The following is a 57,671-nucleotide window of genomic DNA, read 5'->3' as shown; positions in this document are numbered from 1 at the left end:
CAAGACCCCGGTCGGCGGCGTGGTCGGCACCCTGACCAGCCTGTCCCCGACCGGCGGCGGCGCCCCCGGCCTGCCCGGCCTGCCGGGCCTGGGCGGCTGACACCCGCCGCACGCACGAACGGAGGGGCCGCCCCGCTGGGGGCGGTCCCTCCGTTCGCGCGTGCCGGGCGCGGGCTCCCCGCGCCGCGGGCGGCTCACGGCTCCTGGGGGAGCAGCAGCCACAGCGCCAGGTAGACCAGGAACTGCGGGCCGGGCAGCAGGCAGGACACCAGGAAGATGATCCGGACCGTCCACGGGGTCAGCCCGAAGCGCTGGGCCAGCCCGGCGCAGACGCCGGCGATGACGCGGTGGTGACGGGGACGGGCGAGGCTGCTCATCGTCTCCTCCGAGGAGTGGGCCCGACCGGTCCGTCCGGCCGGGGCGATGACTCCATCCTGCCGCCGTGACCTGCGCTTTCGCGTCCACCGGGAAGCCGATCCGGACCCTGGTGCGGCCCCCGTCCGGGAGGAGGCCGGTCTCGGGGTCGGCTCCGGGTCCTCCCTGAGTTTGTCCGCCGGATTTTTTCCGGGGAAATGATCAGTAAAGGAGGGGTAAAGGCGGTGGAGGTGGTGTCGGAAGCGTCCCGGGCCGCTGGAAGACTCGCGCCTCCGATCGTCGTAGGAAACCAGGAAACAGGAAAAAAGCTCTGATGCGTGCGAACCGGCTGCTGGCCGTCACCGTCCTCTCCGCCCTCGGTGTCACCGGCCTGACGGCCTGCGGTTCCGACGGGACCAAGAAGGGCGACGCCGCGCCCACCGCCGCCACCACTGCGGCCGCCTCCGCCGCAGCCTCGAAGTCGGCGGCGGGCGGCGGGCTGGAGGCGCTGTCGGTGGAGCAGATCCTGGACCGGATGCGGGCCGCGAACGCGAAGCTCAAGAGCGTCAAGGCCGACTTCCAGGTGCAGGACTCGGACGGCGACATCAGCGGTGACGTCGCCTCCGACTCCGAGGGGAACTGCGCCGGCACCATCGCCATCAAGGACAAGGGCAAGGCGGAGATCCTGCGCACCGGCGGGAAGGTGTGGCTCAAGCCGGACGCCGACTTCATCAAGGTGGTCGTCCCCGGTGCCAACACCTCGGTCGCCAACCTGATCGCCGGCAAGTGGCTGACCTCCAGCAAGACCGGCGACCTGGCCGACGGCTTCGGCGAGTTCTGCGACATGTCCCTGCAACTGCTCAAGAAGGCCGGCCTGAACGACGACGGCACGCCGGAGAACGACGGCACCAAGGGCGGCACCAAGCAGGTCGGCGGCGTCGAGGCGGTCGTCCTCCGGGTGAAGAGCAAGGAGAGCGGCGACCCGCTGGAGGTCGCCATCGCCAACGAGGGCGAGGCCCACCTGCTGTCCATGGTCAGCGGCGAGACCGGCAGCATGCAGTTCAGCGACTTCGACGCGCCGGTGCGGGCGGCCGTCCCGGCGGCCGACCAGATCGTCGACCTGGACGCGCTCAAGACCGCGGCGGGCTGACCCGGCCGACGGCTCAGCCCCGCGGCGCGGCCGGGGAGCGGAGCACCGGCAGCCCGGGGGCCGGGGCGGGGCGCGGACGCGTCCGGTCCCGGCCCGCCGCGCGTTCGGTCGTCGGAACCGTCGGAACCGTCGGAACCGTCGGAACCGTCGGAACCGTCGGAACCGCCGGAGCGGTCGCCGCCGGGTGCGGGGCGTCCCCGTCCGCCGGGGCCTCGATCCACGTCCCGGCGGAGCGGCGGCGGTCCAGGGCGCGCAGCGGCGGCATCAGCAGCAGGTGGGCCAGCGCCGCGCCCGCGGTCCCGAGCAGCACGTCGTCCACGTCCAGGACGCGGCCGGGCGCCCAGCCCCCCAGGATCTCCAGGGCGGTGCCGAGCAGCGCGGCGGCGCCCGCGGTGCGCAGGAAGGACAGCAGCCGGGAGCGCAGCGGCGAGCCCACCGCCAGCGGCAGCAGCACCCCGACCGGGGCCAGCGGCAGCACCCCGGAGCCGATCCGGCGGGCGGCGGCGGGCGCGCCGAGGGAGAGCGCCTGGTGCACCGAGGCGAACGGGCTGAGGTTGGGCGGGCTGGTCCAGTCGCCCGGGACCGGCCGCAGGCAGAGCCAGCCGAGCAGCAGCAGGTGCAGGCCCAGCAGCAGCCGGGCCGCCGTCCGCGACCGGTACGGCGCCGCCGGTCCGGTACCGGCCCGGCCGCTCGTCGGTCGGCGGGTCGGGCGGTCGTCGGCGGTCACGCGGTCGCTCGGTGCGGTGGTGGGCACACTACCGGGGACGCAGCTTCCGTCCGGCCCGGTTCCCCGCGGCCCGGCCGTCCCCCGTCCGGCCGCGCCCCCGCGCGTCGCTCCCGCCGCCCCCGCCGGGCCCCCGGCGCCGCCGCGGTCAGGGGCAGTGGCTCGGCGACGGGGCGACGAACGCGCTGCTGGGGGTGGCCGTGGCGGCAGGGGCCGGGGAGGCGCTCCGGGTGGGCCCGGAGGCGGCGGGCTTGGCGGTGCCGGGCCCGGAGGCGGCGGGCGCGGGGGACGGGACGGCGCTGTCCGGGGCGAGGGGGACGGTGACCTCGTTCGGGCAGGCGGTGCGGCTGGCCGGGGCGCCGGCGTCGACCGGGACGGCGGTGGGGCGGATGCCGCAGCCGGTCAGCAGGGCGGTGGCGAGCAGGGCGCCGAGCGCCAGGAGCGGGAGTCGGCGGGCGGTCATCGCAGGTCCTCCGGCCCGGGGGCGGGCGGCTGGGTGAGCGGCAGGGTGAGGGTGAAGACCGCGCCGGGGCCGTCCGGGTTGTTGGCGGCGGTGATGTCGCCGCCGTGGATCCGGGCGTTGGCCTCGGCGATGGACAGGCCCAGGCCGCTGCCCTCGGAGCGGGCCCGGCCCTTGTCGGCCTTGTAGAAGCGGTCGAAGACGTGCGGCAGCACGTCCTCCGGGATGCCGGGGCCGCCGTCGGAGACCGACACCACCACGGTGTGCGCCTCGTCGTCCTGGCGGACCCTCACCTTCACCGGGGAGCCGCCGTGCTTGAGCGCGTTGCCGATCAGGTTGGCGAACACCACGTCCAGGCGGCGCGGGTCGACCACGGCCAGGATGCCGCGCGGCGCGTCCAGTTCGACCGCGTCGTACCAGGCCCGGCCGTCGATGCAGGACATGATCAGGTCGGCCATGTCGACCTCGTCGGCGACCAGCTTGGCGGTGCCCGCGTCGAACCGGGTCACCTCCATCAGGTTCTCCACCAGGCCGGAGAGCCGGCGGGTCTCGGAGACCACGATCCGCACGGCCGGCTCGATCATCGGGTCGAGGACGTCGGCCTCGTCCTCCAGGATGTCGGTGACGGCGGTCATCGCGGTCAGCGGGGTGCGCAGCTCGTGCGACATGTCGGCGACGAACCGGCGGGACTGCGCCTCGCGCGCGCTCAGCTCCGCGACCTGCTCCGACAGCGATTCCGCGGTGCGGTTGAACGTCCGTGCCAGGTCGGCGAGTTCGTCGTTGCCCTCGACGTCGAGCCGGGTGTCCAGCTCGCCCTCGCCGAGCCGCCGGGCGGCGTCCCCGAGCCGGCGCACCGGCCGCAGCACGGTCGCCGAGGCGGCCTGGGCGAGCAGCGCCGAGCCGACCAGGGCCAGCAGGGTGGCGATCGCCAGCGAGACGCCCAGGGTGTTCAGGTCGGCCCGCTCGTTCTGCAGCGACTTGAACATGTAGGCGGTCGGCCCGCCCGGCACCACCTTCGTCCCGCCGACCACGTACGGCCCGGCCAGGTTCACCCGCTGCCAGTACAGGTGGTACGGGTACGGGTTGCCGGGGCCGGTCTCGCGCGGCTTGTTCACCGCGGTGAGCAGCGCGGCCGGCACCTGGCGGACGCCGAACGCGATCGGGTCGGAGGACGCGGTGCAGTCCGGCACCGAGTCGTCCACCACCACCACGTCGTACGCCAGCCCGGAGCTGGCCACCTGCACCGCCAGCGCCCGCAGGTCCGCGCAGGACGGGTGCAGCGGCAGCTGGGAGACGTTCCGGGTCAGCGAACCGCGGAAGTCGTTCAGCGCGGTGTCCTGGGCGCGCTTGAGCACCGCGTCGCGGTTCAGCCAGTAGGCGATGCCGGACGCGGAGACGGCGGTGACCAGCGCGACCGCGGCGAACACCGCGATCAGCCGGACCCGCAGCGAACTGAGCCGCCGCCAGGACGCCGAACGGGCCCGGCGCGGCGCGGTCTGATGGTCGGTCAAGAAGGGCTCACCAGTCGGAGGGGAAGTGTCACGCGGGCGGGTCGAGACGGTAGCCGACGCCGCGGACGGTCCGGATCAGGGTCGGCGCGGACGGCACGTCCTCGACCTTCGCCCGCAGCCGCTGCACGCAGGCGTCCACCAGCCGGGAGTCGCCCAGGTAGTCGTGCTCCCACACCAGCCGCAGCAGCTGCTGGCGGGAGAGCGCCTGCCCGGGGCGGCGGCTCAGCTCCAGCAGCAGCCGCAGCTCGGTCGGGGTCAGCTGGAGGTCCTGGCCGTCCTTGGTGACGGTCATCGCGGAACGGTCGATCACCAGGCCGCCGTACGCCGCCGAGTCCGAGTTCTCCCGCTCGCCGCGGCGCAGCACCGCGCGGATCCGGGCGTCCAGCACCCGGGGCTGCACCGGCTTCACCACGTAGTCGTCGGCGCCGGACTCCAGGCCGACCACCACGTCGATGTCGTCAGAGCGCGCGGTCAGCAGGATGATCGGCAGCTGGTCGGTGCGGCGGATGCGCCGGCACACCTCGAAGCCGTCGATGCCGGGCAGCATCACGTCGAGCACGATCAGGTCCGGGCGCTGCTCCTTGAACAGGCGCAGGCCGTCCTCGCCGGACGCGGCGGCGGCCACCCGGTGACCCTGGCGGGTGAGGGCGAGTTCGAGGCCGGTGCGAATGGCGTCGTCGTCCTCGATCAGAAGCAGGAAAGACACGGGGGTCATTGTGTCCCACCCCGCCTCCGGAAGCACCCACCCGGGTGACCCCCGGCGCACCGGGAACCGGACCGCGCGGCTCCGGCGTCCGGATCGGCGGGGCACCCGACCGTCACGGACCGCCCTCCTTGTGACAGCCCTGTGACAGTCGGCGGACACCGCCATGACGCGCGGACGGCAGGATTTTCCTCGTCGCCGCAGAACGGCGCCGGGCCGACGCCCGGAGCCGCGGCGGCGCAGATCCGCTCGTACCGACCATGGGGGTGCCCGATGACCGCAACGCTGACGACCCGAAACGCCGGGCCGCGTTCCGCCGTCCTCGGCGCCAACCGGCCTCGGCACGAGGAGGAGAACGCCGGCACCGTGCTCGTCCGGGGGTGCGCGCACAACGCCGGGACCCGTCGCCCGGTCGTGGGGACCAGGAGCGGGGACACCGTCCACCACCGGACCGGGAACCCGGTGGCGGGCCGGACGCTGCGGCTCGCGCCGCAGACCTTCCGGGGTGAGCAGGCCGACCAGGGGGGCGCGCAGGGGGAGCACCCGGCCGCCGCGGCGGACGAGGCGCGCGACATCGCCGAGTTCACCGCGTACGTCCGCGAGCGCCGCGCCTCCCTGTACGCCACCGCCTACCACCTCACCGGCGACCGCCACGAGGCCGAGGACCTGCTGCAGAGCGCGCTCTTCTCCACCTACCGCGCCTGGGGCCGGATCACCGACAAGGCCGCCGTCGGCGGGTACCTCCGCCGCACCATGACCAACCTGCACATCTCCGCCTGGCGCCGCCGCAAGATCAACGAGTACCCGACCGAGGAGCTCCCCGAGCACGCCGGCGACACCGACGCGATGGGCGGCACCGAGCTGCGCGCCGTGCTCTGGCAGGCGCTCGCCAAGCTGCCCGAGAACCAGCGCACCATGCTCGTGCTGCGCTACTACGAGGGCCGCACCGACCCGGAGATCGCCGACATCCTCGGCATCAGCGTCGGCACCGTGAAGAGCTCCATCTGGCGCGCGCTGCGCCGGATGCGCGAGGACGAGCAGCTCAACCGCTCCGGCGACACCGTGCACGCCTTCGGCGAGCTGGTCGCCTGAGCCGCGCCGGTAGCTGAGCCGCGCACGGCGCACAGGACTCCCGTCGGGGGACGGGCAGCGGGGGGGAAAGAGGGGGAACAGGGGGGAAGGGCACGGGACGCGGCGGCCGACTCGGGGGAGACGGCCGCGGGGGGAGGTCCCGGACCCGGACGGAACGGGCGGGGCCCCGGTGCGGGGGAAACGGCACCGGGGCCCCGCCCGCTCCCGTCGTCCTCGCCGCTCCCATCCGTCCCCGTCGTCCTCGCCGCTCAGACCAGTTCGGCGGGCAGCTGCCGGGCCACCGCGGCGATCCGCCGGCCCGCCTCCACGCCCGAGCAGGCGTACGAGCCCAGCTCCACCTGCCGGGCCACGATGCCGCGCTCGGCCCGCATCAGCCGCAGGCCGCGGCGGACCAGGTACGGCACCGACTTGCGGCCCTCCCGGACGTCCCGCCGGAACCGCCGCCAGGCCGTTGTGGCCGGCTTGTTGCGCAGGCACAGCGCGTCGCCCAGCAGGCCCTCGGCCGCGCACCGGCGCACCAGCTCGGCGGCGAAGATCCCCTCCGCCACGAAGCCCGCCGCGCCGTCCAGCTCCAGCAGGCGGCTGCCCGCCCGGCCGTTGTCCGGGATCGAGTACACCGGCACCTCGGCCCGGCCCTCGAAGACCAGCGCCCGGATCGCCGCCAGCGCCTGCTCCTCGTGCCAGGACAGCGGGGAGTCCCAGTCCGTCCCGCCGCCGTCCGGCAGCTGCGGCAGCGTCGGGTCGTCGCCGTCCTTGTAGAAGTCGTCCAGTTGCAGGACCGGGAGCCCGCTGCGCTCGGCCAGCGAGGACTTCCCCGACCCCGAGGGGCCCGACAGCAGGATGACGCGGGATATCGGGCGGCGGTTCAGCGGGGTGTCACTCACGGGAAACCAGTCTGAGGCATCGGAGGGGCAGCTCGGAACCCGCCGGTCGGCCCCGTCACGCAGCGTGCGGGCATGGGGACGGGCCCGCACCAGGGGGGGAGAAGTGCGGGCCCGTCACGGCCGCCCGGGCCCCGGGGGGGGGTAGGGCACTGAGGACGGCCGGTCTGTGTGGAGTTGGCCGGTCGGCCGGGGGCTAGATGCCCATCGGGTGCCAGACCGTCTTCGTCTCCAGGAAGGAGAGCAGCCGCCCGGTGCCGGGCTCGGCCGTCCAGTCCTCGGCGGACGGGTCGGCGGCCGGTCGGACCACTCGCTTCAATGTATCCGCCGCCGACTCCTCCAGCGCCGCCGCCGCGCCGGGCCCGTCCGGGGCGATCGCCCCGGCCAGGTCGAGCGCGTTGACGTCCTGGTGGGAGGCCAGCGTCGGGGCGAGGTCCGCGGTGCGGCCGGAGAGCAGGTTGACCACGCCGCCCGGCACGTCCGAGGTGGCCAGCACCTCGCCCAGCGACAGCGCCGGCAGCGGGGCCCGCTCGGCCGCCGCGACCACCACGGTGTTGCCGGTGGCGATCGCCGGGGCGATCACCGAGACCAGGCCCAGCAGCGAGAAGCCGGTGCCGGCCTGCGGCGCCAGGACGCCGACCACGCCGGTCGGCTCCGGGGTGGACAGGTTGAAGAACGGCCCGGCCACCGGGTTGGCGCCGCCCGCGATCTGCGCGACCTTGTCGGTCCAGCCCGCGTACCAGACCCAGCGGTCGACCGCCGCGCCCACCAGCGCCGCCGCCCGCCCGGCGCTCACGCCCTCGGCCGCCGCCACCTCGGCGGCGAACTGCTCCCGGCGGCCCTCCAGCATCTCGGCCACCCGGTACAGCACCTGCCCGCGGTTGTACGCCGTGGTGCCCGACCAGCCCTTCACCGCCGCGCGGGCCGCCAGCACGGCGTCCCGGGCGTCCTTGCGGGTGCCCAGCGGCGCGTTCGCCAGCCAGGTGCCCTCCGTGTCCGTCACCTCGTACACCCGCCCGCTCTCCGAGCGCGGGAACTTCCCGCCGACGTACAGCTTGTAGGTCTTGAAGATGTCCAGTCGGACAGTCTGCTCAGACATCGAGGTACGCCTCCAGACCGTGGCGGCCGCCCTCGCGGCCGTAACCGGACTCCTTGTACCCGCCGAACGGCGAGGTCGGGTCGAACTTGTTGAAGGTGTTCGCCCACACCACGCCCGCCCGGAGCCGGTTCGCCATCCACAGGATGCGCGAGCCCTTCTCCGTCCAGATGCCGGCGGACAGGCCGTACGGGGTGTTGTTGGCCTTCTCCACCGCCTCCGCGGGGGTGCGGAAGGTCAGCACCGACAGCACCGGGCCGAAGACCTCCTCGCGGGCGATCCGGTGGGCCTGCGAGACGCCGGTGAACAGGGTCGGGCGGAACCAGTAGCCCGCGCCCGGGAGTTCGCACTCCGGGGCCCAGCGCTCGGCGCCCTCCTGCTCGCCCGCCGCGGCCAGCTCGGTGATCCGGGCCAGCTGCTCGGCCGAGTTGATCGCGCCGACGTCGGTGTTCTTGTCCAGCGGGTCGCCGACCCGCAGGGTGCCCATCCGGCGCTTGAGCGCGTCCAGCAGCTCGTCCTGCACCGACTCCTGCACCAGCAGGCGGCTGCCCGCGCAGCACACGTGGCCCTGATTGAAGAAGATGCCGTCGACGATGCCCTCGACCGCCTGGTCCAGCGGCGCGTCGTCGAACACGATGTTGGCGGCCTTGCCGCCGAGCTCCAGCGAGAGCTTCTTGCGGGTGCCCGCGACCTGCTTGGCGATCGCCCGGCCCACCGGGGTGGAACCGGTGAAGGCGACCTTGTCGACGCCCTCGTGCGCGGTCAGCGCGGCGCCGGTGCGGCCGTCGCCGGTGACGATGTTCACCACGCCCTTCGGCAGGCCCGCCTGGCGGCAGATCTCGGCGAAGCGCAGCGCGGTCAGCGGGGTGGTCTCGGCCGGCTTCAGCACCACCGTGTTGCCGGTGGCCAGCGCCGGGGCGACCTTCCAGGCCAGCATCAGCAGCGGGAAGTTCCACGGGATGACCTGCGCGGCCACGCCCAGCGGGCGCGGGTTGCGGCCCCAGCCCGCGTGGTCGAGCTTGTCGGCCCAGCCCGCGTAGTAGAAGAAGTGCGCGGCGACCAGCGGCAGGTCGACGTCGCGGGTCTCGCGGATCGGCTTGCCGTTGTCGATCGTCTCCAGCACCGCCAGTTCGCGGCTGCGCTCCTGGATGATCCGGGCGATCCGGAACAGGTACTTGGCGCGCTCGCTGCCCGGCAGCGCCGACCAGTCGGCGAACGCCTTGCGGGCGGCCGCGACCGCGCGGTCCACGTCCTCCGGGGTGCCCTGGGCGAACTCGGCCAGCACCTGCTCGGTCGCCGGGTTGACGGTCTTCAGCGCCTCCGAGCCGGAGGAGTCGACGAACTCGCCGCCGATGAAGTGGCCGTAGCCGGTGGCGATCTCACCCGCGGCGGCCGGGGACTCGGGGGCCGGGGCGTACGCGAACAGGCCGGAGCGGCGGGCGGGCGGCCGCTCGGTCCCGGTCGCGGCTGCGGTCGCCGGGTTCGCGGTCGCCGGGTTCGCGGTTCCGGGCGTGGCCCCGGGCTTCTCGGTCTTCTTGGTCTTCGACATCGTCCTCAGTCCACCGTCACGTAGTCGGGACCGGAGTACCGGCCGGTGCTCAGCTTCTGGCGCTGCATCAGCAGGTCGTTCAGCAGGCTGGAGGCGCCGAACCGGAACCAGTGCGGGCTCAGCCAGTCGTCGCCGAGCGTCTCGTTCACCATCACCAGGTACTTCATCGCGTCCTTGGTGGTGCGGATGCCGCCGGCCGGCTTCACGCCGATCTGCACGCCGGTCGCCGCGCGGAAGTCCCGCACCGCCTCCAGCATCAGCAGCGTCACCGGCGGGGTCGCGTTCACCGCGACCTTGCCGGTGGAGGTCTTGATGAAGTCCGCGCCGGCGATCATCGCCAGCCAGGACGCCCGGCGGACGTTGTCGTACGTCTGCAGCTCGCCGGTCTCGAAGATCACCTTGAGGTGGGCCGCGCTGCCGTCCGGGCGCGCGCAGGCCGCCTTGACCGCGCGGATCGTCTCGAAGACCTCCAGGTAGCGGCCGGAGAGGAAGGCGCCCCGGTCGATCACCATGTCGATCTCGTCCGCGCCGGCGGCGACCGCCTCCGCGGTGTCCGCCAGCTTCACCGGCAGGCCGGCCCGGCCGGACGGGAAGGCGGTGGCCACCGAGGCGACCTGGACGCCGCTGCCGCGCAGCGCCTCCTTCGCGGTGGCCACCATGTCCGGGTACACGCAGATCGCCGCGACCCGCGGGGCGGAGCGGTCGGACGGGTCCGGGCTGAGGCCCTTCGCGCACAGCGAGCGGACCTTGCCGACGGTGTCCGCGCCCTCCAGGGTGGTCAGGTCGATCATCGAGATGGCGAGGTCGATGGCGAGCGCCTTGGCGGTGGTCTTGATCGACCGCGTGCCGAGGCTCGCCGCCCGCGACTCCAGGCCGACCTGATCGACCCCGGGCAGGCCGTGCAGGAAACGGCGCAGGGTGGCCTCGGACGCCGCGACGTCCGCGAGACCGCCGCCCGCGGCGCCGGGGGCGTTGGCTGCAAGAGTGGACATAGTCACCAGAGCAGCATATCTACGCGCGTAGGCAGGCGGTAGGGCGGGTCGGTTTCGAGTCCTGACCGAAATCTGCCCGCTCCCGGCGCGGGCGGCGTCCCCGGCCCCGCGCCGTCCCGGGGACAATGGCGGGATGGACGGCGGCACGAAGGCGCGGGGGCGGCGGCCCGGGGGCGAGGACACCCGGGGGGCGGTGCTGGCGGCGGCCCGGACGGAGTTCGCGGCGCGCGGCTACCAGAAGGCCAGCATGCGGGCGATCGCCCGGGCCGCGGGGGTGGACCCGGCGCTGCTGCACCACTACTTCGGCAGCAAGGACCGGCTGTTCGCGGCGGCGCTGGAGTTCCCGTTCGACCCGCGCACGGTGGTGGAGCAGGTGTTCGCGGGCGACCCGGCGACGGTCGGCGAGCGGGTGGCGGGCTTCGTGCTGGCGCTCTGGGAGCAGCCGGCCGTGCGGGAGCGGCTGCTGGCGCTGGTGCGGACGGCCGCCGCCAGCGAGGAGGTCGCGGCGCTGATGCGCGGCTTCATGGTGACCGAGCTGGTCGCCCGGGTCGCGGACCGGCTCGACGTGCCGGAGCCGGAGCTGCGGGTCGAACTGGTGATGGCGCAGGTCGTCGGCCTGGCGGTGGCCCGGTACGTGATCGCGGTCGAGCCGCTCGCCTCGGCACCCCCGGAGGTGCTGGCCCCGCTGCTGGGCCGCACCGTCCAGGGGTACCTGACGGGCTGAGGGAGGCTACGCCTGGCCGCCGCCGAAGCGCTCGGTCCAGGCGGCCAGGTCCTCGTCGGTGATCTTGGCGAACAGCACCGGCGGGACGGTGAAGCCCGTCCCGGCCGGGACGAGCGACAGCGCGCGGGCCTCGTCCGCGGACACCCAGGTGCGGGTGTCGCCGTCCAGCGCGAAGGACTCCCGGACCGCCTTGGCCGCGGCCGGGATGAACGGCTCGGAGACCACCGCGTACAGGTGGATCAGGTTGATCGCGGTGCGCAGGGTGCGGGCGGCCGCCTCCGGGTCGGTCTTGATCTCCGTCCAGGGCGCGGTGACGTCCAGGTACGCGTTGCCCGCCGACCAGAGCGCGCGCAGCGCCTGCGCGGCCTTGCGGAAGTTCAGCGCGTCGAGCTGGGCCTCGTACTCGGCCAGCAGCTCGGCGATCTGCCCGCCCAGCTGCTCCTCCGCCGCGCCGTTCGCCGCGCCGGCCGGGACCTCGTCGCCGAAGCGCTTGCGGCTGAAGGAGAGCACCCGGTTGACGAAGTTGCCCAGGGTGTCGGCGAGGTCCTTGTTGACGGTGGCCGCGAACAGGTCCCAGGTGAAGCTGGAGTCGTCGGACTCCGGGGCGTTCGCCATCAGGTAGTAGCGCCAGTAGTCGGCCGGCAGCAGTTCGAGCGCGACGTCGGTGAAGATGCCGAGCTTCTGGCTGGTGGAGAACTTCCCGCCGTAGTACGTCAGCCAGTTGAACGCCTTGACGTAGTCGACCTTCTTCCACGGCTTGCGCGAGCCGAGGATGGTGGCCGGGAACATCACGGTGTGGAACGGGACGTTGTCCTTGGCCATGAACTCGGTGTACCGGACGGTGTCGTCCGCCTCGTACCACCAGGAGCGCCAGTCGCCGCCGGTGGCGTCCGCCCACTCCTTGGTGGCGCCGATGTACTCGATCGGGGCGTCGAACCAGACGTAGAACACCTTGCCCTCGGCGGCCAGTTCGGGCCACACGTCGGCCGGGACGGGGACGCCCCACTCCAGGTCGCGGGTGATCGCGCGGTCCTGGAGGCCCTCGGTCAGCCACTTGCGGGCGATCGAGGAGGCCAGCACCGGCCAGTTGTCGCCGTTGGCGGCGATCCAGGACTCCACCTCGTCGGTCAGCTTCGACTGGAGCAGGAACAGGTGCTTGGTCTCGCGCACCTCCAGCTCGGAGCTGCCGCTGATCGCCGAGCGCGGCTCCAGCAGGTCGGTCGGGTCCAGCACGCGGGTGCAGTTCTCGCACTGGTCGCCGCGGGCCTTGTCGTAGCCGCAGTGCGGGCAGGTGCCGACGATGTAGCGGTCCGGCAGGAAGCGGCCGTCGGCCACCGAGTACACCTGGCGGATCGCCCGCTCCTCGATGAAGCCGTTGGCGTGCAGCTCGCGGGCGATCTCCTGGGTGATCTCGCGGTTCTGCGGCGAGGAGGAGCGGCCGAAGTAGTCGAAGGACAGCTGGAAGCCGTCGTAGATCGCCTTCTGCTGGTCGTGCGCCCGGGCGCAGAACTCGGCCACCGGCAGCCCGGCCTCCTGGGCGGCCAGCTCGGCGGGGGTGCCGTGCTCGTCGGTCGCGCAGATGTACAGCACCTCGTGGCCGCGCTGGCGCAGGTACCGGGAGTAGACGTCCGCCGGGAGCATCGACCCGACCATGTTGCCCAGGTGCTTGATCCCGTTGATGTAGGGAAGCGCGCTGGTGATCAACTGCCGAGTCATCCTGGGGGACTCCCATGCTCTCCGGCGGGCGCGCCGGGAGCGCGGCCGCGGACGGGTTCAGAGGGGCCGGTGCGGGGCGTTTCGGCTGCCGTCCGGCCGACGCAATCGTACCGAACCGGGGTGTCCCGGCCGTACCGCTTATCGGCGGGCTGTCAAGGGGGGGAGCGCGCGGTCCGTTCCGGGCGCCGTCGCGGCGGGCGGGGGCGGGGAGCGGCCGTTCCCCGGGTGCCGGGCGGGGGCCGGTGGGCGGGGCCTCCGCGGGGCCTCCGCGAGGGCTTGACGGGGCTTGACGGGGGCTTGACGGGGATGGTGCGCGACAGGAAACTCATCACATGATGAATTCTCCGGCGGGGCCAGTCGACGGCCCCGCGATCAGGGTCGAGGGGCTGGTGGTGCGCCGCGGCGCGGCCACCGTGCTGCCGGGACTGGACCTGGAGGTCGCCCGCGGCAGCGTCACCGGGCTGCTCGGGCCCAGCGGCTGCGGGAAGACCACCCTGCTGCGCAGCGTCGTCGGCGTGCAGCGCACCGCGGCCGGGACGGTCACGGTGCTCGGCCGCCCGGCCGGGTCCGCCGCGCTGCGGGACCGGGTCGGGTACGTCACCCAGGCCCCGTCCGTGTACGGCGACCTGACGGTCGGGGAGAACCTCGACTACTTCGCCGCCGTCCTCGGCGCCCCGCCCGGCGACCCGGCCCGGGTGATCGCCCGGGTCGGCCTGGACGCCCACCGCCGCACCCCCGCCGCCCGGCTCTCCGGCGGCCAGCGCGCCCGGGTCTCGCTCGCCGCCGCGCTGCTCGGCCGCCCCGAACTGCTGGTCCTGGACGAGCCCACCGTCGGCCTCGACCCCGTCCTGCGGCAGGAGCTGTGGGAGCTGTTCCGGGGCCTCGTCGCGGACGGCGCCACCCTGCTGGTCTCCAGCCACGTCATGGACGAGGCCACCCGCTGCGACCGCCTGCTGCTGATGCGCGAGGGCCGCCTGCTCGCCCACGACACCCCCGCCGCGCTGCTCGCCGCCACCGGCACGGCCGACGTCGAGAACGCCTTCCTCACCCTCGTCCGGACCGGACCGGAGGACCCCCGGTGAACCCCGCCGCCCGCCGCACCCTCGCCACCGCCGGCCGCGTGCTGGCCCAGCTGCGGCACGACCCGCGCACCGCGGCCATGCTGCTGCTGGTGCCCTGCCTGCTGCTCGTCCTGCTCAGGTACATGTACGACGGGCAGCCCGGCACCTTCGACCGGATCGGCCCCGAGCTGCTCGGCGTCTTCCCGCTGCTGGTGATGTTCCTGGTCACCTCGGTCGCGATGCTCCGCGAACGCACCGGCGGCACCCTGGAGCGCCTGCTCACCATGCCGCTCGGCAAGCCCGACCTGCTGCTCGGCTACGCGCTCGCCTTCGGCGCCGTCGCCCTGGTCCAGGCCGCGCTCGCCTCCGCCCTCACCCTCGGCGTGCTCGGCCTCGACGTCGCCGGGCCGACCTGGATGCTGTTCGCCGTCGCGGTCGCCGACGGGCTGCTCGGCACGGCGCTCGGCCTGCTGGTCTCCGCGTTCGCCGCCACCGAGTTCCAGGCCGTCCAGTTCCTGCCCGCGGTCCTGCTGCCCCAGCTCCTGCTCTGCGGGCTGTTCGTGCCCCGCGCCGGGATGGCGCCCGTGCTGCGCTGGGTCTCCGACGTGCTGCCGCTCTCCTACGCCGTCGACGCGATGGGCCGCACCGCGGCGCACGGCGGCGTGAGCGGGCGCGTCCTGGCCGACCTCGCCGTGGTGGCCGGGAGCGCGCTGCTGGCGCTCGGCCTCGCCGCCGCCACCCTGCGGCGGCGCACCGGCTGACGCGGGCGGCGGCGGGTCCGGCGGGGGCGTCGCGGGGCTTTCGCGGGGTCGTCGTGGGGCTTTCGTGGGACTTTCGCGGGGCGGTCATTCGTGACCGTCCCGTGCCCGGGTCGCCATTGGGGACGGCCGCGGGCCTGGGGCAGAATCGACGGCATGACCGAATCCGACCGGACACCCCACCAGGGTTCCGCCGCCGACGAGCCCGTGTACGCCGACCGCGTGTACCGCTCCGTCCCCAGCGTCATCGCGGGCGTCATGATGCTCGCCGTCGCCGCCTGGCTGATCATCGACGCCGTGGTGTCCGGCACCGGCTCGACCCCGTGGGTCGCCCTCGCCGCCGCGCCCGTCTTCGCCTTCCCGGTGATCGCCTACACCCTGCGGCCGGTGGTGCGCGCCAACGACCGTCGGCTGCTCGTCCGCAACCCGCTGCGCACGATCGTCGCGCCCTGGGCCACGGTCGAGGGGCTCAAGGCCGGCTACTCGGTCGAACTCTTCGCCGCCGGACGCAAGTTCCAGGTCTGGGCGATCCCGGTCTCGATCCGCCAGCGCAAGAAGGCCACCCGCCGGGCCGGCCGCGCCGCCGCCGCGGGCGACCCGCACCTCCCGGCCCGGCCCGCCGGCAAGACCGCCCGCCCGGACCGGCTCGACCCCACCCGCGCCTGGTCCGACGCCGTGGTCACCACCCTCCAGGAGCAGGCCGAGCGCAACGCCCACAAGCCCTCGGCGGCCGGCGAACTGCGGACCACCTGGTGCTGGTGGGTCATCGCCCCGACCCTGGCGGGCCTGGTCGCGCTGGTCACGGTGATCGCGGCGACCTGAGCGCGGAGGCCCGGGCTTCCCGGGGCTCTCCGGTCAGGGATTCAGCGCGACGACGTACTTGCCCTCACCGCGCCCGGCGGCCAGCAGGTCGTGGGCGGCGGGGACGTCGACGAGGTCCGGGAGGACCGTCACCGGGGTGGCGAGCGCCCCGGTGGCCAGCAGGTCGAGGGCGCGGCGGACGGCGCCGGCGACCTTCGCGGGGGCCTGGACGAGCAGCCCGCCGTGGCTGAACCCGGTGAGCGTGGCGTTGGCCCCCAGCAGCCGGGTGAGCGGCGGCAGCGGCGCGGGGCCCGCCCCGCTCGCGTTGCCGAACAGGACGATCCGGCCGCCCGGTGCGAGCAGGTCGAGGTCGAGGTCGAGCGCGGTGGCCCCCAGCGGATCGAGGACGAGGTCGACGCCGCGCCCGCCGTTCGCCGCCCGCACCTCCTCGGCGAGGCCCGCGCCCCGGACGTGCACCGCCTCGTAGCCGTGCCGGCGGGCGCCCGCGGCCTTCTCCGGGCGGCCGACGGTGCCCAGCAGGCGCCCGCCGCCGAGCAGCGGCAGCAGGCGGGCGACGGCGGTGCCGATGCCGCCGCCCGCCGAGTGGACCAGGACGCTCTCGCCGGGGGCGAAGCGTCCGGCGTCGGTGAGCAGCAGCAGCGCGGTGGCCAGGCCGAGAGGCGCGGTGGCGGCGACGTCCAGCGGCACGCCGTCCGGGACGGGGACGGTGAGCTCCGCGTCGGCGACCACGACCTCGGCGAGGCCGCCGCCGCGGGTGGCGGCCACCACGGGGGTGCCGACGGCGGGCCCGGTGACGCCCTCGCCGAGGGCCAGCACGGTGCCGGCCACCTCCCGGCCGGGGTGGTGGGGCCAGGCGGCGGTGTAGCCGGCGTCGCCGCGACGGGCCATCACGTCCACGAAGTTGAGCCCGGCGTAGGCGACCCCGATCGCGACCTGCCCCGGGCCGGGCCGCGGCGCTTCGAGCTCGCGGACGTGGCTGTGCTCGGCGCCGCCGGCTTCGGTCATGACGAGTGCGCGCATGGTGGTCCCCCTGGAGCGGTCGCAGTTACGATGTTCTACGAACGTCGAATTACTACCACTGGTACCACGAAACTTCGACACCTGTCGAACATCGCCGGAGGAGACCCCGTGCCCCGTGCCGCCCGCCGCCGCGAGGCGCCCCACTACCCCGCCACCGACGACATCGACCTGCTGGACGTCCTGCACGCCCTCTCCGACCCGACCCGGATGACCATCGTGGAGACCCTCAGCGACGAACCCGAACGCGCCTGCGGCACCTTCCCGGTCGACGTCGCCCCCTCCACCCTCAGCCACCACTTCAAGGTCCTCCGCGAAGCGGGCGTGATCCGACACCGCGAGGAGGCCAACCGCCGCCTCACCACCCTCCGCGCGGCCGACCTGGAACAGCGCTTCCCGGGCCTCCTGCCCACCGTGGTGGCGGCGTACCGGACGGACCGGTAGCGCGGGCGCGCCCGGGGACGGCATCTCCTGCCTCCTTGTCCCGGGCTCTCCCGAATCCTCCCTGTTTCGCCCACGAACTCGGTGGACTTCCGGATTCTCGGATCGCCGACTTTGCGGGCGTGCGAGTGGAAAGCCCTTGACTCATGGAGTCTTGACGAACAGTCAGGACAATTCCGGGCATCTCGCTAAATGCCTTGACCTTTTCTTCACAGAGGATGCATTGTTCCCGACCGAATGCCTGTCCGTGGGGGGCGGGCTGCTGGGAGGGAGACCACGTACGCCATGTCCGACACGACCTCATGGAGACATCGCAGACGGGGGACCCGCTCCGACGGAGGAAGCGTGCTCGGCCGGGTGGTGGTGGCCGCGGCCACGGCGCTCGTGCTCACCGCGCTCTCCTCCCCGGCTGCCTGGGCCGGGGACCCGGCGCCGGCGCCGACGTCCACAGCCGACAGCACCCAGCCGCCGGCCGAGTCCGCCCAGACCAAGGAGATCCGGGCGGCCCTCCAGCGGGCCGGGACCACCGGGAAGCCGGTCCGGATCGACTCGATGACGGACGAGACCACTGAGGTCTTCGCCGACACCGACGGGCGGACGCTGTACTCGGACGCCAACACCCAGGATGTCCGGACCAAGCGCAACGGCACCTGGCAGACCCTCGACCCGACCCTGCACGGCAACGCGGACGGCACCGTCACCCCGGCCCTGACCGGCTCCGAACTGGTGCTCTCCGGCGGTGGCGACGGCCCGCTCGCGAAGATCGCCACGGCTGACGGCGCCTCGATGTCGATCGGCGCGCCGTTCCCGCTGCCGGCGCCGACCCTGGACGGCGCGACCGCGACCTACTCCTCCGTACTGCCGGACGTGGACCTCCAGGTGACGGCCCGTCCGGACGGCGGCTGGCGCGACGTGATCGTGGTGAAGACCGCGCAGGCCGCCGCCGATCCGCGGCTGAAGAGCCTGCGCTTCCCGCTGACGACCACCGGGCTGACGACGAGTTCGGACCGGGCGGGCAACGTCTCGCTCACCGACGCCCAGGGCCGGGTGCGCTTCCACGCGCCGACCCCGTTCCAGTGGGACTCCAGCACCGCACCCGCTCCGGCCCCGCTGGTGAAGCCGGGCGCGGCCCGGGCGGAGTCGCTGTTCGCGGCCCCCGGCGCCGACGACGCGCAGGCCGTGGCGGACACCTCGACCGCCGAGCGGCCCGGCGCGAGCGCCGTGGTCTCCGCCATGGGAGTCTCCGCCAACGACACCGAACTGGTGCTCACCCCGGACCCGGCCACCTTCGGCCAAGGCACCGGCCCCTGGTACCTCGACCCCGAGACCAGCGTCGACAGGGGCGCCACGATCAACGCCCAGGTCCAGGAGAACCACCCCGACACCGCCAACGTCAACACCCTCAGCGCGCTGGGCGTCGGCTACTGCGGCTACTCGAACTGCACCGGCTACGGCCGCTACCGCGCCTACTACCAGATCCCCAGCCCCGACGGCCTGTTCGAGGGCGGCGGCCACGGCACCGCGACCGTCAACCGGGCCACCCTGTTCGCCGACGTGGTCGACGCCTCGTCCCCGAGCACCAAGTCGACCCTGAACGTCTACAGCGCGCCGGCCTTCCAGGGCACCACCACCTGGAACAACCAGCCCTGCGGCCCCAACGGCAAGATGGCCGGCTGCACCTGGGCCGCCAACGCCGACATCACCGGTACCGGCCAGATCGCCTGGGACGTCACCTGGTGGATGCAGAAGATCGTCAACGAGAAGATCCCCAACTGGACGATCGGCATCTCCGCCGAGAACGAGACCGACAAGCTGCTGCGCCACCACCTGGGCCCCAACCCGCACATCGTCACGTACTACGACATCGCGCCGACGATCTGGTCCCCGCGGACCACACCGACGCCCGGTTTCATCAGTGACCCCACGTTCAAGACCCGGCCCAGCGAATGCCAGACCCCCGGCGGGAATCCCTGGGACAACCCCGGCTGGGTCGGGGCCAACCAGTACATCTACCTGAACGCCTACGCCTGGTCGCCGATCGGTGCCTCCGTCACGGCCAACTTCCACGTCTGGGACGACAACGACAGCAACTGGAGCCTCTGGCCCACCAGCGCGGGAGCCGGCAGCTACGGCACCGCCACGGCCTCCGTCGACCGCCTGACGGACGGCCACCGGTACGGCTGGACTGCGCACGCCACCGACGGCTCGCTCTCCTCGGGGGACACCCCCTGGTGCTACTTCCGCGTCGACAAGACCCCGCCGCAGGTGAGCATCGCCTCCGGCGACTTCCCGGCCAGCGGCACCATCGGCGCCGCCCCGACGAAGAAGGTGAGGGAAACCGGCACCTTCACCCTCACGACGCAGGACCCGGCACCCGCCGCGGGCCTGGCCGCCTCGGGCGTGGCCTGCGCGCGCTGGACCACCGACCCGACCCCCGCCACCGGCTGGTCCTGCGACGCCGCGGGCACACCCGACAAGGACGGCGTGATCAAGGGCGCCTCCGGCACCTTCTCGTTCACCCCGAGCAAGTGGGGCACCAACACCCTGTTCGTGCAGGCGATGGACGTGGCCGGCAACTACAGCCAGCCGATGCCGTACACCTTCTACGTGGCCTGGGACCTGAGCATCGGCACCGGCACCCCCGGCGACCTCGACAACGACGGCCGCGGTGACATCCTGCTTCCCGACGACCTCGGCAACCTGCGGATCGTGGACCTGGACAGCGACGCGACCAGCTTCCAGGCGGCCCCGCTCGGCCTCGCGCCCGGCGGTACCACTTGGAAGAGCGACCCGGCCGCGGGTGTGACCGTCCGGACCACCCACCTCGGCGCCCTGCGCGAGATGACGGTCGACGACGCGATCGTATGGACCAACGCGACTTCGGGCGGAACATCGCTGGCCAGGAACCTCTACCTGTACCAGAACAACGGCGACGGCACCTTCAAGGCGCCCGTGCTGCTGGCCAAACCGACGTTGTGGGTCGACAGCGGCGGTAAAGCGCTCACCACGGCGCCCAGCGGCTGGAGCGGCAACTGGACCGGTCTGACCCAGGTGGCTTCCCTCGGCTCGCTGAACGCCGGCCTCAACGACGACGACACCCTGACCACCGTCAACCAGACCTCGATCCTCACGGTCGAGGGCGGCAGCCTGTGGCTCTACCGCACCGACCCCACCAACAAGATCGACGCGCCCGCGCTCAAGGTCTCCGGAGCCAACTGGGACAACTACGAGCTGATCAACCCGGGCAACGCCTCCGGCACCTCCCAGCCCACACTGTGGACCAGGGACCGGACCGACGGCACCATCCGGGCCTACGACATCGGGCTCAACGCCGGCGGCTACCTGGACTTCGGCAACCTGGCCGACCCGACCAGCAGGGCCCGGGTGGTCGGCGCCCAGAAGTTCACCGTCGCGGCCTACCCGAAGATCGGCTCCAGCGGCGACGCCACCAAGGACGGCCTGCCCGACCTCTGGGCCCTCGACTCCGCCAACCACCTCAAGGTCTGGCCCGGCACCGCGGTCACCGGCTCCCCCACGGTCACCGGCTTCGCCGCCACCCCGGGCGACCAGGGCGACACCCGGCGCGCGCTCGGCCGGATCAAGCTCGACGGCTCCGCCGTCACCGACGTGTACGGCAAGTACCCGATGACGGCCAGCCCCGCGGTCGGCTTCCCGGCCGACACGGTGAACGGCAAGGAGACCCGCGTCGCCCACTTCGCCGGCAAGGGCGACAACGGGATCGACTCGGGCTCGGTGATCGACTACGCGGCGTCCCAGACCAGCAGGCTCACGGTCGACACCTCGAAGTCCTTCACCGTCAGCGTCTGGGCCAAGCCCGGCACCGCGGACGGCACCCGGCAGGGGCCGGTGCTGTCCACCAAGGGCACGCTCTCCAGCGGCTTCACCCTCGAGCCTGGCCAGGACGCCAACTGGCACTTCTCGATGGCCACCGCCGACAGCGTGAACAAGAGCTACGACACCACCTCGTCCAGCGGGACCGCCGCCGCCCGCTACCAGCAGGGCCGCTGGGACCGCCTGACCGCCAGCTACAACGCCGGCACCGGGGTCATGACGCTGTACGTCAACGGCATGCTCGCCGGAAGTGCCGTGCACACCGGAAAGTTCGGCTACGCCGCACCGCTGGTGATCGGCAACTACCAGAACGCGGGCGCGTACGCGGCCTCGTTCAACGGCAGCGTCAGCGACGTCGTGCTGTACGGTTCCGCGACCGATCCGGGCAGCGTCACCAACCGGCTCGCGATCGACCTGCCGGCCGCGATCGGCTCCAACAAGTGCCTGGACGCCAACAACGGCACGGATGTCGACGGCGCCGCGATCCAGATCTGGGACTGCGGTGACAGCGCCGCGCAGAAGGCCACCGCGCAGCCGAACGGCACCGTCAAGATCCTCAGCCGCTGCCTCGACGTCACCGGCGGCGCCACCGGCAACGGCACCAGGATCCAGTTGTGGACCTGCGACGGAAACCCCGCCCAGCAGTGGGTCTTCCGGGCCGACGGGTCCCTCTACAACCCGATGTCCGGCCGCTGCCTGGACCTCCCGAACGGCACCGTCACCAACGGGACGCGGCTGCAGATCTGGGACTGCAACCAGACCTACCCGCAGCGTTGGAGCCTGGGGACGGCCGCCTGACGGACAGTCCGACCGGACCGACCGAGGGCGCTCCCGCGCCCTCGGTCGGTCCCACCGCCTCGGAAATCCCTCCGGGAATTCCCCGGAGTAATTCCGCCGAGGCGGTTTCAAGCGCACTTCGAAAGGCTTGTGCCCGCTATTTCTTGAGCTGCTCCGATTCGGCGGAGGGCTGTATAACGGGATGGTGAATTTGGCCGTTCGGGCCTGGTGTCGACCGGTCTTCGATCCCTAGATTCTCATGTCGACCACTGCACTTGCTCCATGACGCCCCGTTTCGTGACTGGGCGTCATTTGTGCGTGTTCTTCACTGGATTGGGGAGATCGAGATGGAGGCACAGCGTGCACGCACCCCGCTCCGGCACCGGCTGAGAGGCCGGTACCGGGCGGTGGGGATGCTGACGCTCATGGCCGTGACGGGGTCATTGCTCGGCGCGCCACCGGCGTTCGCCGAGAAGGCGCCGAAGGTGTGGGTTCCGCCCACCACGCCGCTGCAGCAGACGGATTCGGTGTCCGGCCGGTCCGAGGGCAAGAGCGGCGGCACCAGCGGCGGCGGAGTGCCGCGGGAGTGGAAGCAGTCCACCGCGGCCCCGGCGAAGGCCGGATCGGCGACCGTCCCGGTCACCGACGTGTCGCAGGAGCAGGAGGCCGCCCGTCGGCTCAGCGGCGGAGCCGCCCCGTCGTCCGGGGGCAAGGCCAAGGTCCGGGCCGGCGACCTGCCGGTGTTCCTGTCCGACCTCGGCACGGCGAAGGAGGAGGCCGCCGGCCCGCCGACGGTCAAGGTCGACCTGCTGGACGAGGACAGGGCCAGGGCGGCCGGCTCGGCCGGCCCGGTGGTCGAGCTGGAGGGGGCCGGCGGCTCGGCCGGGGGTGGCCACCGGCTCCAGGTCTCGCTGGACGTCAAGGCGCTGACCGGCAACGCGATGTGGTCCGACCGGGCCCGGCTGGTGCGGTTGCCCGAGTGCGCGCTCACCACACCGGACAAGCCGGAGTGCCGGACCAGCACCCCGGTGCCGTTCACCCTCGAATCGCCGGCCGGCCTACTGACCGCCGACGTGCAACTGCCCGAGGCACCGGCCGCGGGCACCACCCGCACGGCGCTCGACGGCGGCGCCACCGGCGCGGCCGTGCAGGCCGGGTTCGTCGAGCAGGCCCCCACCGCCTCCTCCGGCGCGATGCTGCTGTCCCTGCAGACCCAATCCTCCGGTCCCTCCGGCTCCTTCGCGGCGACGCCGATCAGCCCGTCCGCGGCCTGGAGCGCCGGCTCCAACTCCGGCAACTTCACCTACTCGTACACCTTCGACATGCCGACCGCGCTCGGCGGGGCCGCCCCCAGCGTGATGCTGGGCTACGACTCCTCGTCGGTGGACGGGCGCACCGCTGCCGACAACTCGCAGTCGGGCTGGATCGGCGACGGCTGGGACTACTCGGCCGGCTCGATCTCCCGCTCGTACAAGCCGTGCGCCAAGTCCGGCATCGACACGTCCGGCGACGAGTGCTGGGCCGGGCAGTCGCTCCAGCTCAACCTGGCCGGTCACGCCGGACTGGTGGTCAAGGACGACACCACCGGTGTACTGCGGCTGCAGGGCGACGACGGCACCCTGATCACCCCGCTGACCGGCCTGAACAACGGGGCCTGGAACGGCGAGGGCTTCAAGGTCACCACCACCGACGGCACCCAGTACTACTTCGGCGCCAACCACCTGCCCGGTGGCGACGGCACCGACTCCGCCAGCAACTCGGTCAACACCGTGCCGGTGTACCATCCGCACACCGGGGACCCCTGCTACAAGTCCTCGACGGGTGCGGCCTCCTGGTGCCAGATGGGCTGGCAGTGGAACCTCGACTACATCGTCGACCTCCACGGCAACCTGATCAAGTACCAGTACGCCAAGGAGTCCAACTACTACGCGCGCGGCGGCGGCCAGAACAACGGCACCGGCACCCGCACCGCGTACGACCGGTACTCCAACGTCTCGCAGATCCAGTACGGTCTGCGGCTCTCCGACCAGATCGCGTCCAAGGGGGCCGGCAACCCCGCGGCGAAGATCACCTTCGGCACCGAGGAACGCTGCTTCCCCACCGAGACGTTCGCCTGCAGCGAGGCCCAGCGCGTGGCGGCCAACCAGTCCTCCTGGCCGGACACCCCGCTCGACCAGGCCTGCACCTCGTCCGGAGCCTGCACCAACTACGGCCCGTCGTTCTGGACCTCCAAGCGGCTCACCAAGGTCGAGACCGCCGTGTACGTCAGCGGCGCCGCCCGGGTGGTGGACTCCTGGGAACTCCACCAGATCTTCTCCGACCCCGGTGACGGCACCGCGCCGACCCTGTGGCTGAACTCGATCGAGCGCACCGGCAAGAACGGACAGGCCGACCTGCCGGTGCCCGCCGTCTCCTTCGAGGCCGACCAGCTGCCGAACCGGGTCGACGGCCTCGTCCCGGCGGTCTCGCAGTTCAACCGCCCCCGGATGAAGGCGATCACCACCGAGACCGGTGGCCGGATCACCGTCACCTACAAGCCGGTCGAGTGCTCCCGCACCAACCACACCATGCCGGCCTCCGAGGCCGGGAACACCATGGCCTGCATGCCGGTGAAGTGGGTCCCGCCGGGCTCGACGGCCGGCACCAAGCCGATCGACGACTGGTTCCACAAGTACCTGGTCGCCTCGATCACCGAATCATCGCCGGTCACCAGCTCCACCGTGGCCAAGGAGACCCGGTACAGCTACGGCGGTGGCGCGGCCTGGCACCGCAACGACTCCGAGTTCGCGGACGACGACACCCGCACCTACGACAACTTCCGCGGATACCAGACCGTCACCACCACGACGGGATCCGGCTCGGACGGCCCGCGCACCAAGTCGGTCAGCACCTTCCTGCGCGGCATGGGCGGACAGGTCACCGACAGCTGGGGCGAGTCGATCACCGACGCCGAGGAACTGGCCGGATTCGTCCGGGAGACCCAGAACTACGAGTCTGACGCACCCGGCGCCAAGGTCGTCGGTGGCGAACTCACCACCCCCTGGCTCTCCAAGACCACCGCGACCCACACCCAGACCGGCAACCTGCCGAAGGTCACGGCCCGGTACGTCAACACGGCCGACGTGAAGACCCGTTCGCTACTGTCCAACGGCCAGTGGCGCACCACCGAGCGCACCGCCACCTACGACGAGGACCACGCCGGACGCGTCCTGACCACGGACGTCCTCGGCGACACCTCGCTCAGCGGGCTGCCGCAGCGCCAGTGCACGAGGGTCGGTTACGCCTCGGGCAGCAACCCGGCGCTGGTCGAGCTCCCCTTCCGGGTACTCACCCTGGCCGGCTCCTGCGACCAGACGCCCGACCCCACCAACACCATCTCCGACGCGCTGACCGTCTACGACGGCCGGGCGCTCGGCACCATCGGCGACAGGGCGGACCAGACCGAGAACCAGGTCCTGGAGTCGTACGGTGCGAACAACACCGCGAACTACAAGGTGATGTCCAGGGCCCGGTACGACGACTACGGCCGCCAGGTCGCCACCACCGACCCCAACCGCACCGACGACCCCCACCCGAACGGCGCGACCACCACCACGGCGTACACCCCCGCCACCGGCGAACTGCCCTCCAAGGTCGAGGTCACCAACCCGCTCGGCTGGAAGTCCACCACCGTCATCGACCCCGCTCGCGGCCTGCCCACCAAGCTGGTCGACGAGAACGGCCGCACCACACTGGAGGCCTACGACGCGCTGGGCCGCCTCACCGCGGTCTGGCTGCCCGGCCGAGACCCGGCCGACACCGACGGCAAGGACACCCCGAACCGGAAGTTCACCTACGCGCTGAACGGTTCGGCGTCCCCGTCGATCGTCACCAGCGAGAGCATCCGCGAGGACGGCACCTACGCCAAGAGCCTGCAGATCTACGACGGCCTCGGGCGGGTCCGCCAGTCGCAGTCGGTGCCGGTCCAGGGCCAGATCGGCCGTCTGATCTCCGAGTCGACCTTCGACTCGCACGGTTGGCAGATCAAGTCCACCCCGTCCTACTACAACCCCGACTCCGGCCCCGTCCCGGAGGTCTTCCTCCCGCAGGACTCCCAAGTCCCGCACCAGACCTGGAACGAGTACGACGGCCTCGGCCGCGTCACCGCCAGCAAGTTCATGTCCTACGGCCAGGAGCAGTGGCGCAACACGGTGTCCTACCCGGGCGCCGAACGCACCGAGAGCACCGCGCCCGCCGGCGGCTACGCCGTCGCGGAGATCACCGACGCCACCGGCGCCACCGTGGAGTCCCGGCAGTACAAGACCAACACCCCGACCGGGGCCTACGACGCGACCACCTACGGGTACGACCTGGCGGGCCGGCCGAGCTGGCGCCAGGACAGCAGCAACCCGCCGCACCGGTGGACGTACAGCTACGACCAGCTCGGCCAGCAGACCGGCTCGACCGATCCTGACACCGGCACGGCGAGCATGGCCCACGACCGGGCCGGGCACGTCACCACCGTCACCGACGCACGCGGCAAGTCGACCAGTACGACGTACGACCTGCTGGGCCGTCCGGTGGCGCAGTACGACGGGACCGACACCACCGACACGAGCAAGAAGCTCGCGGCGTGGACGTACGACGCGCAGGTCCTGGGCAAGCCCGACAGCTCGACCGTCTACGCCGACACCCCTGACGGGACCGCCAAGGTCGCGTACGTCAGCACGGTCACCGGCTACGACCTCAACTACCGGCCGACCGGGACGTCGATGACGATCCCGACGATCGGCACGGAGTCGCAACTCCCCACCACCTACACCCTGTCCTTCAGCTACTCCCCGGTCCTGGGACTGCTGGAGAAGACCAAGATGCCGTCCCTGGCCGGGCTGAAGGCCGAGACCGTCGGCAACTCCTACGACATCGACGGCAACTTCCAGACCTCCAGCGGACTGGACTACTACGTCCAGGACATGAAGTACGACGCGTTCGGCCGCGCCACCCGCACCACCATCGGCAAGTCCGGCAAGCAGGTCGTCTCCACCCAGCAGTACGACCCGGCCACCGGCCGCGTCGTGCAGTCCACCCTGGACAAGCAGACCTCGGCCACGACCCACGTCGACCTCACCAACTACACCTACAGCAAGACGGGATCGATCACGTCGGCGAAGACGGTGCAGGACGGTACCAACACCGACCTGCAGTGCTTCACCTACGACTACCTCGGCCGTCTCACCGCGGCGTGGACCGACAAGGGCACCACCGCCACCGCCCCGGCACCCTCGGTGCAGGGCATCGGCGGCTGCACCGACGCCACCGAGCCGACGGCGCTCACCGCGTCCGCGCGGATCGGCGGCCCGGCCCCGTACTGGCAGTCCTACTCCTACGACCTGACCGGCAACCGCACCAAGCTGGTCCAGCACGACACCACCGGCGCGGTCGTCAACGACAAGCAGACCGACCAGACCTTCGCGACCGGCCCCAACACCCCGTCCACCGACCCGGCCACCAGCGGCGGCACCGGTGGTCCGCACGCCCTGCTCACCTCCACGACCAGCGCGAACGGCACCAGCAAGGTCACCACGTCCACCTACGACGCGGCCGGCAACACCGCCTCCATCACCGACACCGCAGGCACCAAGACACTGACCTGGGACAACCAGGGCAAGCTCGCCAAGGTCCACGGAACCGGGACCGCCGGTGACACCAGCTACGTCTACGACGCGAGCGGCAACCAGCTGATCCGCCGGGTCGGCGGCAAGACCACCCTCTACCTGGGCACCGACGAGGTCACCCTCGACACCGCCACCCACAAGCTGTCCGCCACCCGCTACTACGCCGCACCCGGCGGACTGACCGTCACCCGCACCATCTCCGACGGCGGCGGCACCGCCCTCTACTACCAGTCCTCCGATCCGCACGGCACGGCCGGCGTCCAGATGGACGCCGCCAACCTGAACGTGGTCCGGCGCCCCACCGACCCCTTCGGCAACGCCCGCGGCACCCAGCCCGGCACCGGGGTCTGGGCCGGCAGCAAGGGCTTCGTCGGCGGCACCGTCCAGGACACCGGATTCACCAACCTCGGTGCCCGGCAATACGATCCGAAGACGGGACGCTTCCTCTCCGTCGACCCGGTGTTCAACGAATCCGATCCGCAGTCCTGGAACGGCTACGCCTACGCCGGCAACAACCCGGTCGACGGCTCCGACCCGAACGGCCTCATGCGCGACCCGGACCCGACCCCCGGCGTCTGCAACGGCATCTGCGGAGGCGGTGGCGGAGGCGGTGGCAACGGCAGCGGCTCGGACGGCAGCGGCGGCACCAGCACCAGCCCGGCAGCCAAGGCCGCGCAGAACGCCTCCAACGACGCCATGCGGCAGAAGCAGGCCGCCGACGAGGCCCTGGCCAAGGCGAAGCAGGCACGAGAGGAACTGATCAGCAAGATCGTCGACGTGGTCGGCGACCTGATCGGCTTCAACGACGCCCGAGACTGCTTCACCAAGGGCGACGTGATGGGTTGCATCAACACGGCCCTGAACTTCGTCCCGTGGACCAAGGTCTTCAAGGCCGTCAAGGTCGGCATCAAGGCGTTCAAACTCTGGCGGGAAGGCGAGAAGGCCTACAGCGCCATCCGCAGCGCCGAACGCATCGCCAAGGGCGCCGAAGAGGCACTCACCGTCGCCCGGAAGGCCGAGCACGAGGCACTCGAAGCCGAACAACAGGCGGCCAAGGCCGCCGAGGACGCGAAACCGACGGTCGACGAACCCTCCAGTAGTTCACCGGGCTGCCACAGCTTCCTCGCGGGCACCCCGGTCGAACTGGCCGACGGCACCACCAAGGCCATCGACCAGCTCCAGGAGGGCGACCAGGTCAAGGCCACCGACCCCCAGACCGGGGTCACCCGAGCGAAGTCCGTGGTCGCCACCATCACCACCCCTGACGACCGGGACTTCACCGACCTGACACTCCAGGCCGAGGGCACCGAACAGGGCTCGATCACCCTCACCACCACCTGGCACCACCCGCTGTGGGACGTCACCACCAAGCGCTGGACCGAGGCCCACGACCTCGCCCCCGGCGACCAGGTCCAGACCCTCGACGGCGGCACCGTCACGGTCACGGAGGTCCGCAACTACCACCGGACCGCCGTCACCCACGACTTGACCGTGGCCGACGTCCACACCTACTACGTCAAGTCGGGCGCCACCTCGCTCCTGGTGCACAACTGCGAGAAGAAGGAGTGGGAGCCCGGCCGCGACAAGGTCGAGAACCACCCGGACGGGCCGAGCAACTCGTCCCCCCAACCCATGCTCGAGTCGCGCGATGCGGCGAAGAAGGTCAAGCTGGGGACCCCCGATAAGCCGCGGAAGCTGGATGAGGGGAGCTACATCTACGTGGTCCGTACGGACGGCTCGTTCCACGCCATGTCCGACCGGGTGGCGTCCCGCATCAAGGGATACGCCGGCCACACTTCACTCTCCGACAACCAACCCGTGTACTTGGCCGGGCAGTTCGACGTGGATGCGAACGGCGTGATCACGATGGCCAACAACGGCTCCGGCCACTACAAGGCCAGGAGCCTGGGAGGCGATTTCTGCTCGCTGCGATCCATTGCCGAAGAGGCATTCGCGAATCACGGCCTGAAGTTCCAGAAGTGGGAGGAGATCAAGTTCACGGGATAGCAGTGAACGGCTGAAGAGAAGCACGAAACGGGGTGCCCGCCCAGGGGTACCCCGTTCCTTTCTCAGCGGCGTCCCCGGACCGGTGGACACACGAGCGCGAGGTCCTGGCCGAATCCGACCAGCACGCCGTCGGAGGTGGCTGCGAGGCACGTGGCGGGGCCGGGCAGCAGCAGAGGCCGGGTCGAGGGCTCGCCGGTGCTCAGGTCGACGACGGTGAGGGTGTGATCGGTACGGGCCACGTACAGCTGGGGCCACCCGTGGCCCGCGACGGCGGTGACGGCGGCCCGGCCGTCGATCTCGGGTCCCGCCGGTCGGCCCGCGCGGTCCCAGGCTCGGAGTGCGGTGGCGCCGTCCGCCGCGTCCTCGGAACGGACGGTCACGAGTCGGCCGTCGAGGATCGCCAGTACGGGGTGGCCCTCCGTTCCCGGCAGGATCTCCGATCCGGACGACGGGTCGTCCAGGTCGAAGAGGCGGGCCGGTTCGTCGTAGGACGACAGGGCGGCGATCGCCCGCCCGTCGAGTGTGCCGACGGCGAATCCGGTGGTGTTCGTCCGGGTGTCCACGGAGATCGTGGCGAGTGGTGCCCCGTCGGCGGTGCCCAGCAAGGCGATGTCCCCGTACCCGTGGACGACCAGTGCGTTGCCGACGCGCAGGCGCCGGTGGGCGATCCAGCGGACGGTCGCGCTGTCGGTACGGATCGGCGTGCCGACCGAACTGCCCGATGCCAGGTCCCAGCGGCGCAGGAGCAGGTCGGGTGCGTGCGGGGAGCCGGCCCCGGTGGCGGCGTGCGGACGGCCGTCTTCGGTCCAGGAGGCCAGGGCTCCGGTCCCCACGACGTCGGTGGCGAGGGGCGGTGCGAGCAGGGAGCCGTCGGCCGCACGGCGGGCCACCAAGGTGCCGCCCTCGTCAGCGCTGACCACCACCCCGTCCGGTCCGGCGACAGTGACGGCGACGAGGCGTTGCCGATGTCCGGGCTTGGAATCCGCCGGGACGGACGGATCCCAGAGCGCGACCACACCGTCCTGCTCGGAGGAGGTCAGCAGGAGGTCGCGCCCCTGCCGGCGGACGGCCGTGGTCGCCGCCCGTGCCACGGGACCGGTGAGGGGCGGACCGGCCGGCTCTGCGGTGTGCACGTTCCAGAGGTGGACCTGCCACTTGACCGGCACCGCGAGGACGGACCCCGTCACCGTCGGGTGGAGGTCGGCGCCCCAGCCCAGTTCGGACTGCATCAGCTGGTCCGGAAACGTGTTCCGGTGGGCCGTGAGGATCTGGTGCCGACCCGTCGTCAGGTCAATGGTGGCGCAGACGTGGGACTGGTCGAGGACTGTCAGCACCTCCCGTCCGGCCGAGAGCGACAGGGTCGCGCTCTGGACCGGGAGCAGTGTGTCGGGAACGGGGAGCCGGTGGACGCCGTCCCCGTCCGGGTGCCAGAGCAGGACTCCGTCGTCGGCGAGCAGGACGACCGGGCTCCCGTCGGGGAGGGGGCCGGAGTTGATCCCGGAGACGGGCGGCAGGTGCGGGAGACGGAGCCGGTCGCTGGTCGCCAGGTTCCAGAGTCCTAGGCCGCCCCAGTCAGTGCCCACCAGCAGTCGGGTGTCTGATCCGCGGCCGAGGACCGCCAGGGTGTGCGGGCGCTCACCGGCATCGAGCGCCCGGCGGTGCGTGAGGTCCGCGAGGGCCCATGTCCGCACCGTGCCGTCCGTGTGTCCGGAGATCAGCAGCGGTTCCGACGCGTCGGGCGCGAATGCCAGGACGCGGACGGGTACTTCGCAGTCCACCGTACGGACCCGGCCGGACAGCACGTCCCGGACCTCCAGCCGGTGCCGCCGCTGCTTCGGCTCGGCCGGTGGCCGTTCCTCGATCTCGACGGCGGTGGCGAGCAGCGGTCGGCCGTCGATCTCGCCCCAGGCGGTGGCCACCACGGGGCCGACCCGGAGTTGCCACACCATCCGGGGGTCCAGGTCGACGCCGGTCGCCCAGCCGACCCGCCACAGGTCGGCGTCCGGGGTGTCGACGGGCCCGCCGCGGCGGACGGCGTCGAGGAGCGCGGACTGTCGCCGGTCGACGTCGTCGGGCTCTGGTTCGTCGGCGAAGAGCGGTTCCATCGGCGTTCCCCTTCTCCGTGGCCCCGCGGCTTCGCGGCCACGCTCCGGGGCGGCGGGCCGTGCGGGTGCGGACCGATCGTAGTGCCGGCGGTCGGGTGGAACGCCGGAGGGGCCCGGACATCACCGTCCGGACCCCTCGGGGGAGTTGAGGTGCGGTCAGGCGAGGCCCGCTGCGAGGGCGAAGTCCTGCTTGAGGGCGTCGAGGAGGGCCTGGGCGCGGCGGCGGGCGGCCGGGAGGTCGGCCGGGGTGGGGACGGGGAGGACGGCTTCGAGGTAGCACTTGAGCTTGGGCTCGGTGCCGGAGGGGCGGACCACGATGCGGGCCGAGGTGATGGCGGGGCCGTCGAGGTGGTAGCGGAGGCCGTCGGTGGGGGGGAGGTCGGGGGTGCCGGTGGTGAGGTCGTCGGCGCGGGTGACGGTGAGGCCGGCGAGTTCGACCGGGGGCTTGTCGCGGAGGGCGGACATCGCGTCGGTGATGACGGTGAGGTCGTCGACCCGGACGGAGAGCTGGTCGGTGGCGTGCAGGCCGTGGGTGAGGGCGAGGTCGTCGAGGAGGTCGGTGAGGGTGCGGCCGTCGCGCTTGAGCCCGGCGGCGAGTTCGGCGATCTGGAGGGCGGCGGTGATGCCGTCCTTGTCGCGGACGCCGTCCGGGTCGACGCAGTAGCCGAGGGCCTCCTCGTAGCCGTAGCGGATGTCCTCGGCGCGGGCGATCCACTTGAAGCCGGTGAGCGTCTCGGCGTAGCCCAGCCCGGCCGCGGCGGCGATCCTGCCGAGCAGGGTGGAGGAGACGATGGTGGTGGCGAACACGCCGTCGGTGGTCTTGGCGGCGAGGGCCGCGCCGAGCAGGGCGCCGACCTCGTCGCCGCGCAGCATCCGCCAGTCGCCGTCGGCGGTGGGGACGGCGACGGCGCAGCGGTCGGCGTCCGGGTCGTTGGCGATGACCAGGTCCGGGCGGGCCGCGCGGGCGGTGGCGAAGGCGAGGTCCATCGCGCCCGGCTCCTCCGGGTTGGGGAACGCGACGGTGGGGAAGTCCGGGTCCGGCTCGGCCTGTTCGGCGACCAGGGTCGGCGCCGGGAACCCGGCGGTGGCGAACGCGGCGAGCAGCACGTCGCGGCCCACGCCGTGCAGCGGGGTGTAGACGGTGGCCAGGTCGCGCGGCCCGGCCGGGTCGAGGACGGCGGCGGCGCGGGCGAGGTAGGCGGCGAGGACGTCGTCGCCGAGCACCTCCCAGCCGGACTCGGCGCGCGGGACGTCGGCGAGCGCGCCCAGCGCGTCGATCTCGGCGGCGATGTCGGCGTCCGCGGGCGGGACGATCTGCGAACCGTCGCCCAGGTACACCTTGTAGCCGTTGTCCTGCGGCGGGTTGTGGCTGGCGGTGACCACCACGCCGGCCGCCGCGCCCAGGTGCCGGATCGCGAACGCCAGGACGGGCGTCGGCAGCGCGCGGGGCAGCAGCGCGGCGCGCAGCCCGGCGCCCACCACCACGGCGGCGGTGTCGAGCGCGAAGTCGTACGACTTGTGGCGGGCGTCGTAGCCGATCACCACCAGGTCGCCGAGCGCCGGGTTCTTCCGGACGTACGCGGCCAGGCCGGCGGCGGCCCGGATCACCACGGCGCGGTTCATCCGCATCGGCCCGGCGCCCAGCTCACCGCGCAGCCCGGCGGTGCCGAACTGCAGGCGCCCGGCGAAGCGTTCGGCCAGCCGGGACCAGGCGATCCGCTCCTCGGACTCGGCCTCCGGCCCCTCGGCGGCGGCCAGCAGCGCGGTCAGCTCCGCGCGGGTCTGCGGGTCGGGGTCCTCGGCCAGCCAGGCGCGGGCCCGGTCGAAGAGGTCGGTGGTGGGTGCCTTCGGCATGCGGCCCGCTCCCTGGGTGTGGAGGACGAGAGGACGAGAGAGGAGAGGAGAAGAGGAGGGAAGTGCGAGGAGGGAGGTGCGAGAGGTGGTGCGTGGCGGTGTGGGCCTGCGGCGGCCGGGCGGGGCTGCGGTGCCGGAGCCGCGACGGCGGACCGGTCCCGTGGGGTCGGGGCCGGTCCGCCGTCGTGTGCTGCTCGCCGTCACGGTTCCCGATTCTCCGTCAGAACTGCCGTGCGGGGCGGGAGTCGGGCTCCCGCCGGGGTGTCAGATCCGCTCCAGGACCTTCGCCAGCAGGGTGCCCATCCGCTCGGCGGAGGCCCGGCCGGCCTCCAGCACCTCGGCGTGGTTGAGGGGTTCGCCGGTGATGCCCGCGGCCAGGTTGGTGACCAGCGAGATGCCGAGCACCTCGGCGCCGGCCTCGCGGGCGGCGATGGCCTCCAGGGTGGTGGACATGCCGACCAGTTCGCCGCCGATCACCCGGGCCATGTTGACCTCGGCCGGGGTCTCGTAGTGCGGGCCGCGGAACTGCACGTACACGGCCTCGTCGAGGGTCGGGTCGACCTCGCGGCACAGGGCGCGCAGGCGCTTGGAGTACAGGTCGGTGAGGTCGACGAAGTTGGCGCCGACGATCGGGGAGTCCGCGGTCAGGTTGATGTGGTCGCTGATCAGCACGGGCTGCCCGGGGACCCAGCCCTGGCGCAGGCCGCCGCAGCCGTTGGTGAGCACGACGGTGCGGCAGCCGGCCGCGGCGGCGGTGCGCACGCCGTGCACCACGGTGGCCACGCCGTGGCCCTCGTAGTAGTGGTTGCGGCCGAGGAAGACCAGTGCGCGGCGCTCGCCGCCGCCGGGAATCCGCACCGAGCGGATGGTCCCGGCGTGGCCGGCCACCGCGGGGGCGGGGAAGCCGGGCAGGTCGGTGACCGGGAATTCCGCGAGTGTCTCGCCCAGGGCGTCGGCGGCCGGCACCCAGCCGGAGCCCATCACCAGGGCGACGTCGTGGCGCTCGGCGCCGGTGAGTTCGCGCAGCCGGTCGGCGGCGGCCCGGGCAGCGGCGTAGGGGTCGGCGGAGACGACCGTCTGAGGAGATGCGTTCACACGGTCGAGGATAGGTCACATCTGCCTACGCGCGTAGACAGCACGCCCAGGGCATGCCGGATCGTTACCCGGATTGCGTGGAACGACAGGATTCCTCCCCGGCCGGGGACGTCGACCGGGAGGAAAGTGCGGAGCGGGGAGGGAAAGCACCCGGGAGAAAGCGGGGAGAAAGCGGGGAGAAAGCTGGGGGACGGCGGGAAAAGCGCGGGGCAAGGGGAGGGCGGGAACGGGAAAAGCGGCGGTGCGGGAGGCGGACGGCCTCAGCAGGGCCGGCGGCGCAGGTCCAGGACGTAGTCGTCGGGGGCGCCGGCGCTCTCCGCCGCGTCCGCGATCAGGCCCAGGTAGCGGGCGGCCGGCAGTCCGCCCTCGTAGTCGTTGAGCACGTACGTCCAGACCGCGACCTCGCCGTCCAGGGTCTGGGCCCGCAGCTTCACCTTGCGGTAGATGCCGAGCTGCACGCCCTCCCAGCGGTCCAGGCCCTCCTCGTCCATCGGGGCGACGTCGTAGAGCGAGACGAAGACCTGCTCCTTCTCGTCCTCCACCACGGTGGCCAGCGAGCCCTCCCAGCCGAGCTGTTCACCGCCGAAGGTCAGCCGCCAGCCGGGCAGCCAGCCGGTGCCGCGCAGCGGGGAGTGCGGGGCACGGCGGGACATCTGCCGGGCGTCGAGGTTGGTGGCGTAGGCGGCGTAGAGCGACATGGCGCCAGCCTACGGGAGCCGGACGGCCCGCCGGGCTGCGCGCCGGGGGCGGGCCCGCGGTGGAGGGGGCCCCGCGGGCGGACCCGCCGGACCGGGGGCGGGGTGCGCGCCGGACGGGGGCGTCCCGGTGCGACGACCACCGGTGGCGGTGGGCGGGCCGGCCGTGGCGGCGGTGCTGCTCGCGGTCGCGGTCACCACGGCCGGCCGGCGGCAACCCGACGCCCACCGGCGCGATCGTCGCGGCGCGCAGACCGACGGCAGCACCTGGGACCGGCGAGGGCGCCCGCACGGTGTCCGGCGGGCCGTCGGCGGGGGCCTCGGTCCGGCGGACCGGCCGATCCCGTGAGGCGGGCGGGGGACGGGAGGCGGAGGGGACGGGAGGGAGGGCGGGAGACGGCCGGAAGGCGGCCGGGAGGCGAGTGAGAGGGGAACAACAACGGCCCCGGCGTGGAATCGGTTCCGGCATGCGGGAGAATGGGGCACGTGACTCGGATCGTGATCATCGGTGGCGGACCAGGCGGATACGAGGCGGCCCTCGTGGCCGCCCAGCTCGGCGCGGAGGTGACCGTCGTCGACCGCGACGGTCTGGGCGGATCGGCGGTGCTGACGGACTGCGTGCCGTCCAAGACGCTGATCGCCACCGCCGAGGTGATGACCAGCTTCGACAGCTCCTACGAGGAACTGGGCATCCTGGTCGCGGACGGCACGGCGGACCCGGCCGACCCGGCCCGGGTGGTCGGCGTCGACCTCGGCAAGGTCAACCGGCGCGTCAAGCGGCTGGCGATCGCCCAGTCGCACGACATCACCCAGGCGGTCACCCGGGCCGGCGTCACCGTGCTGCGCGGTCGCGGCCGGCTGGGCGGCGGCGGCCAGGCGATCGACGGCTCCCGCGAGGTGCTGGTCGAACTGGCCGACGGCGGCACCGAGTCGGTGCGCGCCGACGCGGTGCTGATCGCCACCGGCGTCCGCCCGCGCGAGCTGCCCGACGCGCAGCCGGACGGCGAGCGGATCCTGGCCTGGACGCAGGTGTACGACCTGGAGGAGCTGCCGCGCGAGCTGATCGTGGTCGGCTCCGGCGTCACCGGCGCCGAGTTCGCCGGTGCGTACCAGGCGCTCGGCTCGAACGTCACGCTGGTCTCCTCGCGCGACCGGGTGCTCCCGGGCGAGGACCCGGACGCGGCCGAGGTGCTGGAGGACGTGTTCCGCCGCCGCGGCATGAACGTGATGAGCCGCTCCCGGGCCGAGAGCGCCAAGCGGGTGGGCGACCGGGTCGAGGTGACCCTCGCCGACGGCAAGGTGATCACCGGCACGCACTGCCTGATGGCGGTCGGCTCGATCCCCAACACCGCGGACCTGGGCCTGGAGGAGGCCGGCGTCGCGGTCAACGACTGGGGCCAGATCAAGGTGGACCGGGTCTCCCGCACCTCCGCCCCCGGCGTGTACGCGGCCGGCGACTGCACCGGCGTCTTCATGCTGGCCTCGGTGGCCGCCATGCAGGGCCGGATCGCGATGTACCACGCGCTCGGCGACGCGGTGCAGCCGCTGAACCTGAAGACCGTCGCCTCCAACGTGTTCACCGACCCGGAGATCGCCACCGTCGGCTACACCCACGCCGACGTGTCCTGCGGGAAGATGGACGCCGTCGAGGTCAAGCTCCCGCTGCGCGGCAACCCGCGGGCCAAGATGCAGGGCATCCGGGACGGCTTCGTGAAGCTGTTCGCCCGCCCCGGCACCGGCATCGTGGTCGGCGGCGTGGTGGTCGCCCCGCGTGCCTCCGAGCTGATCCACTCGATCTCGCTGGCGGTGGACAACAACCTGACGGTGGAGCAGGTCGCGAGCGCCTTCACGGTGTACCCGTCGCTGTCCGGTTCGACCGCCGAGGCGGCCCGCCAGCTGCACATCCGCAAGCGCGAGGGCGCCGGCTCCTGACGTCCGCGGGCCGCCCGCGGGCCCCGGTGGCCCGGGGCGACCAGGGGCGCGGGGGGCCGCGGGAGTGAGCCGGGCGCGCACCGTCCGGCTCACCCGGGCGGAGGAGCGCGCATTGTACGGTCGTGCGCCGTTCCGAGGTGAGCAAATCCCGTTACCAGGTGCAAACGCCTGAAAGCAGACGGTCACTCGGGTTACCGTCGGTCCTGTGTTTGCAGCAGAACGTCGCCAGTTGATCCTAGAGATGGTGCGCGCCAACGGAGCCGTGTCGCTCCGTGAGCTGGCCCGCGTCGTCCAGACCTCCGAAGTCACCGTGCGCCGGGACGTCCGGGCGCTGGAGTCCGAAGGGCTGCTCGACCGCCGACACGGCGGCGCGGTGCTGCCCGGCGGGTTCAGCCGGGACCCGGGCTACCCGCAGAAGACCCACCTCGCCACCGCCGAGAAGAGCGCCATCGCCGACCTCGCCGCGGACCTGGTCGAGGAGGGCGACGCCATCGTGGTCGGCGCCGGGACGACCACCCAGGAGCTGGCCCGCCGGCTGGCCCGGGTGCCCGGCCTGACGGTGGTCACCAACTCGCTGCTGGTCGCCCAGGCGCTGGCGCACGCCAACCGGGTGGAGGTGGTGATGACCGGCGGCACCCTGCGCGGCTCCAACTACGCCCTGGTAGGCAGCGGCGCCGAGCAGTCGCTGGCCGGGCTGCGGGTCACCAAGGCCTTCATCTCCGGCAGCGGCCTGACCGCCGAACGCGGCCTGTCCACCGCCAACATGCTCTCCGCCTCGGTGGACCGGGCGCTGGTGCAGGCCGCCAACGAGGTGATCGTGCTGGCCGACCACACCAAGCTCGGCGCGGACAGCATGTTCCAGACCGTCGCCACCGAGGCGATCACCCGGCTGGTCACCGACGAGCGCACCCTGCTGGAGGACCTCACCTCCCGCGAGCAGCACGCGCTCGCCGACTGCGGGGTGCAGGTCTCGGTGGCCTCGCTCGGCCTGACCGCCGAGACCGCCGGGCACCAGCAGCCCGCCCGCCGCCCGGTCCCGCCGCAGCCCGGCCTGGCCCCCGGCAGCCCGCTGCCCGGCCAGCGCCGCCCCGCCCCGCATGGTGGAGCGCCGCACGGCGGCGCCCTGCCGCCCGCCGCCCGGCTGGCCGAACGGATCCGCTGAGCGGGGCGCACCGGCCCCGCCGCACGGGGCACCGGTCACGCCGGCACCGGAGCACCACCCCCGCCGCGGACGGCCGCACTGACCGGTTCCGGCCCGCCCGCGGCCGATCCCTGGCCGCCGCGGCCGACCCGCTTGTAGCGTCTGCGCCCATGGACGCAGCGAGCGAAACACTCGACCGCACAACAGAACTGACGGTGCGTGAGGCGCGCGGCGGACGCGGCCCCGCGACCTGGGGACAGCGCGCCATCCACTCCGCCCTGGTCCGGCTCGGCGCCGAGGCGCCCCGCTACAACCTGCGGCTGGCCGCCCCCGTCGAGCCCGGCGCGGAGCCGGCCGCGGTGCTCCGCGCCTACACCGAACTGCTGCACCTGCACGACGCGTTGCGCACCCGGCTGGTCGAGGAGGACGGCGACCTGGTCCAGCTGGTGGACGCCGACGGCACCCTCCCGGTGGCGCTGCTGCACCGGGACACGCCCGAGCGGGCCGCCGCCGCGGCCGGGGAACTGCTCGCCGAGTACGCCCGGCGGCCCTTCGACCCGGCCCGCGAGTGGCCGGTGCGGATCGGCCTGGTGCTGGTCGACGGCCTGGTCCGGCAGACCGTCCTGGTGCTCTCGCACACCGCCTCGGACGGCTGGGGGATGCGCCGCACCGTCCGCGACCTGATGCTGCTGGCCGCCGGGCGCAGCGCCCGGGACCTGCGCGCCGAGCGGGAGTTCGCCCAGCCGCTGGAGGAGGCCGCCGAGCAGGCCACCGCGCGCGGCCGCCGCCGGGACGCCGCCGCCCGCCGGCACTGGCGGGAGAAGCTGACCGCCGGCCCGCGCGCCCTGCTGCCCCGCCCGGCCGCCGCGCCCGACCCGGAGCGGACCTTCCCATACGCGGTGCTGCGCTCCCCGGCGCTGGCCGCCGCCCTCCCGGAGGCCGCCGCCCGGCTGCGCACCGGCGACGCCACGGTGCTGCTGGCCGCCGCCGCGACCGAGCTGGGGCGGCTGGGCGGGCAGCGCGAGTTCCTGTGCCAGGTGGTGGTCGGCAACCGGTTCACCGAGCAGGCCGCCGAGGCCGTCACCACGCTCGCCCAGGAGGGCCTGTTCCACCTGCCGGAGATCGCCGCGGACTTCGCCGAGACGGTCCGCCGCGCCCACGGCCCGGCGCTCACCGCCTACCGGCACTCCGGCTACGACAAGCCGCGGCTGGACGCGGACCTGGACGGACTGCGGGCGGCGGGCGTCGAGTTGGCCGACCACTCGGTGTTCTGGAACGACACCCGGGACCCGCTGGCCGCGCTGATGGCCGACGCGCCGGGCCAGGGGGGTGCGGGGGAGCGGGAGTTGAGCTTCCCGGACGAGTTCCCGGCCCGCCCGGGGGTGTCCGTCGCGGTGGACGTGGTGGCGTTGCCCGGAGCGGTCGAGCTGCGGATGGTGGCGGACGGCGCGCTGCTGAGCCGCGCGCAGATGGCGGGCTTCCTGTGCGGCGTCGAGGAACTGGTGCTCGGCGCGGCCGGATAGCCCGGAGGGGCGGACGGCTCCGAGGAGCCGGACGGCCAGGAGGAGCCGGGCAGCCCGGAGGGCCCGGACAGCCCGGAGGGGGCGGGAGTCCTGAGACTCCCGCCCCCTCGGAGGGTGCCGTCGGTGCTGTCGGCGGGTCAGACGTCCTTGATCTCGCAGAGCGCCGCGCCGCTGGAGACCGAGCCGCCGACCTCGGCCTTGAGGCCGACGATCGTGCCCGCCTTGTGGGCGTTCAGCGGCTGCTCCATCTTCATGGCCTCCAGGACCACGATCAGCTCGCCCGCGGCGACCACCTGGCCCTCCTCGACGGCGACCTTGACGATGGTGCCCTGCATCGGCGAGGCCAGGGTGTCGCCGGAGACCGCCGCGGCGGCCTTCTTGGCGCCGACCCGGCGCTTGGCCTTGGCCGCGCCCGCACCGGCGACCGGGGCCGCGGCGACGCCGAGCGAGGACGGCAGCGAGACCTCGATCCGCTTGCCGCCGACCTCGACCACCACGGTCTCGCGGCCCTCGGGCTCCTCGCCGTCGGGGCCCGCGCCCGCGAACGGCGCGATGGTGTTGTCGAACTCGGTCTCGATCCACCGGGTGAAGACCGTGAACGGGCCGTCCGAGCCGTGCACCTCGGGGGCGAACGCCGGGTCGGTCACCACGACCTGGTGGAACGGGATGGCGGTGGCCATGCCCTCGACCTTGAACTCCTCCAGGGCGCGCTTGGCGCGCTGGAGGGCCTGCTTGCGGTCGGCGCCCGAGACGATCAGCTTGGCCAGCAGGGAGTCCCAGGCGGGGCCGATCACCGAGCCGGACTCGACGCCGGCGTCGAGCCGGACGCCCGGGCCGGACGGCGGGGCGAACAGCGTGACGGTGCCGGGGGCGGGCAGGAAGCCGCGGCCCGGGTCCTCGCCGTTGATCCGGAACTCGAAGGAGTGGCCGCGGACCTCGGGGTCGTCGTAGCCGAGCTCCTCGCCGTCGGCGATCCGGAACATCTCGCGGACCAGGTCGAGGCCGGTGACCTCCTCGGAGACCGGGTGCTCGACCTGGAGGCGGGTGTTGACCTCCAGGAAGGAGATCAGGCCGTCCTGGGAGACCAGGAACTCGCAGGTGCCGGCGCCGACGTAGCCCGCCTCGCGCAGGATCGCCTTGGAGGCGCGGTACAGCTCGGCGTTCTGCTCGGGGGTGAGGAACGGCGCGGGGGCCTCCTCGACCAGCTTCTGGTGCCGGCGCTGGAGCGAGCAGTCGCGGGTGGAGACCACCACGACGTTGCCGTGCTGGTCGGCCAGGCACTGGGTCTCGACGTGCCGCGGCTTGTCGAGGTACTGCTCGACGAAGCACTCGCCGCGGCCGAACGCGGCGACCGCCTCGCGGACCGCCGAGTCGTACAGCTCGGGGATCTCCTCCAGCGTGCGGGCGACCTTCAGGCCGCGGCCGCCGCCGCCGAACGCCGCCTTGATGGCGACCGGCAGGCCGTGCTCGGTGGCGAACGCGACGACCTCGTCGGCGCCGGAGACCGGGTCGGCGGTGCCGGCCACCAGCGGGGCGCCGGCGCGCTGGGCGACGTGCCGGGCGGTGACCTTGTCGCCCAGGTCGCGGATGGCCTGCGGCGGCGGGCCGATCCAGGTCAGGCCGGCGTCGAGGACGGCCTGCGCGAACTCGGCGTTCTCCGACAGGAAGCCGTACCCGGGGTGGATCGCGTCCGCGCCCGAGTCGGCGGCGGCCTTGAGCACCTTGGCGATGTCGAGGTAGCTGGTGGCGGGGGTGTCGCCGCCCAGCGCGTACGCCTCGTCGGCGGCCCGGACGTGCAGCGCGTCCCGGTCAGGCTCCGCGTACACGGCGACGCTGGCGATACCCGCGTCCCGGCAGGCCCGGGCGACGCGGACGGCGATTTCTCCGCGGTTGGCGATGAGCACCTTGCGCACTGTGGCTCCCTTCTCGAACCTCGTCGAGTCTATGGATTGGAGGGTGCTACCGGCGAGTAGTCCCTGGTGGTGAGCGTGCTCACACGCTCGGTTGCCGTACTCCCGTACGGGCGGCGGCCGTTGGCGGCGCGCCGCAGGCAGCGGGCCCGGGGCGGTGGTGCGCCGGAGGGCCGGAGCACCCGGCGGGCCGGGGTGGTCTTCGCCACACCGGGGCTCGGCTCAGGCCGCCGCCGGTTCCGGGCGGGTGGCCGCCGCGCCCGTCACGTCCGCCTCGAACTCCACCACGTCCGGCCCGTAGGCCCGGGCGTTCACCACCCGGAGCACCACCGCGAACGCGCCGTCCCGGCCGTGCTCGCGGGCCAGCGCGCGGTGGTGCGCGGCCAGGTAGCGGACCGCGGCCCGGTTGGAGACCGCGGTCTGCCCGGCTATCACGAACACCGGACGGCCGCCCTCGCGCAGGTGCACCCGGGCCAGCAGCGCGTACGCCCGCTGGCCTGGCTGCTCGGTGGAGGTCAGGAACCGGAACTCCCGCGGGCCGACCCGCAGGGTGTGCACCGGGTGCCCGGCCCCGGCGGGCGGTTCGGCGAACGACACGCCCGGCAGCCAGGACGCCAGGTGGGCCGCGGTCCGCCGGTTGCCGGCCGGCCCGCCCACGCAGAACTCGGCCTTGTCGCCCAGCCCCTGCCGGACCTCGTCGTGCCCGGCCAGGGTGGCGCGGGCCCCGCACTCGCGCACCAGCGCGGCCAGCTCCATCAGGGCGTACGCGTCGTCGCGCGCCACGCTCATCGGGTCCGGCGCCGACGCCTGGCGGTTGACCACCAGCAGCGCCTCGCCGCCGGCCGGCAGGCCGAAGAACGCCCGCTGCCGTTCCAGCCGGCGCCGCCGGCGCAGCGACTGGGCCAGCCAGCCCAGCCCGGCACTGATCGCCGAAGCGACCAGTCCCAGAACGACGTTGAGCATCCCATCGGTCATCTTCCGCTCCTCGTCGCCCCTTTCCGGTCCGGCTGCGTCAGCCTAACGGCGCCCGGCGGGGGAGGGGGTGGAACTCTGCAACAGATGTACGGGCCCGGTTCTGTCCGATTCCGCACCCGGGAAGCGGACCGGAGTGCTCCGGTTCCGGCCCCGGGATAACGGAATGGTTCAGACCATTGACCCGGATCGGGCCGCTCCCTACCGTCGCAGCGACCGCGCACCACTCGCACGATTCACGGGGGAAACGTGAAGCGTCCCATGCTGTCCACCGCGCTGGCCGCGACCGCGCTGCTGCTCACCGCCTGCTCCGGCTCCGGCGGCGACGGGGGCGGGAAGGCCGACCCGGCGCCCGGCGCCACCGCCCGCACCTACGGCTGCCTCACCCGGGACCAGGCCGCCGAGGGCGCCCTCACCCTCGACGCCGGCACCGCCGGCGGCACCGACCTGGACGCCTACTACCGGGACTCCGACGCCGGACGGGCCCGGGTCGGCGTGGTCTTCTCGCACCAGGCCGACGGCTCGCTCTGCGAGTGGGTGCCGGCCCTCGACGCGTTCACCCGGGCCGGCTACGCGGTCTTCGCCTTCACCTGCACGGGTGACGTCACCGAGGGCATCAAGGCCGCCGAACGGTACTACCGGGGCAAGGGCGTCGGCGCGGTCGCCCTGGTCGGCGCCTCCAAGGGCGCCGCCGCCTCGCTGGTCGCCGCCCGGCTCGACGACAACCCGCTGCCGGTGAAGGCCGTGGTCTCGCTCAGCTCGCCCGAGGTGTACCCGCTGTTCAACGCGGCGCTCGCGGTCAAGGCGGTCAAGGCGCCGACCTACTTCGCCGCCGAACGGGGCGACTCCCCGTTCGACGCCAGCGCGCAGACCCTCTACGACGCCTCCGCCGGCGAGGACAAGCAGCTCAGGATCTACCCGGGCTCCCGCCACGGCGCCCTGCTGCTCCAGGACGGCGCGCTGCCCGACGTGCTCGCCTACCTGGGCCGGCACGCCCCCGCGACGGGTTGACGGGCCGGCGGTCCGACGGGTCGGCGGCCGCTCAGGCCCAGAGGTCGGTGATCCGCACGTCCAACTCGGCGAGCAGGCGGCGCAGCAGCGGCAGCGACAGGCCGATCACGTTGCCGGGGTCGCCGTCGATCCCCTCCACGAACGGTGCCGACCGGCCGTCCAGGGTGAACGCCCCGGCCACGTGCAGCGGTTCGCCGGAGGCGACGTACGCGGCGACCTCGGCGTCGTCCGGCGTCCCGAACCGGACGGTGGTGGAGGCGGTCTCGGCCGCCCGCCGCCCGGTCGCGGTGTCGATCACGCAGTGGCCGGTGCGCAGCACGCCCTCGCGCCCGCGCATCGACCGCCAGCGCGCCAGCGCCTCCGCCGGGTCGGCCGGCTTGCCCAGCGCGGCGCCGTCCAGCTCCAGCACCGAGTCGCACCCGACCACCAGCGGCGGCTCGCCCGGCTCGGCGGCCAGCTCGCCCGCGACCTTCTCCGCCTTGGCCACCGCCAGCACCAGCGCCAGCTCGCCCGGCGTCGCGGCGCTCAGCGCGTCCTCGTCCACCCCGCTCACCCGCACCAGCGGGTCGAGGCCCGCCTGCCGCAGCAGGCCCAGCCGGGCGGGGGAGGCGGACGCGAGAACCAGCGGGCGGCGAGCGGTCATGGCCCCAGCCTAGTGCCGCCCCGCCACGGCACCGGCCCGCCACCGCACCGGCCCGCCTACAGCAGCACCAGGGCCGCCCCCGCGAGCGCCAGCAGCGCGAGCACCAGCGCCGTCCGCCGCAGCCGGCACAGCACCTCGCGGGCCTCTTGCGACGGCTCGTCGCGGGGGTCTGACCAGAGCACCCCACCACCCTGCAACGCGCGCCGGGCGCGGCGCCTGAGTATCCGTACTCACTCCGCCGCGCCCGGCGCCCCGGTTCACCGGGGCCAGAGGCTGGTGCGCCAGGCGTGCGGGCCCGGGGCGGGCAGGGGGCGGGGGGTGCGGGTGGTCCAGGCGGTGGCCGGGCCGGCGGCCGGGGCGGCGGCGGCCCCGGTCGCGGCCCGGGATTGGACCACCGCCAGGACGGTGGCCAGCTCCTCGGGGGTCGGCTGGCCGTGCAGCACCTGAATGGGGCTCATCGCGCGGGTTTCCCTTCGGTGGTCAGAGCGGGATGTTGCCGTGCTTCTTGGGCGGCAGCGACTCCCGCTTGCCGCGCAGCGCCCGCAGGCCGCGGACGATGTGCCGCCGGGTCTCGCTGGGGGCGATGACCGCGTCGACGTAGCCGCGCTCGGCGGCCAGGTACGGGTTGAGCAGGGTGTCCTCGTAGGAGGCGAGGAGTTCGGCGCGGCGCTCCTCGCCGAGGCCCTCGGCCTCGGCGGCGGCGATCTCGCGGCGGTGCAGGATGTTGACCGCGCCCTGCGCGCCCATCACGGCGATCTGGGCGGTCGGCCAGGCCAGGTTGATGTCGGCGCCCAGGTGCTTGGAGCCCATCACGTCGTACGCGCCGCCGAACGCCTTGCGGGTGATGACGGTGATCAGCGGCACGGTGGCCTCCGCGTAGGCGAAGATCAGCTTGGCGCCGCGCCGGATGATGCCGTCCCACTCCTGGCCGGTGCCGGGCAGGAAGCCGGGCACGTCGACGAAGGTCAGCACCGGGATGTTGAAGGCGTCGCAGGTGCGCACGAAGCGGGCGGCCTTCTCGCTGGCGGCGATGTCCAGGCAGCCGGCCAGGTCCATCGGCTGGTTGCCGACCACGCCGACCGGGTGGCCCTCGACCCGGCCGAAGCCGATCACGATGTTGCCCGCGTACAGCGGCTGGACCTCCAGGAAGTCGCCGTCGTCCAGGACGTGCTCGATCACCCGGCGGATGTCGTACGGCTGGTTCGCCGAGTCCGGGACGATGGTGTCGAGTTCGAGGTCCGCCGCGGTGATCTCCAGGTCGGCCCGCTCGGGGTAGGCCGGCGGGTCGGAGAGGTTGTTGGAGGGCAGGTACGAGAGCAGGCTCTTGACGTACTCGACGGCCTCCTTCTCGTCGGCGGCCAGGTAGTGCGCGTTGCCGGACTTGGTGTTGTGGGTGCGGGCGCCGCCCAGCTCCTCCATGTCGACGCTCTCGCCGGTGACCGTCCTGATCACGTCCGGCCCGGTGATGAACATGTGCGAGGTCTGGTCGGCCATCACCACGAAGTCGGTCACCGCGGGGGAGTAGACCGCGCCGCCCGCGCACGGGCCCATGATCAGCGAGATCTGCGGGATCACGCCGGAGGCGTGCACGTTGCGCCGGAAGATCTCGCCGTACAGGCCGAGCGAGACCACGCCCTCCTGGATCCGGGCGCCGCCGGAGTCGTTGATCCCGATCATCGGACAGCCGGTCTTCAGCGCGAAGTCCATCACCTTGACGATCTTCTCGCCGAACACCTCGCCGAGCGAGCCGCCGAAGACCGTGAAGTCCTGGGCGAACACCGCGACCTGGCGGCCGTCCACGGTGCCGTAGCCGGTCACCACGCCGTCGCCGTACGGGCGGTTCTTCTCCTGGCCGAAGTTGGTGGAGCGGTGCCGGGCGAACTCGTCGAACTCCACGAAGGAGTCCTCGTCCAGCAGCTCCGCGATCCGCTCACGGGCCGTCAGCTTGCCCTTGGCGTGCTGCTTCTCCACGGCCGCGGCCGAGCCGGAGTGCACCGCCTCGTCGATCCGCCGGCGCAGGTCGGCGAGCTTCCCGGCGGTGGTGTGCGGGTCCTGCGGTGCCTGGGTCATGTCCGGTGGCTCTCCCTGCGTCCTCGGCCGCCGGCCCGGCGCGTGAGGGTTGCGGGCAGGGCGGCGCTGCGGTCTACCGTGCAGTAGCGTAACCAGCGCGGGCGGGCGCGGGGTTATGGCCATCGACACATCGCTCCCCCTGCCCGTTCTGCGGGACGATGATGCGGCGTGCGTCGTCCCGGAACCGATCTAGGCTGGCCCGGTGACCACTCCCGACCGCCCCCGCCCCCGCCGCTCCGGCCTGCGCGGCTTCGGCCACGACGGCCCCTCCCCGTGGACCGACCTGGAGCGTCCGCCGCTGGACGAGCGGGCCCTGCGGCTCGACCTGGTGCGTCCCGGGGCGCTGTGGACCTCACTCGATGTGGTGAGCGAGACCGGCTCCACCAACGCCGACCTCGCCGCCCGGGCCGCGGCGGGCGCGCCCGAGGGCGCCGTCCTGGTCGCCGAGTCGCAGCACGCCGGCCGCGGCCGGCTGGACCGCCGCTGGACCGCCCCGGCCCGCTCCGGGCTGTTCCTGTCGGTGCTGCTGCGCCCGCGGGGGGTGCCGGCGGAGCGCTACGGCTGGCTGCCGATCCTGGTCGGCACCGCGGTCTCCGCCACCCTCGACCGGGTCGCCGACCTGCGCACCGGCCTGAAGTGGCCCAACGACCTGCAGACCGTCGTCGACGGGCGGGAGCGCAAGCTCGGCGGCATCCTCACCGAGCTGTCCGGCGGCGCGGTGGTCGCCGGGATCGGCCTGAACGTCTCGCTGCGCGCGGACGAGCTGCCCGTCCCCACCGCGACCTCGCTGGCGCTGGCCGGCGCCGGCACCACCGACCGGTCGACCCTGCTGCGCGGCGTGCTGCGCGAGTTCGCCGAGCTGTACGGCGAGTGGACGGCCGCCGCCGGCGACCCGCACGCCAGCGGCCTGCTGCCCGCGTACACCGCCCGCTGCACCACGCTGAACCGGCCGGTGAGGGTCCAGCTGCCCGGGGAGCGCGAACTGCTCGGCGAGGCCGTCGCGGTGGACGGCGACGGCCGCCTGGTGGTCCGCACCCCCGACGGGGTCCGGCACCCGGTGGCCGCCGGGGACGTGGTGCACGTGCGCCCGCGGGGTTGAGCCGGGGCCGGGCGCGGCGGTCTCACCCTGCGGGACCGTCCGCCCGGCTGCCGGGCGGATGCTCCGGATTACGCGATTCCGTGCGAACATTCCACCTGGCAGCGGTGTGAGGCTCGCCACTACCCCCGCGGTGGTCGCGTGCCCGCACCTCAAGGACGGCAAGACACAAGTGCGGCTGGCCGCACGGGGACGGACCGGTGACAGACAACGGCGGCGCCACGACGGGCTCCGGCAACGGCGCGACGGACGAGACCACCGTCGCCACCGACCTGGAGCGGCTGATCCTCGACGCGCCGCGCAAGTACACCCCGTACCAGGCCGCCCGCGCCGCGGAGGTCCCGATGGACCTCGCCACCCGGTTCTGGCGCGCCATGGGCTTCCCCGACATCGGCCAGTCCCGCGCCCTCACCGACAACGACGTGATCGCGCTGCGCCGGCTGGCCGGCCTGATCGAGTCCGGGCTGCTCAGCGAACCGATGGCGATCCAGGTCGCCCGCTCCACCGGCCAGACCACCGCCCGGCTGGCCGGCTGGCAGATGGACACCTTCCTGGACAACCTCACCCAGCCCGTCGAGCCCGGGATGACCCGCTCCGACGTCGCCTACCCGCTGGTCGAGCTGCTGCTGCCCGAGCTGGAGCAGTTCCTGGTGTACGTCTGGCGCCGCCAGCTCGCCGCCGTCACCGGCCGGGTGGTCGCCTCCGCCGAGGACCACGAGGTCACCTCCGGGCGGCTCGCCGTCGCCTTCGCCGACCTGGTCGGCTTCACCCGGCTCTCCCGCCGGCTGGAGGAGGAGGAGCTCGGCGAACTCGTCGAGGGCTTCGAGAACACCTGCTCCGACCTGATCGCCGGGCAGGGCGGCCGGGTGGTCAAGACGCTCGGCGACGAGATCCTGTTCGTCTCCGAGGACCCGGCCACCGTCGCCGAGATCGCCCTCTCCCTGGTCGAGACGCTCGCCAAGGAGGACAACATGCCCGCGCTGCGGGTCGGCATGGCCTTCGGCACCGTCACCTCGCGGATGGGCGACGTCTTCGGCACCACCGTCAACCTGGCCTCCCGGCTCACCTCGATCGCCCCCAAGGACGCCGTCCTGGTCGACGGCGAACTCGCCGCCGCGCTCGAACAGAACGGCACCGCGCACCTGCCCGAGACCGCGCCCGGCCCGGGCCACCGCTTCCACCTCCAGCCGATGTGGCGCCGCCCGGTCCGCGGCCTCGGCCTGGTCGAGCCCTGGCTGCTCACCCGGGTGCCCGCCGCCGACTGAGGTTCGAGCCTCGGGCGCAAACGGTGCGTACCGCCCTAGTCTGGGTAGAAGTGCCCCACGGGTAGGGAGAGGTCAACGGTGAGCGAGGCGACCATGGACGAGCAGGCCTCGTTCGAGGCGGCGGCCCCCGACCTGCGGCTGCAGGCCGTGGTGGAACTCGCCCAGGACATGGCGGGCGCGCTGACCCCGCTGGAGGCGGTCCGGGCCGCCGCCGCCCGGGCCGTCTCCGCGCTCGGCGCCACGATGGCCGCCGTCTCGGTCTGGGACCGCGAGTCCGGGCGGCTGCGGGTGCTGGTCAACCACGGCGAACTCGCCCCCGGCGAGGAGGAGTTGCCCGAGGACGAGTCGTACCCCGTCGCCGACTTCCCGGAGATCGTCACCTACCTGGAGGAGCACTGGAGCACCGGCCGGCTGCCGCGCGCCTGGATCCAGACCGCCGAGGACGTCGGCCCGCACACCGGCCACCGGCCCCCCGGCTCCGGCGCCTTCTGCCGCCAGCGCGCGGCCGGACTGCGGCGGCGCGGGCGCGGCTGCTGCCTGGTCGCGCCGATCGTCCTGCACGGCCAGGCCTGGGGCGAGCTCTACCTGGCCCGCGGCACCGGCATGCCGGTCTTCACCGACCCGGACGCCGAGTACGCCACCCTGCTGGCCGCCCAGGTCTCGGCCGGGCTGGCCCAGACCGAGCGGGTCGCCGACCTGCGCCGCCTCGCCTTCACCGACGCACTCACCGGCCTGGCCAACCGCCGCGCCGTCGACGCCCGCCTCGACGAGGCGCTCAAGGCCCACACCCGGGACGGCGCGGTGGTCTCCCTGGTGGTCTGCGACGTCAACGGGCTCAAGCGGGTCAACGACCAGCTCGGCCACGAGATGGGCGACCGCCTGCTCGAACGCTTCGCCCACCAGCTCTCGCTGTCCGCCGCGAAGCTCCCCGGCAGCCTGGCCGCCCGGCTCGGCGGCGACGAGTTCTGCCTGCTCGCCGAGGGCCAGTCGGCCGACGAGGTGGTCGCCGTCGCCGAGGAACTCTGCGTCCGCGCCCTGGAGTTGACCGACGGTGAGGGCGTCGCCTGCGGCATCGCCTCCACCGGCGACTCGATCGGCCCGGTCACCACCCCCGACCGGCTGTTCCGGCTCGCCGACGCCGCCCAGTACCGGGCCAAGGCCGGGCGGGCCGCCCACCCCGTGGTGGCCGGCCGCAGCCACGGCCCCGCGTACGCCCCCGACCCGACGGTGCTGCTCGCCGACGCCGCCGACCCGCAGCAGCAGCGCAAGGCCCCCGCCGGGCGGACCGGCGGGGAGCGCCGCCGCTTCCGCGGCGCCGCGCACAGCGCCGACCCCGGGCAGCTGCTCGCCGCCGTCCTCGGCTCGCTCGACCAGGGCGGCCCGACGCACCCGGCCGACACCCTCGGGCGGCTCGCGCTGGTCGCCGAGACCGCCTCCCGGCTGCTCAACGCCGTCGGCTGGTGGATCTCCTACGTCCCGCCCGGCTCCTGCCTGATGCGCACCGCCCGGCACGCGGTCTACCGGATGACCGGCGGCCCGGCCTCCGCCCGGGCCCAGACCCAGCGGGCCCAGATCGAGGCCCCCGACGCGGTCTTCGACCTCCGCCACTACCCCCTCACCTCGCGCGCCGTCACCGGCGGCTCCTTCACCCTGCGGGTCGGCACGCCCGGCAACGACGCCGCCGAGGAGGCGGTCATGGTGGTCTCCGGCTACCGGGCGATGGCCGCCGCCGGCGGCAGCAACCCGGCCGGCGGCTGGCTGCTCGAACTCTTCGCGGACGAGTCGACCCTCCCGCTCACCCAGACCGCCCCCGCCCTGCGCGCCCTGGTCGCCGTGGCCCTCGCCGGGCCCTGCTCGCCGCCGCCCGCCTAGGCTCCCGCTAGGCACTGTCCTGGCGATCACGGGCGGAGCCAGATGATGAGGGCTGCCGCGGTGATAGTGCCAAGGTAGACGTAGGCGCGTTTGTCGAACCTCGCGGCGACGGCGCGGAAAGCCTTGAGCCTGTTGATCGCTCGTTCGACGGTGTTGCGTTTCTTGTAGCGGTCGTGGTCGAAGCCTGGCGGCCGACCACCGGCACTGCCGCTTCGGCTCCGGTTGGCTGCTTGGTCAGCCTTTTCCGGAATGACGTGCCGGATGCCGCGTCTGCGCAGGTAGTGGCGTGCACGTCGGTTGGAGTAGCCCTTGTCGGCGCTGACGCTGTCCGGCGTGGTGCGAGGTCTGCCAGTGGTGAGCCTCGGGACGCGGATCTTTTCCATGACCGGCTCGAACTGGGTGCAGTCGGCGCGCTGCCCCGGTGTGATGACCAGCAAGAGGATTCGGCAGTGGCCGTCGGCGCTCAGGTGGATCTTAGTTGTGAAGCCGCCGCGCGAGCGGCCGAGCGCCTCGCCCGCAGCTCCGCCGCCTCCCGCCGGCCGCTCGACCGTGGCCCGGCCGGTGCGGCCTGTCCCTGGTACAGACGGCGGAGTGCGCCGGGCGCCTGCGGCATGGTGGCGCGCGCGTACGACCATCGAGTCGACCGAGATGTCCCAGTCGATGCTTCCGGAAGCGTCCTCCTGGGCCTGGATCCGCTCCAGGAGCAGTTGCCACGTACCGTCCGCCGACCAGCGCCTGTGCCTCTCGTGCGCGGTCTTCCACGGGCCGTACCGCTCGGGGAGGTCCCGCCACGGAACACCGGTGCGGATGCGGTGCAGCACCCCGTTCACCACCTGCCGGTGATCGCGCCACCGCCCGCACCGCCCGCTGCTCACCGGCAGCAGCGGCTCGATCCGCTCCCACTGGGCATTGGTCAGCTCACCCCTGTATTCCACAGCACTGTCAACGCCTCGGGCCGGCTCCCCGGGTGGCGAGCCGGCGAGGGAGTCGCCGCAACGCAGAGCGGCCGGACGGCGGGATTCTTTGTGGAAGCCCGGGTTCGGACGGGTGTGCTGCTCTATCGTCGGACGGCATGGGGATGGTGGGGGCTGACGGGTGGGGGCGCGGGGCGGCGTTCACGGGGGTGGTGCCGGTGTTCGGCGACCGGACCCGGGATGCGTGCGTGGTGGTCCCGGGGATCATGGGCAGTGTCCTGGAGGACGCGGCGACGGGCCGCCCTCTGTGGGGTGTCGACCTCGCGACGCTGACCGGTGCGCTGAGCGGTGACGCCCTGTTCACCGCCCTGCGCGCGGAGGCCCAGGAACAGGAAGCTGATGCGGACACGGCCCGGCGGGCGCCGCTGACCCGCGTCCGGGCGACCGCTCTACTGGCCAGGCCGTGGTGGCTACCCGTCTTCGAGGGTCTCGACCCCTACACCGACGCGGTCACGGCTCTGCGGCAGGTCACGACGGCGCCGGAGGCGGTGGTGCCCTTCCCCTACGACTGGCGCCTGGCGGTGTCCTACAACGGCGCGCTGCTGGCCCGCGCGGCCAACGCGCATCTGGAGCGGTGGCGTCAGCGGGTCGCCGCCGCACCCGAATGGGCGGCGGCGGGCGGGAGCCGGCCGCGGCTGGTATTCGTGGCGCACTCGATGGGCGGGCTGGTGGTGCGGGCCGCACTGGAACAGGACCTGGAACTCGCGGCCGACACCCGGGCCGTGGTCACCGTCGGTACGCCGTTCCTCGGTTCGGCGAAGTCCGTCTTGGCCCTGAACCTTCTGCATGCTCAGGCGAAGCCGAACCGGTTGGTGCGACGGGTGCAGGAGATGGCGGCGACCTTGCCCGGCGTTCACGACCTGCTGCCCGGCTACCGCTGCCTGGACCTGGGCCTGGACGTGGAGCGCCTGACCCCAGCGGACGTAGCCCGGTTCGGCGGCGATGCGGATCTGGCCGCCCGCTCCCTGGACGGGCACGCACGCCATCGCTGGGAAGGGTTCGTCCTACCGGGGCACCGAGCGGTCATCGGCGAGGCCCAGCCCACCGTCCAGACCCTCGAAGAACAGCGGGCGGGCGGTGCGGCCGTCGTCGCGGGTCGCCGGCACGCCTTCGACGTCGAGGAGGACGGCGAACTGGTCCGCGATCCGACCACCGGCATCCCGGCCCGCCGCGACGCCTCCGGCGACGGCACCGTCCACCTGCCCTCCGCCCGTACCGGCACCGAGGCCGTCACCTACGTCTACGGCCAGCACGGCACCCTGATGCGCCACGACGAGGTACTGCGGCAGATCCGCCGCATCGCCCTGGAACGCCCCCAAGGCGTGCACCTCGGCGGTGACGGCACCGGACCCGGCCTGCAGACCCCCGAGCTCGGCGGAGTCCTCGGGGTGCCGCTCACCCTCACCGCCACCGGCCTGGACTCCCCGGCCGGCGTCACGTTGAGCGTGCACTCCGCCACCACCGGCCGCCCCGGCCACCCCATGACCCTGCGCCGGGACCCGGAGCGGGCCGACGGCGCCCTGTCGGCCCATTTCACCGCTGAGGTCCCGGACCTGTACCGGGTGGTCCTGGACACTGGCCGCCACACCCCCCTCACCCAGCTCGTCCTCGTCACCGAACCCGACGCCTGAGACCCACCGACCTGCCATGGCCGATCCCAACACCCCCGCCCCGCCGCCGCACCCGACCCACGGCGACACCAGCCCCCAGGAGCCCGAACCGCTTCCCGGGGGCGGCGTCGAGCTGTTCCCGGTCAACTTCACCGCCTACCAGCACCCCTACTTGCCCGACCTGGACACCGAGCGGCACGTACGGGAGATCGCCGACCTCCTCGCCCCCTACCGCGCGCGCACCACCGCGTGGGCGGTGCCGGCCGACAAGCGCGACCGGCAGGCCGTCGAAGACCGTCTGGCCCTCTGGTCCGACCCGACGCACCCGCCCGGCCGGAACACGGTGCTGTACTGGGTCGGCCACGGCAGCGCCGGCCACCTCGCCCACCACCGCACACCCGCGCCGATCACCAACGGCGTCACACCCGCCGACATCGCGCAGGCCATCGGCAGCCGCCAGCTCCACCCCGACAACGCCGACACCTGGGCGATCGTCGTCCTGGACGCCTGCTTCTCCCAAGACTTCGCCAGAGCAGTCCACCTCGAACTCTTCACCCACCACCGCGGCGCCGACCGCTACCTGCTGCTGTCCACCGCCGCCCAGGGCCCCGCCGAACTCGGCACCCTCACCCGCGCCCTCCGCAGGGCCCTGCACGTCACCTTCCCCGCCCAGCCCGCCATCGGCCTGCTCACCCTCGGACGCCACCTGGCCACCGAACTGGGCGGCTTCGTCGACGACCTCACCCTCGACGACCACCGCGACCAACTCGTCAACCAGAGCGCGAACGCCGCGGCCGCGATCTCCGCTCCCTTGGACCAGATCGCCGAACTCCAAGCCGTCATCGACCAGCTCCCCGCCGACGAACAGCGCCACTTCCTGCCCAAAGCATCCGGCGCCGAACTCGGCGAACTCGCCTGGTACTTCCACGGCCGCAGCCTGCAACGCGACCAGATCCTGCGCTGGCTGGCCACCGCCACCCACGGCACCCTCATCGTCACCGGCCCCGCCGGCGCCGGCAAATCCGCGCTCCTGGGCCACGTCCTGCTGCACACCAACACCCGCCTATACGACATCCTCACCCGCCACGGCCACCTCACCCCTCTGCCGCCCGGCACTCCCCGCCCCGACGACCCCTTCGACCTCACCGCTCACCTCGCCGGCCTCACCCCCGCCCGAACCTTCCACCTCATCGCAGCGGCAGCCGGCCTGCCCGACCTCGCCCAGCAGGCCACCGAAGGCCGTCCCCCCGCCGATCTCACCACCCGCCTCCTGGCCGCACTGCGCGCCCGCGACAAGCCGCTGACCCTGCTGCTCGACGCCCTCGACGAAGCCGACCAACCCCTCGTCATCGCCGACCAGATCCTGCGCCCCCTCGCCGCCCTCCCCCAGGTCCGCATCATGGTCGGCACCCGCCGCTCCACCCGCGAAGGCCCCGACCAGCCCACCCCGACCGACACCGACCTCCTCGACGCCCTCCACCCCCACCCGGCCGCAACCGGCACCCCCCAAGCGGCCGGCCCGCAGCGTGTCGAGGTCACCCAGGACCCGGAGGCCCTGGCCGGATACCTGAACGCCAAACTCCACGCCGCCAAACGCCGCGGCACCCTCCACGCCGACGAGGCGGCCATCGCCGACGCCGTGCACCGCCTGGTCACCGACAACCAGCACGGCAGCGCCGAACCCCAGCACTTCCTCTACGTCCGCCTCGCCGCCCACGAAATCCTCGCCGACCCCGACCTCCTCACCGACCCCACCCCCTTGATCGGCCGCACCCACCGCCAGCTCTTCACCCACGCCCTCCAGCGCCTTGACCGCACCGATGCCCGCTACACCCCCCTCCTGCGCGCCCTCGGCCTCGCCCAAGGCCGCGGCCTACCCGACCAGGACGGCATCTGGGCCACCGCCGCCGACGCCCTCACCCCCGACGCGGGCGACACCCATGCCGCCATCGCCCCTCTGGTCCGCGACGCCGCCCCCTACCTCGCCCTCGACCACGAAAGCGGCCAGAGCGTCTACCGCCTCGCACACCGCACCTTCACCGAACACTTCACCACCGCAGCCCACACCCCCACCGCCCACACCCCCACCGCCCACGCCCACATCACCCGCGCCCTCACTGCCCACACCCACCAAACCCTCATGTCCCACGGCACCACCCCGCGGCCCCAGGACGTCAACTCCTACACCCGCCGCCACCTCACCACCCACGCACGCCTCGGTCACACCGCCGGAGCCCTGCACACCCTCGCCGACCACGTCGACGTCCTCGACACCCTCGACCTCACCACCATCATCACCAACGCCTTCCACGGAAGCCTCGACCCCAACGACCTGCCACCCGCCCTCGCCGGCACCATCCTCCTCCAGCACCACGCCCAGCAGACCGACACCGACCCACCGGACCACGACACACTCGCCTGGCGGCGATGGTGGCGCCGACTCGGCACCACCTACATCCAAGGCACCCCGCCTCCACCTGAAACCCACAGCAGCCTCCAAACCTGGCCCCCCACCCTCACCACCGGCACCGTCCGCCGCCGCCAGCTCCACCTCGAACTCACCGGCCACACCGGCGGGATAAGGGCGGTTGAGGCGTTCACCGCGCCCGACGGCACCCCCCGCCTCGCCACCGTCGGCAACGACCGAACGGTGCGAGTCTGGGACCCCACCACCGGGACACAGGCCGGTGAGCCCCTCGTCGACCACACCGGCTGGGTGAATACGGTGACGGCGTTCACCGCGCCCGACGGCACCCCCCGCCTCGCCACCACCGGCCTGGTCGCGCCGGTAAGGATCTGGAACCCCGCCACCGGTATCCAGGACGGCCCACCCTTCACCGGCGACACCGGCGGGATAAGGGCGGTGGCGGCATTCACCGCGCCCGACGGCACCCCCCGCCTCGCCACCGTCGGCAACGGCAGGACGATGCGGATCTGGGACCCCACCACCGGCACCCAAGTCGTGGAGTTCCTCACCGGCCACACCAACGGGGTGATGGCGTTCACCGCGCCCGACGGCACCCCCCGCCTCGCCACCGCCGCCAGCGACGGGACGATGCGGATCTGGGACCCCACCACCGGCACCCAAGTCGTGGAGTTCCTCACCGGCCACACCGGCGAGGTGGCGGCGGTGGCGGCGTTCACCGCGCCCGACGGCACTCCCCGCCTGGCCACCGCCGGCATCGACGGGACGATGCGGATCTGGGACCCCACCACCCATGCCCAGGTCGGCGAGCCCCTGGCCGGCCACACCGGCAGGGTGTATGCGATGACGGCGTTCACCGCACCCGACGGCACTCCCCGCCTGGCCACCACCAGCAACGAAGAGACAGTGCGGATCTGGGACCCCGCCACCGGCACCCAGGACGTGGAGTTCCTGACCGGCCATTTCGGCTGGGTGAGAATGGCAACCTTCACCGCGCCCGACGGCACCCCCCGCCTGGCCACCGCCGGCGAGGACCAGACGGTACGGGTCTGGGGCCCCGCCACCATTACCCGGGTCGGCGAGCCGTACGTCGGCCACACCGGCACGGTGAGGGCGGTGGCGGCGTTCACCGCGCCCGATGGCACCCCCCGCCTGGCCACGGCCGGCGAGGACCAGACGGTGCGGGTCTGGGACCCCGCCACCGGCACCCAGGACGGCGAATCCCTGACCGGCCACACCAGCGATGTGACTGCTGTGGCGGCGTTCACCGCGCCCGACGGCACCCCCCGCCTCGCCACCACCAGCAACGACCAGACGGTGCGGATCTGGAACCCCGCCACCGGCACCCAGGACGGCGAGCCCCTCGCCAGATCCACCGGCTGGACGACGCCGGTGGCGGCGTTCACCGCACCCGACGGCACCCCCCGCCTCGCCACCACCACCCACAGCGAAGCAGTGCGGATCTGGAATCCTGCCACCCACGCCCCGGAAGGCCTGGCACTCAAAGGCCACACGAGGTTCATAACGGCGATTGCAGCGTTCACCGCACCTGACGGCACCCCCCGCCTCGCCACCACCAGCGACGACCGGACAGTTCGAGTCTGGGACCCTGCTACCGACACCCAAGTCGGCCAGCCCTTGACCGGCCACACCGGCAGGGTGAACGCGGTGGCGGCGTTCACCGCGCTCGACGGCACCACCCGCCTCGCCACCACCGCCAGCGACGACCGGGCGGTGCGGATCTGGAACCCTGCCACCGGCGCCCAGGTCGGTGAGCACCTGACCGGCCACACCGGCACGGTGAGGGCGGTGGCGGCGTTCACCGCTGCAGACGGCACCCCCCGCCTCGCCACCGCCGGCGACGACCAAACGGTGCGGATCTGGAACCCCGCTAATACAGCAGCACACACGCTGCCTCTGGCAGACCGGGTCCACACACTCACGGAACTCCGCGGACTGCTCATCGCAGGAACCGACTCGGGCTACCTCGCGATCGACATATCGTCCGTACCCATCGACATAGCATGATCGCCAGGACAGCTCCTAGTAGTGCTTCGTTAGGTTCTGGTTCTGCGTCTGGTTCTTGTGCGGGGTAGGGGGCGGTTGCAGGTGGCGCAGGTGCCGGTCCAGCCCTTGA

The 57,671-nt window shown here is 73.3% G+C and carries 40 protein-coding genes and 1 pseudogene (1 of these 41 running past the window's edge); 19 read left to right on the top strand and 22 right to left on the bottom strand.

Annotation, left to right across the window (positions count from 1 at the left end):
* On the top strand, positions 1-100 hold the 3' portion of the coding sequence (locus tag ACIQVD_RS33585; protein ID WP_400687092.1) for a hypothetical protein. The gene continues 377 nt to the left of window position 1, outside the view; 100 of the gene's 477 nt are visible here — the last part of the coding sequence; the start codon falls outside the window, past its left edge; it ends in the stop codon at positions 98-100.
* Between the two features lie 94 nt (positions 101-194).
* Here ACIQVD_RS33585 and ACIQVD_RS33580 read toward each other — a convergent pair whose 3' ends face one another.
* The gene (locus tag ACIQVD_RS33580) at positions 195-377 is read right to left on the bottom strand and encodes a PspC domain-containing protein (protein WP_111556310.1); all 183 of its coding nucleotides are present in this window, start codon (positions 375-377) and stop codon (positions 195-197) included.
* A gap of 311 nt (positions 378-688) precedes the next feature.
* Between ACIQVD_RS33580 and ACIQVD_RS33575 the strand changes: the two genes are divergently transcribed.
* Positions 689-1,504, top strand: coding sequence for a hypothetical protein (locus ACIQVD_RS33575; RefSeq protein ID WP_402292650.1), 816 nt, complete (start codon positions 689-691; stop codon positions 1,502-1,504).
* A 13-nt stretch (positions 1,505-1,517) separates the two neighbouring features.
* Here the strand turns inward: ACIQVD_RS33575 and ACIQVD_RS33570 are convergent, their stop codons facing one another.
* From ACIQVD_RS33570 to ACIQVD_RS33555, 4 genes are all read right to left on the bottom strand, one after another.
* The gene (locus ACIQVD_RS33570) at positions 1,518-2,231 is read right to left on the bottom strand and encodes a VanZ family protein (RefSeq protein ID WP_402292649.1); all 714 of its coding nucleotides are present in this window, start codon (positions 2,229-2,231) and stop codon (positions 1,518-1,520) included.
* Positions 2,232-2,376: 145 nt separating this feature from the next.
* The gene (locus ACIQVD_RS33565) at positions 2,377-2,691 is read right to left on the bottom strand and encodes a hypothetical protein (protein ID WP_402292648.1); all 315 of its coding nucleotides are present in this window, start codon (positions 2,689-2,691) and stop codon (positions 2,377-2,379) included.
* Positions 2,688-4,199 (bottom strand): ATP-binding protein, encoded by a 1,512-nt coding sequence (locus ACIQVD_RS33560; protein WP_400687084.1) that lies wholly within the window; start codon positions 4,197-4,199, stop codon positions 2,688-2,690. Before ACIQVD_RS33560 ends, ACIQVD_RS33565 begins: the two co-directional genes overlap by 4 nt.
* 28 nt (positions 4,200-4,227) lie before the next feature.
* Positions 4,228-4,905, bottom strand: coding sequence for a response regulator transcription factor (locus ACIQVD_RS33555; RefSeq protein ID WP_199528270.1), 678 nt, complete (start codon positions 4,903-4,905; stop codon positions 4,228-4,230).
* Between the two features lie 282 nt (positions 4,906-5,187).
* On the opposite strand from ACIQVD_RS33555, the gene ACIQVD_RS33550 reads away from it, so the two are divergent.
* Positions 5,188-5,994, top strand: a complete 807-nt coding sequence (locus ACIQVD_RS33550) for a SigE family RNA polymerase sigma factor (protein WP_400687574.1) — start codon at positions 5,188-5,190, stop codon at positions 5,992-5,994.
* A 248-nt stretch (positions 5,995-6,242) separates the two neighbouring features.
* On the opposite strand, the gene ACIQVD_RS33545 is transcribed toward ACIQVD_RS33550, so the two are convergent.
* The 4 genes from ACIQVD_RS33545 to deoC all read right to left on the bottom strand — a co-directional run bounded on the left by ACIQVD_RS33545 (position 6,243) and on the right by deoC (position 10,512).
* Complete coding sequence (locus ACIQVD_RS33545; RefSeq protein ID WP_400687081.1) at positions 6,243-6,878, bottom strand: ATP-binding protein; 636 nt, start codon at positions 6,876-6,878, stop codon at positions 6,243-6,245.
* Positions 6,879-7,071: 193 nt separating this feature from the next.
* Positions 7,072-7,974 carry an aldehyde dehydrogenase family protein gene (locus tag ACIQVD_RS33540; RefSeq protein ID WP_400687079.1) on the bottom strand — a complete coding sequence of 301 codons (903 nt, stop codon included), beginning with the start codon at positions 7,972-7,974 and terminating at the stop codon, positions 7,072-7,074.
* Positions 7,967-9,520, bottom strand: a complete 1,554-nt coding sequence (locus ACIQVD_RS33535; RefSeq protein ID WP_402292647.1) for an aldehyde dehydrogenase family protein — start codon at positions 9,518-9,520, stop codon at positions 7,967-7,969. Before ACIQVD_RS33535 ends, ACIQVD_RS33540 begins: the two co-directional genes overlap by 8 nt.
* A gap of 5 nt (positions 9,521-9,525) precedes the next feature.
* A complete protein-coding gene (gene deoC, locus ACIQVD_RS33530) occupies positions 9,526-10,512 on the bottom strand; it encodes a deoxyribose-phosphate aldolase (RefSeq protein WP_402292646.1) in 987 nt (328 codons plus the stop codon).
* A 133-nt stretch (positions 10,513-10,645) separates the two neighbouring features.
* Here deoC and ACIQVD_RS33525 point away from each other — a divergent pair, with 133 nt between their 5' ends.
* The gene (locus ACIQVD_RS33525) at positions 10,646-11,236 is read left to right on the top strand and encodes a TetR family transcriptional regulator (RefSeq protein WP_111556317.1); all 591 of its coding nucleotides are present in this window, start codon (positions 10,646-10,648) and stop codon (positions 11,234-11,236) included.
* Positions 11,237-11,242: 6 nt separating this feature from the next.
* Here ACIQVD_RS33525 and metG read toward each other — a convergent pair whose 3' ends face one another.
* The gene (gene metG, locus ACIQVD_RS33520; RefSeq protein ID WP_402292645.1) at positions 11,243-12,952 is read right to left on the bottom strand and encodes a methionine--tRNA ligase; all 1,710 of its coding nucleotides are present in this window, start codon (positions 12,950-12,952) and stop codon (positions 11,243-11,245) included.
* A gap of 332 nt (positions 12,953-13,284) precedes the next feature.
* Here metG and ACIQVD_RS33515 point away from each other — a divergent pair, with 332 nt between their 5' ends.
* From ACIQVD_RS33515 to ACIQVD_RS33505, 3 genes are all read left to right on the top strand, one after another.
* Positions 13,285-14,034, top strand: a complete 750-nt coding sequence (locus ACIQVD_RS33515; RefSeq protein ID WP_402292644.1) for an ABC transporter ATP-binding protein — start codon at positions 13,285-13,287, stop codon at positions 14,032-14,034.
* Positions 14,031-14,774: an ABC transporter permease gene (locus ACIQVD_RS33510; RefSeq protein ID WP_100837953.1), complete on the top strand. Its 744-nt coding sequence runs from the start codon at positions 14,031-14,033 to the stop codon at positions 14,772-14,774. Before ACIQVD_RS33515 ends, ACIQVD_RS33510 begins: the two co-directional genes overlap by 4 nt.
* A gap of 153 nt (positions 14,775-14,927) precedes the next feature.
* Positions 14,928-15,593: a PH domain-containing protein gene (locus ACIQVD_RS33505; protein WP_282205895.1), complete on the top strand. Its 666-nt coding sequence runs from the start codon at positions 14,928-14,930 to the stop codon at positions 15,591-15,593.
* A 33-nt stretch (positions 15,594-15,626) separates the two neighbouring features.
* On the opposite strand, the gene ACIQVD_RS33500 is transcribed toward ACIQVD_RS33505, so the two are convergent.
* Complete coding sequence (locus ACIQVD_RS33500) at positions 15,627-16,613, bottom strand: zinc-binding alcohol dehydrogenase family protein (RefSeq protein ID WP_400687070.1); 987 nt, start codon at positions 16,611-16,613, stop codon at positions 15,627-15,629.
* 108 nt (positions 16,614-16,721) lie between these two features.
* Between ACIQVD_RS33500 and ACIQVD_RS33495 the strand changes: the two genes are divergently transcribed.
* The 3 genes from ACIQVD_RS33495 (at position 16,722) to ACIQVD_RS33485 (ending at position 29,341) form a co-directional block, all read left to right on the top strand.
* The gene (locus ACIQVD_RS33495) at positions 16,722-17,054 is read left to right on the top strand and encodes an ArsR/SmtB family transcription factor (RefSeq protein ID WP_402292643.1); all 333 of its coding nucleotides are present in this window, start codon (positions 16,722-16,724) and stop codon (positions 17,052-17,054) included.
* 342 nt (positions 17,055-17,396) lie between these two features.
* Positions 17,397-21,701, top strand: a complete 4,305-nt coding sequence (locus ACIQVD_RS33490) for an RICIN domain-containing protein (protein WP_402292641.1) — start codon at positions 17,397-17,399, stop codon at positions 21,699-21,701.
* A 404-nt stretch (positions 21,702-22,105) separates the two neighbouring features.
* Complete coding sequence (locus ACIQVD_RS33485) at positions 22,106-29,341, top strand: polymorphic toxin-type HINT domain-containing protein (protein WP_402292640.1); 7,236 nt, start codon at positions 22,106-22,108, stop codon at positions 29,339-29,341.
* A gap of 62 nt (positions 29,342-29,403) precedes the next feature.
* Here the strand turns inward: ACIQVD_RS33485 and ACIQVD_RS33480 are convergent, their stop codons facing one another.
* The 4 genes from ACIQVD_RS33480 to ACIQVD_RS33465 form a co-directional block, all read right to left on the bottom strand.
* Positions 29,404-31,446, bottom strand: coding sequence for a hypothetical protein (locus tag ACIQVD_RS33480; protein WP_402292639.1), 2,043 nt, complete (start codon positions 31,444-31,446; stop codon positions 29,404-29,406).
* A 156-nt stretch (positions 31,447-31,602) separates the two neighbouring features.
* Complete coding sequence (locus ACIQVD_RS33475) at positions 31,603-33,300, bottom strand: phospho-sugar mutase (RefSeq protein ID WP_402292638.1); 1,698 nt, start codon at positions 33,298-33,300, stop codon at positions 31,603-31,605.
* A 264-nt stretch (positions 33,301-33,564) separates the two neighbouring features.
* Positions 33,565-34,395, bottom strand: a complete 831-nt coding sequence (locus tag ACIQVD_RS33470; protein WP_111556946.1) for a purine-nucleoside phosphorylase — start codon at positions 34,393-34,395, stop codon at positions 33,565-33,567.
* Positions 34,396-34,655: 260 nt separating this feature from the next.
* Entirely contained in the window at positions 34,656-35,093 is a 438-nt protein-coding gene (locus ACIQVD_RS33465) for a gamma-glutamylcyclotransferase (RefSeq protein ID WP_014136114.1), read from the bottom strand.
* A gap of 474 nt (positions 35,094-35,567) precedes the next feature.
* Here ACIQVD_RS33465 and ACIQVD_RS33460 point away from each other — a divergent pair, with 474 nt between their 5' ends.
* From ACIQVD_RS33460 to ACIQVD_RS33450, 3 genes are all read left to right on the top strand, one after another.
* Positions 35,568-37,022 carry an NAD(P)H-quinone dehydrogenase gene (locus ACIQVD_RS33460; RefSeq protein WP_400687057.1) on the top strand — a complete coding sequence of 485 codons (1,455 nt, stop codon included), beginning with the start codon at positions 35,568-35,570 and terminating at the stop codon, positions 37,020-37,022.
* Positions 37,023-37,263: 241 nt separating this feature from the next.
* Positions 37,264-38,184: a DeoR/GlpR family DNA-binding transcription regulator gene (locus ACIQVD_RS33455; RefSeq protein WP_400687570.1), complete on the top strand. Its 921-nt coding sequence runs from the start codon at positions 37,264-37,266 to the stop codon at positions 38,182-38,184.
* Positions 38,185-38,333: 149 nt separating this feature from the next.
* Positions 38,334-39,686, top strand: coding sequence for a condensation domain-containing protein (locus ACIQVD_RS33450; protein WP_402292637.1), 1,353 nt, complete (start codon positions 38,334-38,336; stop codon positions 39,684-39,686).
* A gap of 137 nt (positions 39,687-39,823) precedes the next feature.
* On the opposite strand, the gene ACIQVD_RS33445 is transcribed toward ACIQVD_RS33450, so the two are convergent.
* Both ACIQVD_RS33445 and ACIQVD_RS33440 read right to left on the bottom strand, forming a co-directional pair.
* Positions 39,824-41,599 (bottom strand): acetyl/propionyl/methylcrotonyl-CoA carboxylase subunit alpha, encoded by a 1,776-nt coding sequence (locus ACIQVD_RS33445; protein WP_402292636.1) that lies wholly within the window; start codon positions 41,597-41,599, stop codon positions 39,824-39,826.
* A 219-nt stretch (positions 41,600-41,818) separates the two neighbouring features.
* The gene (locus ACIQVD_RS33440) at positions 41,819-42,571 is read right to left on the bottom strand and encodes a hypothetical protein (protein ID WP_100837963.1); all 753 of its coding nucleotides are present in this window, start codon (positions 42,569-42,571) and stop codon (positions 41,819-41,821) included.
* A 246-nt stretch (positions 42,572-42,817) separates the two neighbouring features.
* Here ACIQVD_RS33440 and ACIQVD_RS33435 point away from each other — a divergent pair, with 246 nt between their 5' ends.
* Complete coding sequence (locus ACIQVD_RS33435; RefSeq protein WP_400687051.1) at positions 42,818-43,579, top strand: alpha/beta hydrolase family protein; 762 nt, start codon at positions 42,818-42,820, stop codon at positions 43,577-43,579.
* Between the two features lie 31 nt (positions 43,580-43,610).
* Here ACIQVD_RS33435 and ACIQVD_RS33430 read toward each other — a convergent pair whose 3' ends face one another.
* The 4 genes from ACIQVD_RS33430 to ACIQVD_RS33415 all read right to left on the bottom strand — a co-directional run bounded on the left by ACIQVD_RS33430 (position 43,611) and on the right by ACIQVD_RS33415 (position 46,292).
* The gene (locus ACIQVD_RS33430; RefSeq protein ID WP_402292635.1) at positions 43,611-44,222 is read right to left on the bottom strand and encodes a Maf family protein; all 612 of its coding nucleotides are present in this window, start codon (positions 44,220-44,222) and stop codon (positions 43,611-43,613) included.
* A 56-nt stretch (positions 44,223-44,278) separates the two neighbouring features.
* Entirely contained in the window at positions 44,279-44,404 is a 126-nt protein-coding gene (gene mmpB / locus ACIQVD_RS33425) for a morphogenic membrane protein MmpB (protein ID WP_255410785.1), read from the bottom strand.
* 75 nt (positions 44,405-44,479) lie between these two features.
* Complete coding sequence (locus ACIQVD_RS33420; RefSeq protein WP_100837966.1) at positions 44,480-44,680, bottom strand: acyl-CoA carboxylase subunit epsilon; 201 nt, start codon at positions 44,678-44,680, stop codon at positions 44,480-44,482.
* Positions 44,681-44,702: 22 nt separating this feature from the next.
* Positions 44,703-46,292, bottom strand: a complete 1,590-nt coding sequence (locus ACIQVD_RS33415; RefSeq protein WP_400687046.1) for an acyl-CoA carboxylase subunit beta — start codon at positions 46,290-46,292, stop codon at positions 44,703-44,705.
* Between the two features lie 202 nt (positions 46,293-46,494).
* Here ACIQVD_RS33415 and ACIQVD_RS33410 point away from each other — a divergent pair, with 202 nt between their 5' ends.
* The 3 genes and pseudogenes from ACIQVD_RS33410 to ACIQVD_RS33400 form a co-directional block, all read left to right on the top strand.
* Positions 46,495-47,391 (top strand): biotin--[acetyl-CoA-carboxylase] ligase, encoded by an 897-nt coding sequence (locus ACIQVD_RS33410; protein WP_400687044.1) that lies wholly within the window; start codon positions 46,495-46,497, stop codon positions 47,389-47,391.
* A 197-nt stretch (positions 47,392-47,588) separates the two neighbouring features.
* Positions 47,589-48,653, top strand: a complete 1,065-nt coding sequence (locus ACIQVD_RS33405; protein ID WP_400687042.1) for an adenylate/guanylate cyclase domain-containing protein — start codon at positions 47,589-47,591, stop codon at positions 48,651-48,653.
* A gap of 168 nt (positions 48,654-48,821) precedes the next feature.
* Positions 48,822-49,967, top strand: a pseudogene (locus tag ACIQVD_RS33400) (diguanylate cyclase domain-containing protein); the annotation flags it as partial.
* A 584-nt stretch (positions 49,968-50,551) separates the two neighbouring features.
* Here the strand turns inward: ACIQVD_RS33400 and ACIQVD_RS33395 are convergent.
* Entirely contained in the window at positions 50,552-51,460 is a 909-nt protein-coding gene (locus ACIQVD_RS33395) for an IS5 family transposase (RefSeq protein WP_400687040.1), read from the bottom strand.
* A 245-nt stretch (positions 51,461-51,705) separates the two neighbouring features.
* Between ACIQVD_RS33395 and ACIQVD_RS33390 the strand changes: the two genes are divergently transcribed.
* Together ACIQVD_RS33390 and ACIQVD_RS33385 are read left to right on the top strand one after the other, a co-directional pair.
* A complete protein-coding gene (locus ACIQVD_RS33390; RefSeq protein ID WP_402292634.1) occupies positions 51,706-53,130 on the top strand; it encodes an esterase/lipase family protein in 1,425 nt (474 codons plus the stop codon).
* Between the two features lie 16 nt (positions 53,131-53,146).
* Complete coding sequence (locus tag ACIQVD_RS33385) at positions 53,147-57,562, top strand: AAA family ATPase (RefSeq protein ID WP_402292633.1); 4,416 nt, start codon at positions 53,147-53,149, stop codon at positions 57,560-57,562.
* The last annotated feature ends 109 nt before the right edge of the window (positions 57,563-57,671 follow it).

The organism is Kitasatospora sp. NPDC090308 (assembly GCF_044769485.1).
Classification (GTDB): domain Bacteria; phylum Actinomycetota; class Actinomycetes; order Streptomycetales; family Streptomycetaceae; genus Kitasatospora; species Kitasatospora fiedleri.
Note: the sequence above shows the minus strand (reverse complement) of the source record. Positions and strands in the feature narration are given on the sequence as shown.

Bases quoted from the DNA above. Each gene is read 5' to 3' on its own strand.
- ACIQVD_RS33415 (WP_400687046.1), bottom strand. From the start codon at position 46,292: ATGACCCAGGCACCGCAGGACCCGCACACCACCGCCGGGAAGCTCGCC.
- ACIQVD_RS33575 (WP_402292650.1), top strand. From the start codon at position 689: ATGCGTGCGAACCGGCTGCTGGCCGTCACCGTCCTCTCCGCCCTCGGT.
- ACIQVD_RS33565 (WP_402292648.1), bottom strand. From the start codon at position 2,691: ATGACCGCCCGCCGACTCCCGCTCCTGGCGCTCGGCGCCCTGCTCGCC.
- ACIQVD_RS33580 (WP_111556310.1), bottom strand. From the start codon at position 377: ATGAGCAGCCTCGCCCGTCCCCGTCACCACCGCGTCATCGCCGGCGTC.
- ACIQVD_RS33540 (WP_400687079.1), bottom strand. From the start codon at position 7,974: ATGTCTGAGCAGACTGTCCGACTGGACATCTTCAAGACCTACAAGCTG.
- ACIQVD_RS33525 (WP_111556317.1), top strand. From the start codon at position 10,646: ATGGACGGCGGCACGAAGGCGCGGGGGCGGCGGCCCGGGGGCGAGGAC.
- metG (WP_402292645.1), bottom strand. From the start codon at position 12,952: ATGACTCGGCAGTTGATCACCAGCGCGCTTCCCTACATCAACGGGATC.
- ACIQVD_RS33485 (WP_402292640.1), top strand. From the start codon at position 22,106: ATGGCCGTGACGGGGTCATTGCTCGGCGCGCCACCGGCGTTCGCCGAG.
- ACIQVD_RS33390 (WP_402292634.1), top strand. From the start codon at position 51,706: ATGGGCAGTGTCCTGGAGGACGCGGCGACGGGCCGCCCTCTGTGGGGT.
- ACIQVD_RS33460 (WP_400687057.1), top strand. From the start codon at position 35,568: ATGGGGCACGTGACTCGGATCGTGATCATCGGTGGCGGACCAGGCGGA.
- ACIQVD_RS33505 (WP_282205895.1), top strand. From the start codon at position 14,928: ATGACCGAATCCGACCGGACACCCCACCAGGGTTCCGCCGCCGACGAG.
- ACIQVD_RS33385 (WP_402292633.1), top strand. From the start codon at position 53,147: ATGGCCGATCCCAACACCCCCGCCCCGCCGCCGCACCCGACCCACGGC.
- deoC (WP_402292646.1), bottom strand. From the start codon at position 10,512: ATGTCCACTCTTGCAGCCAACGCCCCCGGCGCCGCGGGCGGCGGTCTC.
- ACIQVD_RS33480 (WP_402292639.1), bottom strand. From the start codon at position 31,446: ATGGAACCGCTCTTCGCCGACGAACCAGAGCCCGACGACGTCGACCGG.
- ACIQVD_RS33535 (WP_402292647.1), bottom strand. From the start codon at position 9,520: ATGTCGAAGACCAAGAAGACCGAGAAGCCCGGGGCCACGCCCGGAACC.
- ACIQVD_RS33455 (WP_400687570.1), top strand. From the start codon at position 37,264: ATGGTGCGCGCCAACGGAGCCGTGTCGCTCCGTGAGCTGGCCCGCGTC.
- ACIQVD_RS33430 (WP_402292635.1), bottom strand. From the start codon at position 44,222: ATGACCGCTCGCCGCCCGCTGGTTCTCGCGTCCGCCTCCCCCGCCCGG.
- ACIQVD_RS33515 (WP_402292644.1), top strand. From the start codon at position 13,285: ATGATGAATTCTCCGGCGGGGCCAGTCGACGGCCCCGCGATCAGGGTC.
- ACIQVD_RS33440 (WP_100837963.1), bottom strand. From the start codon at position 42,571: ATGACCGATGGGATGCTCAACGTCGTTCTGGGACTGGTCGCTTCGGCG.
- ACIQVD_RS33420 (WP_100837966.1), bottom strand. From the start codon at position 44,680: ATGAGCCCCATTCAGGTGCTGCACGGCCAGCCGACCCCCGAGGAGCTG.
- ACIQVD_RS33475 (WP_402292638.1), bottom strand. From the start codon at position 33,300: ATGCCGAAGGCACCCACCACCGACCTCTTCGACCGGGCCCGCGCCTGG.
- ACIQVD_RS33500 (WP_400687070.1), bottom strand. From the start codon at position 16,613: ATGCGCGCACTCGTCATGACCGAAGCCGGCGGCGCCGAGCACAGCCAC.
- ACIQVD_RS33465 (WP_014136114.1), bottom strand. From the start codon at position 35,093: ATGTCGCTCTACGCCGCCTACGCCACCAACCTCGACGCCCGGCAGATG.
- ACIQVD_RS33450 (WP_402292637.1), top strand. From the start codon at position 38,334: ATGGACGCAGCGAGCGAAACACTCGACCGCACAACAGAACTGACGGTG.